The organism is Amycolatopsis sp. N2S4-7 (assembly GCF_058119595.1).
In genome coordinates this window covers 4,815,939-4,870,359 of sequence record NZ_CP172299.1, presented here as the reverse complement: position 1 = coordinate 4,870,359, position 54,421 = coordinate 4,815,939, and the positions used below count along the sequence as shown (strand labels likewise).

General features: G+C 73.6%; 59 protein-coding genes (2 of these 59 only partly in view). 31 read left to right on the top strand and 28 right to left on the bottom strand.

What is annotated here, in order from left to right:
• Together ACH54P_RS22530 and ACH54P_RS22525 are read left to right on the top strand one after the other, a co-directional pair.
• Positions 1–523, top strand: partial view of a TetR/AcrR family transcriptional regulator gene (locus tag ACH54P_RS22530; RefSeq protein WP_489915788.1) — the 3' portion only. 107 nt of this gene lie to the left of the window's left edge; only the last 523 of its 630 coding nucleotides appear in the window; its start codon lies beyond the left edge, outside the window; the stop codon is at positions 521–523.
• A 175-nt stretch (positions 524–698) separates the two neighbouring features.
• Positions 699–1,526 (top strand): hypothetical protein, encoded by an 828-nt coding sequence (locus ACH54P_RS22525; protein WP_489915786.1) that lies wholly within the window; start codon positions 699–701, stop codon positions 1,524–1,526.
• A gap of 62 nt (positions 1,527–1,588) precedes the next feature.
• Here the strand turns inward: ACH54P_RS22525 and ACH54P_RS22520 are convergent, their stop codons facing one another.
• Positions 1,589–2,290: a trypsin-like serine peptidase gene (locus tag ACH54P_RS22520; RefSeq protein ID WP_489916576.1), complete on the bottom strand. Its 702-nt coding sequence runs from the start codon at positions 2,288–2,290 to the stop codon at positions 1,589–1,591.
• Positions 2,291–2,480: 190 nt separating this feature from the next.
• Between ACH54P_RS22520 and ACH54P_RS22515 the strand changes: the two genes are divergently transcribed.
• The gene (locus ACH54P_RS22515) at positions 2,481–3,269 is read left to right on the top strand and encodes an alpha/beta fold hydrolase (RefSeq protein WP_489915784.1); all 789 of its coding nucleotides are present in this window, start codon (positions 2,481–2,483) and stop codon (positions 3,267–3,269) included.
• On the opposite strand, the gene ACH54P_RS22510 is transcribed toward ACH54P_RS22515, so the two are convergent.
• A complete protein-coding gene (locus ACH54P_RS22510) occupies positions 3,256–6,003 on the bottom strand; it encodes an ATP-binding protein (protein WP_489915782.1) in 2,748 nt (915 codons plus the stop codon). The two genes, ACH54P_RS22515 and ACH54P_RS22510, sit on opposite strands and share 14 nt — an antisense overlap.
• Positions 6,004–6,123: 120 nt before the next feature.
• On the opposite strand from ACH54P_RS22510, the gene ACH54P_RS22505 reads away from it, so the two are divergent.
• Both ACH54P_RS22505 and ACH54P_RS22500 read left to right on the top strand, forming a co-directional pair.
• Entirely contained in the window at positions 6,124–6,690 is a 567-nt protein-coding gene (locus tag ACH54P_RS22505; RefSeq protein ID WP_489915780.1) for a hypothetical protein, read from the top strand.
• A complete protein-coding gene (locus ACH54P_RS22500; protein WP_489915778.1) occupies positions 6,687–7,181 on the top strand; it encodes a YceI family protein in 495 nt (164 codons plus the stop codon). Before ACH54P_RS22505 ends, ACH54P_RS22500 begins: the two co-directional genes overlap by 4 nt.
• Here ACH54P_RS22500 and ACH54P_RS22495 read toward each other — a convergent pair.
• The gene (locus ACH54P_RS22495) at positions 7,174–7,785 is read right to left on the bottom strand and encodes a rhomboid family intramembrane serine protease (RefSeq protein WP_489916574.1); all 612 of its coding nucleotides are present in this window, start codon (positions 7,783–7,785) and stop codon (positions 7,174–7,176) included. The genes ACH54P_RS22500 and ACH54P_RS22495 overlap by 8 nt on opposite strands.
• Positions 7,786–7,922: 137 nt before the next feature.
• Between ACH54P_RS22495 and folP the strand changes: the two genes are divergently transcribed.
• The gene (folP, locus tag ACH54P_RS22490; RefSeq protein ID WP_489915776.1) at positions 7,923–8,801 is read left to right on the top strand and encodes a dihydropteroate synthase; all 879 of its coding nucleotides are present in this window, start codon (positions 7,923–7,925) and stop codon (positions 8,799–8,801) included.
• On the opposite strand, the gene ACH54P_RS22485 is transcribed toward folP, so the two are convergent.
• Entirely contained in the window at positions 8,788–9,858 is a 1,071-nt protein-coding gene (locus ACH54P_RS22485; protein WP_489915774.1) for a methyltransferase, read from the bottom strand. The genes folP and ACH54P_RS22485 overlap by 14 nt on opposite strands.
• A gap of 213 nt (positions 9,859–10,071) precedes the next feature.
• On the opposite strand from ACH54P_RS22485, the gene ACH54P_RS22480 reads away from it, so the two are divergent.
• From ACH54P_RS22480 to ACH54P_RS22470, 3 genes are read left to right on the top strand one after another with little or no spacing between them, the layout of a single operon-like run.
• Positions 10,072–11,199, top strand: a complete 1,128-nt coding sequence (locus ACH54P_RS22480; RefSeq protein ID WP_489915772.1) for a hypothetical protein — start codon at positions 10,072–10,074, stop codon at positions 11,197–11,199.
• A complete protein-coding gene (locus ACH54P_RS22475; RefSeq protein WP_489915770.1) occupies positions 11,196–12,107 on the top strand; it encodes an ABC transporter ATP-binding protein in 912 nt (303 codons plus the stop codon). The genes ACH54P_RS22480 and ACH54P_RS22475 overlap by 4 nt, the downstream gene beginning before the upstream one ends.
• Positions 12,104–12,946, top strand: a complete 843-nt coding sequence (locus ACH54P_RS22470) for an ABC transporter permease (RefSeq protein ID WP_489915768.1) — start codon at positions 12,104–12,106, stop codon at positions 12,944–12,946. The genes ACH54P_RS22475 and ACH54P_RS22470 overlap by 4 nt, the downstream gene beginning before the upstream one ends.
• Here ACH54P_RS22470 and ACH54P_RS22465 read toward each other — a convergent pair.
• From ACH54P_RS22465 to ACH54P_RS22445, 5 genes are all read right to left on the bottom strand, one after another.
• Positions 12,936–13,742 (bottom strand): lipase family alpha/beta hydrolase, encoded by an 807-nt coding sequence (locus ACH54P_RS22465; protein WP_489915766.1) that lies wholly within the window; start codon positions 13,740–13,742, stop codon positions 12,936–12,938. The two genes, ACH54P_RS22470 and ACH54P_RS22465, sit on opposite strands and share 11 nt — an antisense overlap.
• 40 nt (positions 13,743–13,782) lie before the next feature.
• The gene (locus ACH54P_RS22460; protein WP_489915764.1) at positions 13,783–14,229 is read right to left on the bottom strand and encodes a hypothetical protein; all 447 of its coding nucleotides are present in this window, start codon (positions 14,227–14,229) and stop codon (positions 13,783–13,785) included.
• Positions 14,226–14,786, bottom strand: a complete 561-nt coding sequence (locus ACH54P_RS22455) for an RNA polymerase sigma factor (RefSeq protein WP_489915762.1) — start codon at positions 14,784–14,786, stop codon at positions 14,226–14,228. Before ACH54P_RS22455 ends, ACH54P_RS22460 begins: the two co-directional genes overlap by 4 nt.
• 90 nt (positions 14,787–14,876) lie before the next feature.
• A complete protein-coding gene (locus tag ACH54P_RS22450; protein WP_489915760.1) occupies positions 14,877–15,311 on the bottom strand; it encodes a hypothetical protein in 435 nt (144 codons plus the stop codon).
• Between the two features lie 275 nt (positions 15,312–15,586).
• On the bottom strand, positions 15,587–16,522 hold the full coding sequence (locus ACH54P_RS22445) for an EamA family transporter (protein ID WP_489915758.1): 936 nt from the start codon (positions 16,520–16,522) through the stop codon (positions 15,587–15,589).
• Between the two features lie 284 nt (positions 16,523–16,806).
• On the opposite strand from ACH54P_RS22445, the gene ACH54P_RS22440 reads away from it, so the two are divergent.
• Entirely contained in the window at positions 16,807–17,304 is a 498-nt protein-coding gene (locus ACH54P_RS22440) for a MarR family winged helix-turn-helix transcriptional regulator (protein WP_489915756.1), read from the top strand.
• On the opposite strand, the gene ACH54P_RS22435 is transcribed toward ACH54P_RS22440, so the two are convergent.
• Both ACH54P_RS22435 and ACH54P_RS22430 read right to left on the bottom strand, forming a co-directional pair.
• The gene (locus ACH54P_RS22435; RefSeq protein ID WP_489915754.1) at positions 17,301–18,245 is read right to left on the bottom strand and encodes an MBL fold metallo-hydrolase; all 945 of its coding nucleotides are present in this window, start codon (positions 18,243–18,245) and stop codon (positions 17,301–17,303) included. The genes ACH54P_RS22440 and ACH54P_RS22435 overlap by 4 nt on opposite strands.
• Positions 18,246–18,320: 75 nt before the next feature.
• Positions 18,321–19,583, bottom strand: coding sequence for a ricin-type beta-trefoil lectin domain protein (locus ACH54P_RS22430; protein WP_489915752.1), 1,263 nt, complete (start codon positions 19,581–19,583; stop codon positions 18,321–18,323).
• Positions 19,584–19,986: 403 nt separating this feature from the next.
• Here ACH54P_RS22430 and ACH54P_RS22425 point away from each other — a divergent pair, with 403 nt between their 5' ends.
• The 4 genes from ACH54P_RS22425 to ACH54P_RS22410 are packed head-to-tail and all read left to right on the top strand — an operon-like array spanning position 19,987 to position 23,795.
• Positions 19,987–20,463 (top strand): PTS sugar transporter subunit IIB, encoded by a 477-nt coding sequence (locus ACH54P_RS22425; protein WP_489915750.1) that lies wholly within the window; start codon positions 19,987–19,989, stop codon positions 20,461–20,463.
• A gap of 6 nt (positions 20,464–20,469) precedes the next feature.
• The gene (locus ACH54P_RS22420; protein WP_489915748.1) at positions 20,470–22,089 is read left to right on the top strand and encodes a PTS system mannose/fructose/sorbose family transporter subunit IID; all 1,620 of its coding nucleotides are present in this window, start codon (positions 20,470–20,472) and stop codon (positions 22,087–22,089) included.
• A gap of 9 nt (positions 22,090–22,098) precedes the next feature.
• On the top strand, positions 22,099–22,491 hold the full coding sequence (locus ACH54P_RS22415) for a PTS sugar transporter subunit IIA (RefSeq protein WP_489915746.1): 393 nt from the start codon (positions 22,099–22,101) through the stop codon (positions 22,489–22,491).
• Positions 22,488–23,795 (top strand): hypothetical protein, encoded by a 1,308-nt coding sequence (locus ACH54P_RS22410; protein WP_489915744.1) that lies wholly within the window; start codon positions 22,488–22,490, stop codon positions 23,793–23,795. The genes ACH54P_RS22415 and ACH54P_RS22410 overlap by 4 nt, the downstream gene beginning before the upstream one ends.
• Before the next feature lie 133 nt (positions 23,796–23,928).
• Here the strand turns inward: ACH54P_RS22410 and ACH54P_RS22405 are convergent, their stop codons facing one another.
• Positions 23,929–24,696 carry a GntR family transcriptional regulator gene (locus ACH54P_RS22405; RefSeq protein WP_489915742.1) on the bottom strand — a complete coding sequence of 256 codons (768 nt, stop codon included), beginning with the start codon at positions 24,694–24,696 and terminating at the stop codon, positions 23,929–23,931.
• A 48-nt stretch (positions 24,697–24,744) separates the two neighbouring features.
• On the bottom strand, positions 24,745–27,834 hold the full coding sequence (locus tag ACH54P_RS22400) for an AfsR/SARP family transcriptional regulator (protein WP_489915740.1): 3,090 nt from the start codon (positions 27,832–27,834) through the stop codon (positions 24,745–24,747).
• 85 nt (positions 27,835–27,919) lie between these two features.
• Here ACH54P_RS22400 and ACH54P_RS22395 point away from each other — a divergent pair, with 85 nt between their 5' ends.
• A complete protein-coding gene (locus ACH54P_RS22395; protein ID WP_489915738.1) occupies positions 27,920–28,546 on the top strand; it encodes a thioesterase II family protein in 627 nt (208 codons plus the stop codon).
• Here ACH54P_RS22395 and ACH54P_RS22390 read toward each other — a convergent pair.
• Positions 28,483–28,911 (bottom strand): hypothetical protein, encoded by a 429-nt coding sequence (locus tag ACH54P_RS22390; RefSeq protein ID WP_489915736.1) that lies wholly within the window; start codon positions 28,909–28,911, stop codon positions 28,483–28,485. The genes ACH54P_RS22395 and ACH54P_RS22390 overlap by 64 nt on opposite strands.
• Before the next feature lie 211 nt (positions 28,912–29,122).
• Here ACH54P_RS22390 and ACH54P_RS22385 point away from each other — a divergent pair, with 211 nt between their 5' ends.
• The gene (locus tag ACH54P_RS22385) at positions 29,123–29,536 is read left to right on the top strand and encodes a hypothetical protein (RefSeq protein WP_489915734.1); all 414 of its coding nucleotides are present in this window, start codon (positions 29,123–29,125) and stop codon (positions 29,534–29,536) included.
• 65 nt (positions 29,537–29,601) lie between these two features.
• On the opposite strand, the gene ACH54P_RS22380 is transcribed toward ACH54P_RS22385, so the two are convergent.
• From ACH54P_RS22380 to ACH54P_RS22365, 4 genes are all read right to left on the bottom strand, one after another.
• Entirely contained in the window at positions 29,602–30,837 is a 1,236-nt protein-coding gene (locus tag ACH54P_RS22380; RefSeq protein ID WP_489915732.1) for an RNA polymerase sigma factor, read from the bottom strand.
• Complete coding sequence (locus ACH54P_RS22375) at positions 30,834–31,148, bottom strand: YciI family protein (RefSeq protein WP_489915730.1); 315 nt, start codon at positions 31,146–31,148, stop codon at positions 30,834–30,836. The genes ACH54P_RS22380 and ACH54P_RS22375 overlap by 4 nt, the downstream gene beginning before the upstream one ends.
• Positions 31,149–31,151: 3 nt before the next feature.
• Positions 31,152–31,484, bottom strand: coding sequence for a YciI family protein (locus ACH54P_RS22370; protein ID WP_489916572.1), 333 nt, complete (start codon positions 31,482–31,484; stop codon positions 31,152–31,154).
• A gap of 91 nt (positions 31,485–31,575) precedes the next feature.
• Complete coding sequence (locus ACH54P_RS22365) at positions 31,576–32,628, bottom strand: Shedu anti-phage system protein SduA domain-containing protein (RefSeq protein WP_489915728.1); 1,053 nt, start codon at positions 32,626–32,628, stop codon at positions 31,576–31,578.
• Between the two features lie 320 nt (positions 32,629–32,948).
• On the opposite strand from ACH54P_RS22365, the gene ACH54P_RS22360 reads away from it, so the two are divergent.
• The 9 genes from ACH54P_RS22360 (at position 32,949) to ACH54P_RS22320 (ending at position 41,770) form a co-directional block, all read left to right on the top strand.
• Positions 32,949–33,926, top strand: a complete 978-nt coding sequence (locus ACH54P_RS22360) for an ABC transporter substrate-binding protein (protein WP_489915726.1) — start codon at positions 32,949–32,951, stop codon at positions 33,924–33,926.
• A gap of 219 nt (positions 33,927–34,145) precedes the next feature.
• The gene (locus ACH54P_RS22355; protein WP_489915724.1) at positions 34,146–34,937 is read left to right on the top strand and encodes an ABC transporter ATP-binding protein; all 792 of its coding nucleotides are present in this window, start codon (positions 34,146–34,148) and stop codon (positions 34,935–34,937) included.
• Entirely contained in the window at positions 34,930–35,637 is a 708-nt protein-coding gene (locus ACH54P_RS22350) for an ABC transporter ATP-binding protein (RefSeq protein ID WP_489915722.1), read from the top strand. Before ACH54P_RS22355 ends, ACH54P_RS22350 begins: the two co-directional genes overlap by 8 nt.
• Positions 35,638–35,675: 38 nt before the next feature.
• Positions 35,676–36,527, top strand: a complete 852-nt coding sequence (locus ACH54P_RS22345) for a branched-chain amino acid ABC transporter permease (protein ID WP_489915720.1) — start codon at positions 35,676–35,678, stop codon at positions 36,525–36,527.
• Positions 36,524–37,600 carry a branched-chain amino acid ABC transporter permease gene (locus ACH54P_RS22340; protein WP_489915718.1) on the top strand — a complete coding sequence of 359 codons (1,077 nt, stop codon included), beginning with the start codon at positions 36,524–36,526 and terminating at the stop codon, positions 37,598–37,600. The genes ACH54P_RS22345 and ACH54P_RS22340 overlap by 4 nt, the downstream gene beginning before the upstream one ends.
• Positions 37,587–38,900 carry an ABC transporter substrate-binding protein gene (locus tag ACH54P_RS22335; RefSeq protein ID WP_489915716.1) on the top strand — a complete coding sequence of 438 codons (1,314 nt, stop codon included), beginning with the start codon at positions 37,587–37,589 and terminating at the stop codon, positions 38,898–38,900. The genes ACH54P_RS22340 and ACH54P_RS22335 overlap by 14 nt, the downstream gene beginning before the upstream one ends.
• Before the next feature lie 61 nt (positions 38,901–38,961).
• On the top strand, positions 38,962–39,528 hold the full coding sequence (locus ACH54P_RS22330; RefSeq protein ID WP_489915714.1) for a TetR/AcrR family transcriptional regulator: 567 nt from the start codon (positions 38,962–38,964) through the stop codon (positions 39,526–39,528).
• Between the two features lie 21 nt (positions 39,529–39,549).
• Positions 39,550–40,500: a GlxA family transcriptional regulator gene (locus ACH54P_RS22325; protein ID WP_489915712.1), complete on the top strand. Its 951-nt coding sequence runs from the start codon at positions 39,550–39,552 to the stop codon at positions 40,498–40,500.
• A gap of 133 nt (positions 40,501–40,633) precedes the next feature.
• Positions 40,634–41,770 carry a Cmx/CmrA family chloramphenicol efflux MFS transporter gene (locus ACH54P_RS22320; RefSeq protein ID WP_489916570.1) on the top strand — a complete coding sequence of 379 codons (1,137 nt, stop codon included), beginning with the start codon at positions 40,634–40,636 and terminating at the stop codon, positions 41,768–41,770.
• Here the strand turns inward: ACH54P_RS22320 and ACH54P_RS22315 are convergent.
• From ACH54P_RS22315 to ACH54P_RS22305, 3 genes are all read right to left on the bottom strand, one after another.
• On the bottom strand, positions 41,700–41,891 hold the full coding sequence (locus ACH54P_RS22315) for a hypothetical protein (RefSeq protein WP_489915710.1): 192 nt from the start codon (positions 41,889–41,891) through the stop codon (positions 41,700–41,702). The two genes, ACH54P_RS22320 and ACH54P_RS22315, sit on opposite strands and share 71 nt — an antisense overlap.
• A gap of 71 nt (positions 41,892–41,962) precedes the next feature.
• Positions 41,963–42,616, bottom strand: coding sequence for a response regulator (locus ACH54P_RS22310; RefSeq protein ID WP_489915708.1), 654 nt, complete (start codon positions 42,614–42,616; stop codon positions 41,963–41,965).
• Positions 42,604–43,803, bottom strand: coding sequence for a sensor histidine kinase (locus ACH54P_RS22305; protein WP_489915706.1), 1,200 nt, complete (start codon positions 43,801–43,803; stop codon positions 42,604–42,606). The genes ACH54P_RS22310 and ACH54P_RS22305 overlap by 13 nt, the downstream gene beginning before the upstream one ends.
• A 134-nt stretch (positions 43,804–43,937) precedes the next feature.
• On the opposite strand from ACH54P_RS22305, the gene ACH54P_RS22300 reads away from it, so the two are divergent.
• Positions 43,938–44,672, top strand: coding sequence for an ABC transporter ATP-binding protein (locus tag ACH54P_RS22300; RefSeq protein WP_489915704.1), 735 nt, complete (start codon positions 43,938–43,940; stop codon positions 44,670–44,672).
• Positions 44,666–47,206 carry an ABC transporter permease gene (locus ACH54P_RS22295; protein WP_489915702.1) on the top strand — a complete coding sequence of 847 codons (2,541 nt, stop codon included), beginning with the start codon at positions 44,666–44,668 and terminating at the stop codon, positions 47,204–47,206. Before ACH54P_RS22300 ends, ACH54P_RS22295 begins: the two co-directional genes overlap by 7 nt.
• Positions 47,207–47,249: 43 nt before the next feature.
• On the opposite strand, the gene ACH54P_RS22290 is transcribed toward ACH54P_RS22295, so the two are convergent.
• Together ACH54P_RS22290 and ACH54P_RS22285 are read right to left on the bottom strand one after the other, a co-directional pair.
• A complete protein-coding gene (locus ACH54P_RS22290) occupies positions 47,250–47,711 on the bottom strand; it encodes a tetratricopeptide repeat protein (protein ID WP_489915700.1) in 462 nt (153 codons plus the stop codon).
• A 43-nt stretch (positions 47,712–47,754) separates the two neighbouring features.
• Positions 47,755–47,919: a hypothetical protein gene (locus tag ACH54P_RS22285; RefSeq protein ID WP_489915698.1), complete on the bottom strand. Its 165-nt coding sequence runs from the start codon at positions 47,917–47,919 to the stop codon at positions 47,755–47,757.
• Positions 47,920–48,149: 230 nt separating this feature from the next.
• Here ACH54P_RS22285 and ACH54P_RS22280 point away from each other — a divergent pair, with 230 nt between their 5' ends.
• Together ACH54P_RS22280 and ACH54P_RS22275 are read left to right on the top strand one after the other, a co-directional pair.
• On the top strand, positions 48,150–48,809 hold the full coding sequence (locus ACH54P_RS22280; protein ID WP_489915696.1) for a glycoside hydrolase family 11 protein: 660 nt from the start codon (positions 48,150–48,152) through the stop codon (positions 48,807–48,809).
• A 2-nt stretch (positions 48,810–48,811) separates the two neighbouring features.
• Positions 48,812–49,465, top strand: coding sequence for a polysaccharide deacetylase family protein (locus ACH54P_RS22275; RefSeq protein ID WP_489915694.1), 654 nt, complete (start codon positions 48,812–48,814; stop codon positions 49,463–49,465).
• Between the two features lie 46 nt (positions 49,466–49,511).
• Here the strand turns inward: ACH54P_RS22275 and ACH54P_RS22270 are convergent, their stop codons facing one another.
• From ACH54P_RS22270 to ACH54P_RS22255, 4 genes are all read right to left on the bottom strand, one after another.
• The gene (locus ACH54P_RS22270) at positions 49,512–50,198 is read right to left on the bottom strand and encodes a hypothetical protein (protein WP_489915692.1); all 687 of its coding nucleotides are present in this window, start codon (positions 50,196–50,198) and stop codon (positions 49,512–49,514) included.
• A 13-nt stretch (positions 50,199–50,211) separates the two neighbouring features.
• Entirely contained in the window at positions 50,212–50,349 is a 138-nt protein-coding gene (locus ACH54P_RS22265; protein ID WP_489915690.1) for a hypothetical protein, read from the bottom strand.
• Between the two features lie 184 nt (positions 50,350–50,533).
• Positions 50,534–51,478 carry an LLM class flavin-dependent oxidoreductase gene (locus tag ACH54P_RS22260; RefSeq protein WP_489915689.1) on the bottom strand — a complete coding sequence of 315 codons (945 nt, stop codon included), beginning with the start codon at positions 51,476–51,478 and terminating at the stop codon, positions 50,534–50,536.
• Between the two features lie 10 nt (positions 51,479–51,488).
• Positions 51,489–52,238: a carbon-nitrogen hydrolase family protein gene (locus tag ACH54P_RS22255; RefSeq protein WP_489915688.1), complete on the bottom strand. Its 750-nt coding sequence runs from the start codon at positions 52,236–52,238 to the stop codon at positions 51,489–51,491.
• A gap of 95 nt (positions 52,239–52,333) precedes the next feature.
• Here ACH54P_RS22255 and ACH54P_RS22250 point away from each other — a divergent pair, with 95 nt between their 5' ends.
• The gene (locus ACH54P_RS22250) at positions 52,334–53,518 is read left to right on the top strand and encodes a sensor histidine kinase (RefSeq protein WP_489915687.1); all 1,185 of its coding nucleotides are present in this window, start codon (positions 52,334–52,336) and stop codon (positions 53,516–53,518) included.
• Positions 53,511–54,206 carry a response regulator gene (locus ACH54P_RS22245; protein WP_489915686.1) on the top strand — a complete coding sequence of 232 codons (696 nt, stop codon included), beginning with the start codon at positions 53,511–53,513 and terminating at the stop codon, positions 54,204–54,206. The genes ACH54P_RS22250 and ACH54P_RS22245 overlap by 8 nt, the downstream gene beginning before the upstream one ends.
• On the opposite strand, the gene ACH54P_RS22240 is transcribed toward ACH54P_RS22245, so the two are convergent.
• Positions 54,203–54,421: the end of an ACP S-malonyltransferase gene (locus tag ACH54P_RS22240; protein ID WP_489915685.1), read on the bottom strand. 681 nt of this gene lie beyond the right edge of the window; 219 of the gene's 900 nt are visible here — the last part of the coding sequence; its start codon lies off the right edge, out of view — the gene reads right to left on this strand; the stop codon is at positions 54,203–54,205. The two genes, ACH54P_RS22245 and ACH54P_RS22240, sit on opposite strands and share 4 nt — an antisense overlap.

Sequence of the window (54,421 nt, the reverse complement as noted above, 5' to 3'; positions counted from 1 at the left end):
CTCGCACGTCGCCGAGCGCGCGGGTGTCGGGATCAGCGCGCTCTACCGCCGGTACCCGAGCAAGGAGACGCTGCTCTGCCGGCTCTGCCACGACGGGCTCCGCACCTACATCGCCGAAGCCGAGGCCGCCGCGGAGGAGCCGGACGGCTGGGCGGCGCTGACCGGGTTCCTCAACCGGGTCGTGGACGCCGACGTGCACTCGCTGACCGTCCACCTCGCGGGCACCTTCACCCCGACGCCCGACATGGGCGAGGACGCGCGCCGGGCGAACGAGCTGACGAAGGACCTGGTCGAGCGGGCGCGCGAAACCGGGCGCCTCCGCCGCGACGCCGTCACCGAAGACCTCGGCATGATCCTCGAGTGCTGCGCGGCGATCCGCGTCGACGACCCGGAGCGCACCGCCCAGCTGCGGCGCCGCTACCTCGCGCTGCTCGTCGAGGGACTGGCGGCCGACGGCGCCCCGGACCTGCCCGGCCCGCCCCCGCGTCCCGGTGAGATGAACGGCCGCTGGCGTCCGTCCTGACGGCGGTGCGCGGCGCGTCCGGATGGCGGTAACGAATTCCGGGAGTGCGACGACTGAACAGCGTCGGTGTCCGCAAAAGACCACGCAACATCTGTCAGAGCGCCATTCCTCGGACTGAAACAGCGAGATCACGACTATGCAACGAAGCTGGCGAAGGACCACGATTCTGTCCTCGGTGGCCGCACTGGCCACGGCGTTCATCGCGATGGCGCCCGTGGCGCAGGCGGCGCCGCCCACCAGTTCTGTCGAAGTCAGTCCCACTACCGTGCTCCCGGGACAGACATTCACCGTCACCCAAACCATTTACAACGACCGCGATTTCACGGTGACGTTCGCGAAGGGCGCCATTTACGGCACGCCGACCGCGATCGTCGACGTCGTCGACGTCGTGTCCTGCACCAACACGACGGCGGTCGGCTGTTTCCAGGCCGGGAGCAGTTACCGCGCCGCGTTCGGCGACCTCGAGGCGGGCGGCACGAGGACCACGGTGTGGACCCTGCGCGTCAAGGACACCGCGGCACCGGGGCAGTTCACGCTGCAGCACCAGTTCGTCGGCGACAACTACGCCTTCGAAACCTTCGACGGGCCGGTCATCACGATCGGCAACCCGGCGACGAACGCCGACGTCAAGGTCGCGCTCGCCGCGTCCGGGCACGGCGGGCTGAACGCGCGCATCGACTACACGCTGACCATGACGAACAACGGCCCGTCGGCCGCGTCCGGGATCCGGGTCGTGGCCACGTATCCGGCGGCCCTGTCCTTCGCCGGCGGGACCGGGTGCGCCCGGGTCGGCACCACCCGCTCGGTGAACTGTGACGTCGCTTCGCTGGCTTCAGGTGCTTCGGCGACGGCGAAGTTCTCGGTGAACGGCGGCCTGCTCGCGCTCGGTTCGTACACCACGACCGCCGTGCGGACGGCCAGTTCGCCGGCGGATCCCAACACCGCCAACGACAGCGCGTCGAAAACGTGCTCGGCGCTGACCGGGCTCATCGTGACCTGCTGAAGGTTCGCGAGAGGTGAACCGGGCTCGTGTCCTCCGCCAGGGACGCGGGCCCGGTTTCGCGTTCACCCGGTGACCGAGGCGTACAGCTTCGCGATGTCGTCGTCGAAGTAGGCGCTGTAGGAGACGTCCGGGGTGTCGCCGCCGAGCTGGTAGCCGCCGATCACCCCGATGACGGCGCCGTCGGTGACCCACGGGCCGCCGCTGGTGCCATCCGGGAAACCGGGACACGCCACCCGCAGTTGATAGGTGTCGGACCGCGTCGTGGTCCCGGCGCAGACCACCGCAGAATCGCTCGTATCGGGGTAACCCGTGAGGGTGATCCGGTGCTCGAATCCGCGATCCGTGCCGAGCACGTTCGCGCCGGTGAGGCTTTCCAGCGACGCCGGGTTTCCGGTCTGCCGGACGGTGAGGAACGCGAAATCCAGATCCGGGTCGGCCGACGAAGTCCAGCCGTCGGCGACGGCGACCGAGGTCACCGTCCACATTCCCAGCGGCGCGACGCCGTCGCGATAACCCGGCGCGAAAGCCATCCCGTCCTTGACGCAGTGGGCGGCGGTCAGCACGAGGTCGCCGGTGGTGGAGTGGACGACGCTCGCCGTGCAGAAATGGCTCCCGTCCGCGAACAAAGCGCCGACCGGCCCGGCCGGGGCAGCCGGCGCAGGAGCAGCCGGCGCGGTCGGGGCGGTGACCGGGGTGCCCGCGGCGTAGGCGTCGTCGGTGGTCGTGCCCGCGCCGACAGCGAGGCCGGTGCCCAGCACCAGCATCGCCGTCGCGGCCACGAGCACGGGCCGGAGGAACTTGATCGCCACGACTCCAGATCACCACACCGGCGGCGGATCGGCAGCGCGCGGAGCCGGATGCACAGTGACTTCACAGCCCGGCTTCACAGCCCGAAAGCGCGGACTTCGGCGCAGGACGTCCGCGGGACCGGCGGGCGTCATTAGCCTCGGAACCGTGTCGACATCGGTCAGGTCGCCCGACGGGACGGTCGTCGGGTTCGAGACGCTCGGCGACGGCCCGCCGATGGTCCTCGTCCACGGCACCGGCGCGGACCACACCCGCTGGACGGCGGTGCGCGAGCAGCTCGCCCGCCGGTACCGGCTCCACCTCGTCGACCGGCGCGGCCGCGGCCTCAGCCGGGCCGAGGCCGCCGCGTACGACCTCCGGCGCGAGGGCGAGGACATCGCCGCCGTCGCGGAAGCCGCCGGGGGAGACGTCTACCTCGTCGCGCACTCCTACGGTGCCCTGTGCGCCCTCGAAGCCGCCCAGGTCACCGACGCGATCGGACGGCTCGTGGCCTACGAGCCGCCGCGGCCGGAGCCCGGCGGGTCCGTCGTCGGACCGGACGCGCGCAAGCGCATGCGCGCCGCCACCGATCCCGAGGAGGTGCTGGAGATCTTCCTGCGGGAGGCGCTCCGGCTCGCCCCGGCGGACGTCGAGGCGATGCGGGGCACGCCGGTCTGGCGGGCCCGGGTGGCCGCGGCGCCCACGATCCCGCGTGAGCTGGACACCGTCGAGAGGGTCGTGTTCGACGAGCGGCTGGGCCGGATCCGGGTGCCCGTCCGGCTGTTCGCCGGCACGGAGAGCCCGGCCTACCTCCGGCTCGCCGCGGACGCGGTGGCGGCGCGGATCCCGGGCGCCGAGGTCGTGCCCCTGCACGGCCAGGCGCACCAGGCGATGGACTTCGACCCCGGCCAGTTCGTCGAGGCCGTGTTCGCCTTCGGGAGCCTCAACCCGGCGTGAGGCCGCGGCGGTGCGCCCAGGCCGCGACTTCGGTCCGGTTGGCCAGGCCCAGCTTGGCCAGCACGTTGCGGACGTGGCTTTCCACCGTCCGCTCCGACAGCACCAGCCGGTGGGCGATCTGCCGGTTGCTCAGCGCGCCGGCCACCAGCGCCGCGATCTCGCGCTCGCGGCCGGTCAGCGGGTCGGCCGCGAGCCGGACGCGGTCGAGCAACGCCGTGGCCTCCCGCAGCCAGCCCGGCATGCCGAGCCGCCGGGCCTCGTCGGCGGCCTGCCGGGCCAGGGTTTCCGCGCGCGGCAGCTCGCCGAGGGCCACCAGTTCGGCCGCCAGGCGGACGCGGTTGTGCACGACGTACGGCCGGGCGCCGAGCCGCGCGTCCCAGGTGATCGCCTCCTCGAAGAGCGGCACGGCCTCGGCGTGCCGGCCCAGGAGCGCGGCGAGGCGGGCGGCCCAGCTGCTGGAGCAGTCGCTGCAGAAGGTGCCCGCGCCGCCCGAGCCGAACGGCGGCGCGCCGGCCGTCCGCTCCGCGAGCCATGCCGCGGTTTCGCGGTCCTCGAACGCCTCCAGCAGCGGCAGGAGGCTCGGCCCGATTCCTGGTGACTGCCCGATGAAGTCGGGGTCGCGCAGGCGCGGGCGCAGGGCGTCGTACCCGGCTCGGGCCTCGTCCCGGCGGCCGCCGACCAGGGCGCAGAGCGGCCGGGAAACGATCGTGATCGGCAACGGCGGCGCGATCGCCAGCAGCTCGTCGTACCCCTCCGGCAGCTCGGCCGGGTCGCCGACGACGTCGGCCAGCTGCTGCGCGAACGCGAACGACATCCCGGCCGTGGAGCGGTCTTCGGCCAGTTCCGCCGCCGCGAGCTCGCTCGCCAGCCGGTTCTGCTCGCGGGCCTCGGCGAACGCGCCGCGGTAGGCCGAGACCGACGCCCGCAGCCGCAGCTCGTGCCAGCGGACGAGCGGCAGCCGGGTCGTCGTGGCCAGCGCGGAGATCGCGTTCAGCTCGGTGTCGACGACGGCGATCGTGCCGACCTCGAACGCCGCGTCGATCCGCCACTTGTGCCCCCACAGGGCCACGAGCGGCCGTCCCGTGCCGCCGAGGGACACGGCGAGCGCACCGAGCCGGAGCCGTTCGGCCAGGGGCAGGTCCATCGGGCGGATCTTCAGCCGCGCGCGGACCGCGTCGATCCGCGCTTCCGGGTCACCGGAGAGCTCGGCGAGGGCGAGGGCTTCGTCGGCGGTCTTGACTGCTGCACCCGCCTTCCCGAAGTCGGCCGCGACCGCCGCCGCCTGCGCGAGCAGCTTCGCCCGGACCCCCGGGTCGGCGTCGGAGCCGATCGCGGAAAGCGCCGACGCGGTGAGCTCGGCCATCCCGGGCAGCAGGTCGGGCGCCGAGGTGTCGCGGACGACGAGGGCCGCGGCGACGACGAGCGCCGGGTCGGTCGTCAGGCCGGCGGCCTCGCGCGCGTGGTCGAAGCTCCGCCCGAACCGGCCCGCGCGGTACTCCGCGGTGGCGAGTTCGACGAGCAGCGCGGCGAGCCCGTCGCGCTCGCCGGTGCGGCGGCGGCAGTCGAGCGCGAGGCCCAGGAACCGGGCGGCTTCGGCGAAGGCGAGCGAGCGGGTGGCGTCCCGGGCCGCCGTCTCGGCCCAGCCGGCGGCCCGGGCGAGGGCGTCCGGGGTCGCCGCGGAGCGCAGCCAGTGCCCGGCCACCACCCCCGGCTCGGCCCGGTGCTCCAGCGCGGCCGCCGCCCGGGCGTGCAGTTCTTCGCGGACGCCCTGGTCGAGGTCGGCGTAGATCCCGTCGCGCACGACCGCGTGGGCGAACCGCCGGGACCCGGCGACGGCGGGCCCCAGCACCCCGGCGCGCACCGCGCGGTCGAGCGCCGCGACGACGTCCGCCACCGGCTGCCCGGCCACTTCGGCGACGACGTGCGCGTCGACCTCCTCGCCGAGCACCGACGCGATCGCCAGCAGCTCGCGGGTGCCGGCGTCGAGCTCGGAGACGGTGGTGCGGACGAGGTGGCGCAGCTCCGCCTCGCCGCCGCCGGTCGCCGACGAACGGGCGACCGCCTTGAGGTAGAGCGGGTTCCCGCCCGAGCGCCGCAGCGCGTCCCGGGCGTCGACGGCGGTCCGGCCGACCTCGGCGAGGTAGGCGCGGACGTCGGCTTCGGTGAGCGGGTCCAGGCGCAGGCTCTCCGTCCCCGGCCGGCCCAGCAGGTCGGGCAGCGCTTCGAAGAGCGCGCCGGCCGAGCCGTTGTCCCGGTAGGTCGCGACGACGGCGAGCCGGGACCGCCGGATCTCCCCGGCGAGGTGGCGCAGCAGCCGCAGCGAGGCTTCGTCGGCCCAGTGGACGTCTTCGAGGACCACGACGAGACCGGCGGGCTCGGCCGCCGCGACCAGGGCGTCGGCGGCCACCGCGAAGAACCGGAACCGGGCCGCGACCAGGTCGGCGCCGTCGTGGCCGTCCAGGTCGGCGAGCGCGCGGGAGACCTCGGCGCCGGCCTCCGGCAGGGCCTGGAGGACCCGGCGCCACGGCCACAGCGGCGGCGCGCCCGGGTCGTCGACGCACCGGCCCCAGACGGCCGCGCGGCCGGTGACCGCCTCGACCAGGCGGGTCTTGCCGATCCCCGCCGGGCCGCCGACGAGCACCAGCGCGCCCGTGCCGCCGGCCGCCGCCGCGAGCCACGCGCGCAGGTCGGCCGCGGCACCGGACCGCCCGACGAACGGTTCGCTGCGCGTCACCCGAGCAGTATCCCCTCCGCGTCCGGTTTCAGTGCCGTTCTCCGTACTGGCACTGATGCCCCGGACGCCGATCCGGCCGAAGGTCGTCCCCAACGCGATGACCAGCGGAAGGAGCACGTCATGCACGCCACCATCCACCAGTTCCGAGGTCCGCTCGGGAGCGGCGACCCCAGCCCCGGGGCCCTCGGCACCTGCACGCTCACCCAGGTCGGCGGCATGGCCGGCGCCGTCGTGGCCTTCTGGCCGGACGCCGCCACCGCGGGCGAAGCCGCGGCCCGGCGACCGGCCGGGACCACCTGGCTCGACACCGGCGTCTACCGGGTCGCCGAGGTCCAGTCCGCGTCCCCCGCGGCCGCCTACGCCCAGATCACCTGGTTCGACGGCCCGCGCGGCGCGGACCAGTCGGCCGCCGAGCTCCGGGCCGGCCGGGAGCGGATCTGGCCCGCCGTCCGCGACCTCGACGGCATCGGGACGACCTACGTCTTGGTGGCCGAAGACCGGGCGCTGGTCATCGTCGCCTTCGCCGCGTCGATCGAGGCGATCGAGGCCACGCAGCGGGCGATCATGGACACGGACCTGCTGCCCGGCGAAGACCCGGCGCTGCTGCCGGGCCCGGACCGCGTCGACCTGCACCGCGTGCGGCACGCGGCCCTGCCGGCGCCGGCCGCGGCCGGGGGTGCGCGATGAGCACCGCCGCCGCGCTCCGCACCGGGACCTGGACCGTCCTGAATGGACGGACGACGGCGGGTTTCGAGGTCCGCAACTTCGGCGTCAACCGCGTGCGCGGGACCATCCCGGTCCGCTCGGGCACGGTCGAGGTGACCGGCGGCGAGGTGACCGCCGTGCGCGCGGACCTCGACCTCGGCGCGCTCGGCACGGGGAACCCGCGCCGGGACGCCGACCTGCGCAAGCCGCACCTGCTGGACAGCGGCGCCCGGCCGGGGATGACGTTCGAGGCCACCGGGGTCCGGCGGCACGACGACGGCTGGGAAGTGACCGGCGAGCTGCGGCTGCGCGGCACGTCCTGCCCGCTGACGCTCACCGTGACGCCGGACGGCGAAGGCGTCCGCGCGACCGGGACGCTGGACCGGGCCCCGCTCGGCCTGCGGGCGCCGCGGCCGCTGATCGGGCGGTACGTCCGGATCGTCGTCGAGGCGGAGCTCGAGCCGCCTACGTGAGGTCCTTGGGCAGCAGGGCGGTCGCCGGGTCGGGGGCGGCGACCGCCCTGGGACGGCGGTCGCGGAACAGCCAGCCGCCGATGATGCCGCCGGCGAACCCGAAGAGGTGGCCCTGCCAGCTGACGCCCTCTTCGGTCGGCAGCAGGGACGCGAACTGGTAGGCGAAGCACAACGCCATCACCAGCCCGAGCACGATGTCGATCAGGTGCCGGTCGAAGAGCCCGCGCACGATGATGTAGCCGAAGTACCCGAAGACCAGGCCGCTGGCGCCGACCGTGACCGAGTTCGACGGCGAGATGAACCAGACGCCGAGACCGCTGGCGACGATGATCAGCACGCTCACGCCGAGCCACTTCTTCACCCCGCGGTAGGCGGCGAGGAAGCCGAACACGAACAGCGGCCCCGAGTTGCCTTCGATGTGGCCCCAGCTGGAGTGCATGAACGGCGCGCTGAAGATCTCCGGCAGCGACGCCGGGTCGCGCGCCTCGATGCCGAACTCCCGGCTCAGGTCGTAGCCGGTCGGGGCGTTGACGAGCTGGACCACCCACAGCACGGCCAGCAGGCCGACCATCACCCAGAGGGCCTTCTTGGCCTCGGCGATCATCGCCTCGGCGTCGCTGCGGGGCACACCTTCCGTCGTGCTCACTGCGTCCTCCCCTTGCCGGCTGCGGCGAGGATAACCGGCGCCCGGCCCCGGACGCGGCGTTTCGGACCCAGCCGTGACCTGGCAGGGTTGGGCGCATGACGTCACACCGGCCGGGGATGGTCTTCCGGGGCCGCCGCATGCCCGGCGACCGCGCACTGGTCATGGCCATCGTCAACCGCACCCCCGACTCCTTCTACGACAAGGGCGCGACCTTCGACGAGGACGCGGCGATGAACGCGGTCGACCGCGCGGTCGCGGCGGGCGCCGACATCGTCGACATCGGCGGGGTGAAGGCGGGCGAGGGCCCCGAGGTCGACGTCGACGAGGAGAGCAGGCGGGTGGTGCCGTTCGTCGCCGAGGTGCGGGAGCGCCACCCCGGGCTGGTCATCAGCGTCGACACCTGGCGGCACGAAGTCGGCCGCCGGGTCTGCGAGGCGGGCGCCGACCTGCTCAACGACACCTGGGCCGGTGCCGACCCGAAGCTGGTCGAGATCGCCGCGGAGTTCGGCGCGGGCTACGTCTGCTCCCACGTCGGGGGCATGCCGGTGCGGACCGACCCGTACCCCGCGCCGACCGAGGAGCGGCCGTTCTGGCCGCGCTACGACGACGTCGTCGCGGACGTGGTCGCCGAGCTGACGGCGGCGGCCGAGCGGACGGTCGCCGCCGGGGTGCCGCGCCGCGGCGTGCTCGTCGACCCGACGTTCGACTTCGGCAAGAGCACCCGCCACGGCCTTGAGCTGCTCCGGCACTTCGACCGGCTGGTGGCGACCGGCTGGCCGGTGCTGGTCGCCCTGTCGAACAAGGACCTCATCGGCGAGACCCTGGACGTCGAAGCCCACGACCGCCTGGCGGGCACCATCGCGGCCACGGCGATCGCCGCGCACGCGGGCGCCGCCGTCTTCCGCGCCCACAACGTCCGGGAGACGCGGGAAGCCGTGGAGGCGGTCGCGGGCCTCGCGTCTACTGTGGACTGAGCCGCCAGAGCGACGTCACTTCGGCGGATCGCGCCCGGTGCAGCGGATCGGCGGGATCGAGCGCACGGGGATGCTTCGGCACCGCCTCGATCCGGTCGCCGACCCGCAAGCCCGCCGCCGCGATCCAGCCGAGCAGCTCACCTCGCGTGCGCAGCCCGAGGTGCTCGGCCAGGTCCGACAGCACGAGCCACGCCTCGCCGTCCGGCGTGAGGTGCCGGCGCGCGCGGTCGAGGAAGCCGCGCAGCATCCGGCTGCCGGGGTCGAAAACGGCGTGGTCGAGCGGGGTGCGCGGGCGCCCCGGCAGCCACGGCGGGTTGGCCACCACCAGCGGGGCCCGGCCGGGCGGGAACAGGTCCGTCTGCACGGTTTCGGTGCGCGCGCCGAACCCGAGCCGCGCCAGGTTTTCGGTCGCGCACGCGACGGCGCGGGGGTCGGTGTCCGTCGCCACCACCCGCTCGACGCCGCGGTGGGCGAGGACCGCGGTGAGCACGCCGGTCCCGGTGCCGATGTCGAACGCCGCCGCCGAAGCGGGTAACGGTGCCTCCGCGACCAGGTCGACGTACTCCTGCCGCACCGGCGCGAAAACGCCGTAGTGCGGGTGGATCCGCGCGCCGAGCGCGGCGACGAAGACGCCCCGGCGACGCCACTGCGCGGCACCCAGGACCCCGAGCAACTCCCGCAGCGGTACCGCCGCGGGGACGTCCAGGGGACCGTAGACCGCGGTGCACGCGGCGCGGACGTCCGGCGCCCGGCGCAGCGGGACGACGTGACCCGGGTCCAGCGGCACGTACAGCAGCGAGAGGAGCCGCGCCCGCGTCGCGCGGTCGGCGCGGTACCGGGGGTAGTCGTCCGGCGGGGGCGGCGGGATCCGCCGGTTCACGGCGTCGAGCAGGCGCCGCGCGGCCGGGTAGTCGCCGCGCCAGAGCAGCGCGGTCCCGGAGGAGACCGTGCGGAGGGCGGCGTCGGCGGACAGCCGGTCGTCGGCGGCGACGGCGTCGCGCGAAGGCGGTGAGAAGAGCCGGCGATCGGGTTCGCCGGGCAGGACGAGGAGAGCCACGAGAAAGGGGTTTCCGTTCTTGCTGCGGGCACGGGGAAGAAACCCGCGAGGAGACGCGGGCGTGCGGGATTGCCGGAGCCGGCAGCGGGAACTAGCTCAGGACAGCAGCATGAACGGGCGTCGTCACGCCTCGACTGTAGCGCCCGGTTCGCCGGGTTCGTCAGAACTCGGCCCCGGTTCCATGGCGTACAAAGGACGAAGAGGTGATGCCGGATGACGCCCTCGGTGGTGCGGCACGCGAAGCGGCGCCGGTGGGCGGTCGTCGCCGGCGTGGCCGCGGTGCTGGTTTCCGTGCCGTCGGTCGTCGCCGCGGTGGCCCCGGCGGGGGAGTCCATCGACCCGGCCCGGTTGCGCGCCCTCGTGCTGGCGTCCACCGGGCGGCCGTACCAGGGGTACGCCGAAAGCGCCGGTTCGCTCGCCCTGCCCGAGCTGCCGAACCTCGCCCCGGTCACCGCGCTCTTCTCCATGCGGACGCCGATGCGCGCGTGGTACGCCGGGCCGGACCGCTACCGCGTCGACATCCTCGGCACGGCCGGCGAGCACGACGTCTACCGGCTGCCCGACGGCGAATACACCTGGGACTACGGCGACAACACCCTGACCGAGCTGGTCGGCGAGCCGACCGTCCGGCTGCCCCGCGCGGGGGACCTGCTGCCGCCCGAGCTCGCGCGGCGGATCCTCCGGGCGGCGAAGGACGACCCGGTGAGCGCGTTGCCGGCGCGGAACGTCGCCGGCGTCGCCGCGTCCGGTCTCCGGCTCGTCCCCGCCGACCCGGACACGACGATCGGGCGGGTGGACGTCTGGGCCGATCCGGGGACCGGCCTGCCGGTCCGCGTCGAGGTGACGGCCCGCGGGCACGACGCGCCGATCCTGGTCACCGAGTTCCAGGAGCTGGCGCAGACGACGCCGGTCGTCGAGGCGCCGCGGCCCGTGCTCGGCTCCGGGTTCACGGTCGCGAGCGCGCCCGACGTCACGAACGCCCTGGGCGCGCTGGGCGAGGTCCCGTTGCCGGCGACCCTGGCCGGGCGCCCGGTCGCGTCGTCGAACTTCGGCGGTGTCGAGGGCGCCGCGCTCTACGGCTCCGGGCTGGCGGCCTTCGCGGTGATCGCCGTGCCGCGCGCGGTGGCCAACGCGGCGGGCGACGCGGCCGGGAAGGCCGGCGCGGTGCAGGTCAAGCTGGCCGCCGGGACCGTGGTGCAGCTGTCGATCACCCCGTTGTCCCTGGCGATCGTCCGCTCGGCCGTCTCCCGCCGCTCGTACCTGCTGGCCGGGACGGTGACGCCCCAGGTGCTGCGGGCGGTCGCGGACGAGCTGTCGCGGCTGCGCCGGAGCGGCCGATGATCGTCACGCGCGCGCTGACCAAGCGGTACGGCCGCACCCTCGCCGTCGACGCCGTCGACCTCGAGGTCCGCGAAGGCGACCGCTACGGCTTCCTCGGCCCCAACGGCTCGGGCAAGACCACCCTCGTCCGGATGCTGCTCGGCCTGGTCTACGCCACCAGCGGCGAGATCGAGGTGCTCGGGAAGCCGGTCCCGAAGCGGGTCGCCGAAGTGCTGCCGGACGTCGGCGCGCTCGTCGAAGGCCCGGCCGCGTACCCGCACCTGTCCGGGCGGCGGAACCTCGCCCTGCTCGACGCGGCCGGACGCGGCGGCGGCCGGCCCACGCGGCGCCGTCGCATCGACGAGGCCCTCGACCAGGTCGGGCTGGGCGGGGTCGACCAGCGGCCGGTGAAGGCGTACTCGCTCGGCATGCGGCAACGGCTGGGGCTCGCCGGCGCGCTGCTGCGCCGGCCGCGGCTGCTGGTCCTGGACGAGCCGACGAACGGGCTCGACCCCCAGGGCATCAAGGAGATCCGGGAGCTGCTCGTCGAGCTGAACTCCGGGGGCACGACGGTGTTCCTGTCCAGCCACCTGCTGGCCGAGGTGGAGCAGCTCTGCACGCGCGTCGGCGTCGTCGACCGCGGCCGGCTCGTGCTGGCGGAAGATCTGTCGACGCTGCGGGCGGCGACCGGCCGGGTGCTGGTCGGCACGCCGGACGCCGCGGCGGCGGCCGCCGTCCTCGACGGGCAGCTCGAGGCCCGCGACGGCGACCGCCTGGTCATCCGGCACGGCGACCCGGCGGCGTTGAACGCGCTGCTCGTCGAGGCGGGGGTGCGCGTGACGTCCATCCACGCCGAGCAGCGGACGCTCGAGCAGATCGTCCTCGACGTGACGGGTCCGGGCTCGGACCGGTTCGGGGTGACCGGGTGATCGGCGTCGAACTGCGGAAACTCGCGCTGCGGCCGCGGGTGTGGGTCAGCGTGCTGCTGCTCTGCCTGCTGCCGGCCATCGTCGGCGTCTTCCTGGCGACGGCCGACTTCGCGCCGCCGCCCGGCCAGGGCGGGGCGTTCCTGTCCGCGGTGGTGAACGACGGCGCGCTGTTCCCGGCCGCCGCGCTCGCCCTGGTGCTGCCGCTGTTCCTGCCGATCGCGGTCGCGGTCACCGCGGGCGACTCGATCGCCGGTGAGGCGTCCACCGGGACGCTGCGCTACCTGCTGGTGCGCCCGGTCGGCCGGACGCGGCTGCTCGGCGCCAAGATGGTCGCCCTCGCCGTCTACGTCACCGCCGCGATCGTCATCGTGGTGCTGACGTCGCTGGTGCTCGGCGTGATCCTCTTCGGCACCGGCGGCAATCCGGGCGTCGCCGGCCCGGGCGGGCAGCCGACCGGGGTGACGTCGTTGTCGGGGCAGTCGCTCAGCTCGTCCGGGCTGGGCCTGCGGCTGCTGGGCGCGGTGACCTACATCGTGGTGTCGATGCTCGGCTTCGCGGCGATCACGGTGTTCCTCTCGACGGTGACCGACTCCGCGCTCGGCGCCGCGCTGGGCGGGCTGGCCGCGCTGATCACGAGCTCGGTGCTGGAGACCCTGGACGCGGCGGCGTCGGTCAAGCCCTACCTGCCGACGCACTACTGGCTGTCGTGGATCGACTTCTTCCGCGATCCGGTGCTGTGGCGCAACATCGACCACGGGCTGCTGCTGCAGGCGGGTTACATCGTCGTGTTCTTCGGGGCGGCGTGGGCGAACTTCGCGACGAAGGACGTCACGAGCTGACGCACTCGGCCGGGGCTTCGAGCGGGCTCGTCCCCAAGGCCTGCAGCACGAGTTCGGTGACGGCGGGATCGGTCGGCAGGTCGCCGTGCGCGGCCTGGTTGCCGGGGCACACCTGCTGCAGGGCGACGTTGACGGCGCCGTCGAGCCGCGCCGAGTCCGGCGGGGTGACCGTCTCGTCCCGTTCGGTCCAGATCGACAGCCACGGCAGGGTCGGCGGGAGCGGTTCCTTCGCGAGCTCCTGCAGGAGGGTGCTGCCCGGCGCCAGCTGGACGCACGCCGTGGGACACGCGCCCGGGACCAGCGCGCCGCCCGCCGTCGCGAGGCCCGTGCCGTGCATCGGCGCGCCGAGCGTCACGACCCGGCGGGCCTGGTGTTCGCCACCCTCGCGGCTGACCCAGAGCCGCGCCACGACGCCGCCCGCGGAGTACCCGACGACGTCGACCGAAGGCGCTCCCTGCTCGTACGCCCGTTCCACGGCTTCGGCGAGGACGGCGGCCTGTTCGACCAGGTCACCGGTGCCGTCGCCGGCCAAGGTGAGCACCTCGGTGGTGCGGCCGGTGGCCTGCCGGATCCGCGCGGCGAGGGCGTTGAGCCCGCCCTGGCCGCCGCCGTAGCCGGGCACGAGCAGCACCGGGCCCGGCCGGTTCTGGTCGGGGGTCCCGGCCCGCGGCGCCGCGCTGGAGCCCGAGGTCGCGACGACGGCCGCGACGAGCACGGCCACCACGACGACGGCCACGCCCCCCATCAGCAGGCGCCGCCGGGGACTGATGCCGCGCCACCAGGCCGTGATCCGCACTCGTCCATGATGACCGCGCCGGCGCGTGGACGGCGTGTGCTCAGAGGCCGGCCCAGCCGGTGGTGACCGTCGTGCCGTCCGTCGCCGTCAGCCGGACCCGCGTCGCGCCGCGGGGCAGCCCGGCCGCCGTGAACCAGCCGTCGGCGTCGACCGGCCGGACGTGCCGTTCGCCCGCCACCTCGATCACCGCGTCGCCCGTCGTGCCGGTGACCAGGCCGCGCAGGACGACCCGGCCGTCCGCGTACTCCACCTGCAGCTCCACCGACACCCGCGGCGACTCGAAGGACAGCAGGCGGACGTCGTCGCCGTCGGCGCGGACCGAGCCGGCCGCGGCCAGGTCGGAGTCGAAGGCGAGGCCGGCCAGTTCGGCGTCGAGGTCGCGGGTGGCCAGCGCGGCGCGGGCCTGGCGCAGGACGAGGTCCGGCACCGGGTCCGCCTGTGCCGCGGCCGACCGCAGGTCGGCGAGCAGTTCGTCGTCGTCGGTCACGTCCGGTCCTCCCTGCCGAGCCCGGTCCGGTCCGCCCGCTCGCGCAGGTGGGCCAGGCAGCGCTGCCGGGTCGGGCCGATGCTGCCGACCCGCATGTCGAGGGCGGCCGCCACCTCCGCGTACGACGGCGGCGGGCTGGCCATGAGCACCCGCAGCAGGCGCTGGCACTGCTCGGACAGCAGGGCCAGCGCGCGCCACAGGGCCGCGTTGCGTTCGTCGAGCAGCAGGGCCGCGTCGACGGCCGGGCCGGGCGTGGGCTCGGACTGCCAGACCTCGTCGTCGACCGGGCGTTCGCGGCCCGCGCGGCGGATCTGGCGGAGGCACTCGTGCCGGGCGGTGGTCGCCAGCCACCCGGGCAGCCGGTCCGGGTCCTTGATCCGGCCGAGGTTTTCGACCAGCTTCAGCCACGTCGTCTGGACGACGTCGGCCGCGTCGGCGTCGGAAAGCCGGTGGGCACGGGCGATCGACCAGAGCAGGCTCGCGTACCGCTCGACCAGCGCGTCCCAAGCCGCCTGGTCGCCGCGCGCGGCGGTTTCGAGCAGGGTCGTGGTGTCCACATCACCTCCGCTTGACCCACTCAGCCTAGCCAACAGCGGCCCTTCGGACCTGTACGCCATCGGGGGACTCCTTCGCGGTCATCCCTCCCGTCAACCCGATCCGGCGGGCGGCCGGGAAATACACCCGTTCGCGCTGAACCGGCGCGCGGGAGCCGTCGTGTGCCCCGTGGGAGTGGTGGAGACAAAACGGGGTGAGCCGATCATGCGGATGCGGACCACTGTGCTCGTCGTACCGGTGCTCGTGCTGGAGCTGGCCGCCTGCGGGCAGCCGGTGGTGGTGGAGGAGAAAGTCGGCAGAGCGCTGCCGGTTCCGGCGAGCACCGGCGTACCCGGGTGCACGTGGCTCGGGGACACGCCGGTGGCGCCGGACCGGGTCGTCGTGAAGCTTTGGTTGAACGGGTCGAGCGTCAGGTAGGCCGTCGCCGGATTTCCGTCGTCGACCAGGGATTCGTGGTGGCCGACGTCGTCGAAGGCGAACGCGTCGGCCATCTGCGCGTGGATCTTGCGCGCGTAGTCCTGCAGCACGTTCGCGGGCAGGGCGCCGGTTTCGATGCGGTGGCCCGGGGCGAGCGCGCGCAGGACCGTGCCGTCGGCGCGGGTGCGGATGAGGTTGGCCCAGCCGCCCGGCCGGCCGCGCAGCGCCGTGTAGAACCGTTGTAGCCGCCCGGTTTCAGGGGCCCGGTGTTCTTGGTGGTGCCGCCGACGGGCTGCACGCCGACCGCGTACGGCGCCGAGGACATGTCCACCTGGGTGCTGTTGATCCAGAGGCCCCCGTCGTCGAGCCGGTGATCGCAAGTTGTTCAGACCATTTCAGAGCCGGCGTCCTGGCGAGGGGTTGTCGAAGGCCGATATTCAGCCCCCGTCCGGACCAGCGGACGGCGCCGGGTTCGACGCTGGGCTCGGTGCTGGGCGAGCACGACGGCGGCGAGCACGATCGCGGCGCCGAGGAGCTGCCACGCCGTCAGCCGCTGGCCGAGCGCGAGCCAGCCGAGCAGGGTCGCGACGACCGGGCTCAGCAGGCCGAGGAACGTCACCTGCGTGGGGGACAGCGCGCGGATCCCGCGGAACCACAGGCTGTAGGAGAGCGCGGCGCCGATCAGCGCGAGGTAGCCGTAGCCCGCCAGGTTCGCGCCGGTGAGCGCGGCCGGCGGCGGCCCTTCGACGGCCAGCGCGACCGGCACGAGCACCAGTCCGCCGGCGACGAGCTGCCAGCCGGTCGTCGCCAGCAGCGGCGCGGGGGACGTCCAACGCTTGCTCAGCACGACACCGGTGGCCATCACGACGGCACCCCCCGCGGCGGCGGCGACGCCGAGCGCGTCGAGGCGTGCGTCGGACTGCAGGACCAGCAGGCTGACGCCGACGACCCCGGCGATGCCGGCCAGGACGGTCCGGCGGGTCAGCCGCTCGCCGAGCAGACCGGTGGACAGACCCGCGACGATCAGCGGCTGCAGCGCCCCGAGCGTGGCGGCGACCCCGCCCGGCAGCCGGTAGGCGGCGATGAACAGCAGGGCCAGGAAGGCGCCGATGTTCAGCGTGCCGAGCACGAGCGAGCGCCACCACCAGTCGCCCTTCGGCAGGCGCCGGGTGAGGGCGACCAGGAGGAGCCCGGCGGGCAGGGCCCGCACGACCGCGGCGAGCAGCGGGCGGTCCGGCGGCAGGAATTCGGTGGTGACGAGGTAGGTGGAGCCCCAGATGGCCGGGGCGAGGGCGGTGAGGACGAGCGTTTTGTTTAGCACTAAGGCAGATTACCTCAGCGCTAAGGTAAATGGCCAGTCCGGTCGACACGGACGGCTTCGAGCCCCGCGACGGCTTCGCCGCTTGGGCTACCGCGTTGACCGGCAGCCGGGTGCGTGGACCGACCGGGCGCCGGCGTGTCCTCGGCGGAGGACGCGGCGCCTCGTGGGGGCGTCCGTCGCGACGGCACGCGTCCGCAGTCCTGCCCCAGCCGTGCCGGGCGACGCGAGTGTCCGAAGAGGCGCTACTGCTCACTTACCGCTAAGCAATCGGTTACGCTGGGCCGATGGCCGACCACGTGGACCGCGTCCTCGAGCAGTGGCACGCCGAGCGTCCCGACCTCGACGTTTCCCCCATGGCGGTGATCGGCCGGCTGTCGCGCCTGGCCGCGCTGGTCGACACGGAGCTGCGCCGCACCTTCGCCCGCCACGGCCTGGACCGGCCGACCTTCGACGTCCTGGCGACCCTGCGCCGCAGCGGGCCGCCCTACCGGCTGACGCCGACCGAGCTGATGCGCTCGGCGATGGTGACGTCGGGGGCGATCACGCAGCGGCTGGACAAGATGGAGGCCCGCGGGCTGGTCGAGCGGACGCCGAACGAGGCCGACGGGCGGGGTGTGCGGGTCGCGCTGACCGACGCCGGGGGCGAGGTGATCGACCGGGCCCTGCCTGACCACGTGGAGACCGAGCACCGGATTCTGGGCGCGTTGAGCCGGGCCGAGCGCGACGAACTGGCCGCGACGCTGCGGACGTTGCTCGAGAGCCTCGGTGGCGCGGGCTCCTAGGAGATCTGCCGGACCGGTTCCTCGCCGAGCAGGTAGTCGAGGTCGATGCGGCCGCCCGCGGCCGCGAGGACCGCGTCCACCGCCAGGTCCACGTCCAGCTTGCGGCCGTGCTGGTCCGCGTACGCCCGCATCAGGTTGCCGATGTGCCGTTCCGGGTTGCGCCACGTCGGCCACCGCAGGGACGCCTGCTTCGCCAGCCTCGTGAAGTCGGACTGGCGCTCCGTCGCCTCCAGGAGCCACTCCAGGTAGACGCGCATCGCGTGGAAGGCCGTGTGGCCCGGGTTCGCCACCGGGCCGTGGCCCGGCACGAGCGTCCGCGGGCGGAACGTGTCCTGGAGCCAGTCGAGCGCGTCGAGCCAGCCGGGGATCGAGCCGTGCAGGGCCACCGGGGTGTCGCCGATGACCACCAGGTCGCCGGTGAACAGCGTGCCCGAGCGCGGCTCGTGCACGACCAGGTCGCCGGCCGTGTGGGCGACGCCCGGCACCGCCACGACGTCGGCGACCGCGTCGCCGAGGTCGAGCCGCCGCCAGCCGGGGACCGGGCGGACCGCGTCCGGCTCCGGCGGCTCCAGCACGCCCCACCGGGTGCAGGTGAAGACGTTGCCGTACGTCTGCGGCCCGGCCTTGACCAGCTCGACGCTCCCGGGCGCGGCGAGTGCGGTCCCGCCTTCGCGCAGCGCGACGCCGAGGCCGTTGTGGTGCTCGCCGTGCGCGTGCGTGATGACGACGGTCAGCTCCTGGTCGCCCGCGTACTTGCGGACGTCGCGCAGGAGCTCCAGCGTCGCCTGCTCGGTCCCGCAGGTGTCGATCAGCACGACGCCCGCGCTGCCCTGGATCCAGCCGCTGTTCGCGACGAACCACTCCGCCGGGCTCTTCACGTACGCCACCACACCCGGGCGTGCGTGCCGGAGCGGGACGATGTTCGATCTGACGGCCGGCATTGCTTTCCTCCCCTGAACGGACGAAGCGGTTAACGACGGTGACCGGAGCAGGTTGCGCGCTTTCTTCCGGAATGTTCAGGCCGGTACCTGCCAGCGCTGGTTCGCGGTCGCCGCGCACGTCCGGATCTGCAGGCGGGTGCCGTCGGCCGACGAGCCGCCGGCCGCGTCGAGGCACTTGCCCGACTGCGGGTTCAGCAGGGTGCCGTCGGCCCGCGCCTGCCACGTCTGCGCGCCGGTCGCGTTGCAGTCCCACAGCTGGACGAGGGTGCCGTCCGCCGTCCCGCTCGACGCGACGTCGAGGCACTTGCCCAGCGCGCGCAGCGTCCCGTTCTGCTTCGTCCAGCGCTGCGCCGCGGTGGTGTTGCAGGTCCACAGCTGCACCGCGGTGCCGTTCGCCGTGTTCGACGCGCTGACGTCGACGCACTTGCCGCCGAGCCCGGTGATCGTCCCGGCGGGGTAGGGGGTGCCGCTCGCGATGAGGTACGCGCTCGTCGCGACGTTCCAGTGCGTCGCCAGGTAGCTGCCCGGCGCCGGGTTGGTGTTGAAGTAGTCGTCACCGAGGCAGTCGAGCTGGTTCTCGGGCGCGCCGGGGCAGACCTTGACCAGGCCGCCCGGCGGGTTCGGCAGGCCGCCGTCGTCGTAGCACATGATGTCTTCGTCGTCCCAGCAGTGGCCGAAGGCGCTGGAGTGCGGAGCGCTGCGCTGGACGGCGCCGAGGGTGTGCAGGAGCTCGTGCCCGGTCGCCTGCCACGACCAGCAGCCGGTGCCGACCGTCGCGTAGTGCGGGCCGGCGTTGTACGGGTTGCCCGCGCCGGGGCTGTCGTCGCCGCCGTTGCCGAACGCGAGGCCGCAGCCGTCCTTGTCGTACCAGACGATGTACTTGCGGTCGGCGCGGTTGTAGCCCTGCGCCTTGACGGCGTTGGTGATCGTGTCGACGGTCGCCATGTCGGCCTGCGCGATCGTCACGTTCGCGACGGTCGCCCGGCAGCCGGCGTCGGTGACGTACCGGACGTGGCGCACGCCGCCGCCGAGCCGGCTCGCGGCTTCGACGAAGGCGTCGTCGATCTGGTTCGCGAATGCCTGGAACCGGTCGAGGAATTGGGAATACCGGTCGGTTTGCCCGTTTCCCCGGACGTAGAGTGCCTGCACGCGTTTCCCGCTGGTTCCGTCGCCGTCGCAGACGGCCGAAAGCGGGGCCGCGGCGACGGCCGAAGGCGTGCGGAGCGGTTCGGGCAGCTGCTCGGTGCCGTCGGTTCCGGCGGCGGCCGAGGGGAGGAGCGCGGTGGCGAACACGGCGGCGGTGCACAGCGCGGCGAGGCGCCAGATCCTTGTGGTCACGGAAAATCCCGCCTTTCCCGGTGCGGCAGTTGACGAGAAGTGCGGTCTAGACCAATGGGAATGATAGGAGGGCCATGAACGGCTGTCACTGACAAGAACGGACAGCGCTGGGTGAACTCCCCGCCGGGTGCGGCAATTTCTGTCGGTCGACCGGTCGGGAATCGTTGCGGACCGCTGATCGGCAAAGGGTCTTGACAGTCGATCACGACCGTCCATACTGGTATATACCTTTATGGGAGGGTCCGGGCGAAACAAATAGGGGCTTCGCGCTCGTGGGCCGACGGAAGGTCTGAGGGGTCCTTCCGTCGGCCGCGCGGAGTCGCCGTTCATCGCCGGTCACGGGCAGTGTTGACACAGATACTGGTACGAACCAGTATGTCTCCTGCCGTCCGGGAGGAGAAACATGGCGGGGGCACACGTCCGGATCGACAACCGGCTGATCCACGGGCAGGTCACCGTCGCCTGGACCCGTCGCCTCGGCGTCCGGCGGCTGTTCGTCTGCAACGACGACGTCGCCGCCGACGACCTGCAACGGGTGTTGCTCCCGCAGGCCGCCCGCGGGCTGCCGACCGACGTGCTGTCGGTCGCCGACACGCTCACCGCACCCGCCGGCGAGGATGTCATGATCGTCGTCAAGCACCCGGAAGACGTCTTCCGCCTGGTCGAGGGCGGGCTGCGGCCGGAGGTCGTCAACGTCGGCAACGTCGCGCCCCGGCCGGGCACGGAGTACACCATGATCACCCGCTCGATCGCGGTCACCGCGGACGAGGCCGACGCCTACCGGAAGCTCGCGGCGGCGGGCATCCCGCTGGTCACCCAGCTGATGCCGCAGGACAAGCCCGCCGAATTCGTCCCGTTGCTCGACCGGAAAGGGCTCTAGCCCCGCATGCTCGTCGCGCTGGCCCTGACCATCTGGGCGATCTACTGCACCTACGACGGCCTCGGCCCGTTCCTGATCTACGCGCAACGGCCGCTCATCGCCGGCTCGGTGGCCGGGCTGATCACCGGGCACCCGCTGCTCGGCCTGCTGATCGGCGCGACGCTGGAGCTGGCGGCGCTCGGCGTCTACACCTACGGCGGCGCGACGATCCCGGACTACCAGACCGGCGCGATCGTCGGCACCGCGCTGGCCGCGGGCGCCGCCGGCGACGTGGCCGCGCAGGCGGCGATCGGCATCGGCGTCGGGCTGCCGGCGGCGATCCTGCTGTCGGCGCTGGACCCGGTCGGCAAGATGGTCACCACCGCGCTGGTGCACCGCGCCGACGGCTACGCGGCCGACGGCAACGCGCGCGGCCTGGCGATGATCCACTGGCTGAGCCTGGTGCCGTGGGCCGCCGTGCGCGCGATCCCGACGTTCCTCGCCGCGCTGGCCGCGTCCGGCGGTCTGGTGAAGGACATCACCGCGAGCATCCCCGCCGGGTTCGTGCAGGGCATGACGCTGGCCGGCTCGCTGCTGCCGGCCGTCGGCTTCGCGCTGCTGCTCGGCATGATGGAACTGCCGAAGTACTGGTACCTGCTGCTGATCGGGTTCGTCGGGTTCGCCTACCTGCACCTGCCGGTGCTGGGGATCGCGCTGGTCGGCATCGCCGTCGCCATGCTGTTCGTGACGCTCAAGCGCGACGAACCCGTGCTCGCGGTCCCCGAGGCCGCCGCCGACGAACCCGCCGCGGACCCGCGGCTGACCAAACAGGACCTGCGCCGCGTGTTCCGCCGGTACTTCTGGTCGAGCCAGATCTCCTGGAACTACGAGCGGATGCAGGCCCTGGGCTTCGCGTACTCGATGGAACCGGTGCTGCGCCGGCTCTACCCGGAGAAGGCCGACTACGTCGCCGGCCTGCAGCGGCACCTGCAGTTCTTCAACACCTCGGTGCTCATCGGCGGCCCGCTGATCCTCGGCTCCTCCGTCGCGCTGGAGGAGGCGGGCACGCCCAAGTCGGCCGCGAGCACCAAGGTCGCGCTGATGGGGCCGCTGGCCGGCATCGGTGACACCCTCGTCTTCGCGCTGTACAACAGCATCGTCTTCACCATGGGCGCGTCGTGGGCGTTGCAGGGCAACTGGCTCGGCCCCGTCTTCGCCGCGGTGATGGTGCTCGTGCCGTACGCGCTGGTGCGGCGCTGGCAGTTCGGGTTCGCCTACCGTGAAGGGAAGCGGCTGGCCGGGCACCTCGCCGCCGGCGCGCTCGCGCGCGTCGCGCAGGGGGCGACCGTGCTCGGGTTCGTCGTGCTCGGCGGGTTCATCCCGTCGATAGTCAAGGTCGTCACCACGCTGACCTACCGGCAGACCACCACGGTCCAGGGGCAGCCGGTGACGCAGGCCGTGGCGATCCAGGACCGGCTCGACGAGCTCGTGCCGTTCCTGCTGCCCGTGCTGGTCACCGCCGGGGTGTACCTGCTGACGGCCAAGGCCCGGCTGCGGCCGGTCTGGGTCATCGCCATCGTCGTCGTCGCCGGGGTGGTCCTGGGGTGGCTCGGCTGGTTCGCGCCGTCGGCCCCGGCGAAGAGTTAGGAGTCCGCCATGAGCGTCCCGATCATCCTCGCCGGGCACGGCCGCCTGCCCTCCGGCGTCGGGGAAGCCGCCGAGATGATCCTCGGCCCGCAGTCGCGGCTGAAGGTCTGCGAGCTGAGCCCGCGCGACAGCCCCGCGGAGTTCGGCGCCCGGCTGCTCGCGCTGGCCGGCGACGCCACCGAGGTGCTCGTGCTCGCCGACCTGCACGGCGGCTCGCCGTTCAACGCCGTCCGCGCGCTCGCCGCCACGCCCGGCATGCGCTTCGAGCTGGTCTCCGGGCTCAACCTGCCGATGCTGCTGGAGGTCCTGCTGCACACGACCGGCGACGTCGCCGAGCTCGCCGGGGTGGCCCGCGCCGCCGGCCGCGACGGCGTCGTCGACGTCCTGGAATCCACCTGGTGACCGCCGCGCTCCTGCTCGCGGCGCAGGACGTCCGGATCACCCCGGGCCCGGGCCACCCGCTCGGCGGCTACCTGGCCCGGCACGGCGTCGCGACCGGCACGCACGACGACCTCGAGGCGTCGCTGATCTGGCTGTCCACAGAGGACGACCCCGGGGTGCTGTGGGTGGCGCTGGACGCGCTCGCGGTCGACGCCGGGCTCACCCGGACCCTGGCGGACGCCGTCGCGGCGGCGGTGGGCATCGACCCGGACCGGGTGCTCGTGTGCGCGTCGCACACGCATTCGGGACCGGAGGGCTGGACCGGCCCGCTGCACCCCGGGCTGCCGGGGCGGCGCGACGCCGGGCTGGTCGGGCGGATGGCGGAGAAGGTCACCGGTGCCGCGCTGCGGCTGCGCCCCGGCCGCGGGCGGGTGCGGGCGCGCTGGCACGCGGGCGAGACGGAGGCCGTCGGCGGCAACCGCTACCGGCCGGACGGGCCGCACGACACGTCGTTCGGCGTGCTCGAGCTGCGCCGCGACGACGGCACCCCGGCCGCGCTGCTGTTCGACTACGCCAGCCACCCGACGGTGCTCGGCCCGGAGAACCTCGACTGGTCGGCCGACTGGCCGGGCGCGGCCCGCCGCGAGCTGGCCGCGTTGGTCGGGCAGCCGGTCTCGGCGTTCCTCCAGGGCGCGGCGGGCGACGCCAGCTCGCGTTTCGTGCGCCGCGGCCGCGGCCACGACGAGGTCCGCACGCTCGGCGGCCACCTGGCGACGTCGATCGCGGGCACGCTCGCGGCGGCCGCGGTGTCGTCGGCGGTCACCGGCCCGGTGCGGTTGTCGCGGTCCACGCTGCACCTGCCCTACCGCGACGTGCCGTCCCTGGAAGACAGTCTGGAGCTGCGGCAGTCGGCCGAAGCGGCGTGGCAGCGCGAGCTGTCCCGCCACGGCGACGACCACCCGGCCGTCCGGATCGCGCGGACCCGGTACGAGGGCTGCGCGATGCTGGCCGCGATGGCCGCCACCGACCGGCCCACCGGGTGCGCCGAGGTCCCGGTCACCGTGGTGTCGCTGGGCGAGATCGCCTGGCTGCACACGCCGTTCGAGCTGTTCGCCTCGCTCGGCCTGCGCATCCGGCGGGGCAGCCCGTTCCGGCACACGAGGGTGATCGGCTACACCGACGGCTACCTGGGCTACCTGCCGGACGCCGACGGCCACCGTGACGGGATCTACGAGTCGTACGTGACGCTGTTCGGCCCGGACGCCGCGGACGTGCTGGTGGAGCACGGCCTGAAGCTGCTGCGGGCCCACCACGTCAGCTGCTAGGGCCGCCGAGGGGGAACCCGAAGCGGAACACGGCGACGGCCAGGATGGGCTCGGACGAACCGGCCGCGTCCGGGGCGCGGCTTCGACCCGTGCGGCGGAGGCCAACCAACGCCGACGAGCGCGGGTGCCCGGCTCAAGCAGGGCTGCGGCGGGCCTGGGTGAAGACCGTGTAGCGGTCCGCCCGGTACAGCGACCGGCCCGCCTCGATGACGCCGCCGCTTTGGTCGTGCAGGGTTCCCTCGATGATCAGGCAGGGCTGGGTGGCTTCGATGCCGAGCAGGGCCGCGTCGTGGCTGTTCGGGAGGACCGCCGAGATCGCCGTGTCGTTCCACTCCGGGCGGACGCCCCAGCGTTCCTCGATCGTGCGGTGCAGGGACTGCGTTTCCCAGTCGAACAGCTCGATGTCCGGGAACCGGTCGACGGACAGGTTCGTGCGCTCGACCGCGAACGGCTCGTCCTCGACGTACCGCAGCCGCTCCAGCCGGAACACCCGGGCGCCCGGGGGCACGTTCAGCCGCCCGGCGATGCGCGGGCCCGCGCACTCCACCTCCGCGTGCAGCACCTTCGTCTTCGGCACCACCCCGCGGGCCTTCATGTCCTCGGTGAACGACGTCAGCATGTCGATGTGCGCCGCCTGCCGTTCCGCCGTGAACGTCGCCGTGCCGTGCTGGCGGTACAGGACGCCGTCCGCGACGAGGCGGTTGATCTCCTGCCGCACGGTGCCGCGGGCGACCTGGAAGTGCTCGGCGAGGAAGCGTTCCGACGGCATCAGCCGGCCGGGGCCCGCCTCCGTCGCGACGCTTTCGAGGATTTCGCGGAGCTGGTCGCCTTTCGGCCGCCCCGGCTGCAGTGCGTCCGGGAGCCGGAGATCGCTCGCGGGCACGTGTTTCGGACGGGGCATGGCTTCAGTATGTCGCGCCGCACGGGCGGAGGTAACTCCCGGCGCGGCTCATCCGGTGGCCTGACCGGCCAGTCCGGCCAGGAAATCCCTGGCGAGAGCCTCGCCTGTGACGTGCCCGACGGCGCGGTAGAGAGCGCGGGATTCGCGGGCCGTCCCGTCGGCGAGCGTCGACCGGCCCGCCGCGGCTTCCACCGCCGCCAGCCCGAGCAGGGCTTCCGCCTCCACCACGCGGAACCCGCCCGCCCGCGCCGCGTCGAGCGCCGTCCGGGCGTGCTCGCCCGCCTCGCCCGGGCGGCCGCCGGCGGCCAGGACGCGCGCCAGCGTCGCGGCCGCCTCGGCGAGCTGGCCCCGCAACCCGGACTCCGCGGTCAGCTCCCGGGCCTCACGCAGGACGCGCTCGGCGGCACCGAGGTCACCACGGCCCTCTTCCGCCCGGCCGAGCGCGATCAACGCGGCGGCCTCGACCTGCCGGTCGCCGTCGCGGCGGACGCACTCGAGCGCCGCTTCCGCCGTCCGCGCGGCTTCGTCGTGGTCCCCGCGGGCGATCTGCAGCGCGCTCACGGCGTTGAGCGCGGTCGCCTCACCGAAGCTGGACCCGACGTCCCGGAAGGCCAGCAGCGCCTGGTCGAGGACGTCCCCGGCCTCCGCCAGCCGTCCCGTCGCGAGCAGCACCCAGCCGAGGTCGGCGAGGTTCGCGGCCTCCCAGAACGCGAGGTCCTCCTTGCGGGCCAGCGCGATCGCCTCGACCAGGCAGTCCTCGGCCTGCTCCAGCCGGCCCAGCTGCCGGTAGTGGCAGCTCAGCGAGTTCAGCGCCAGCGCCTCGCCCGACCGGTTGCCCAGCTCGCGGAACAGCTGGATCGCGCGGCGGCTGTGTTCGACGGCCTCCGACAGCCGGCCGGTCCACTCCAGCATCGCCCCGAGGTTCGCGACGGCCGTCGCCTCGCACTCGCGCCAGCCGCACGCCCGGCTGGCCAGCACCGCCTTCTCCGAGTGCCGGATCCCCGCCTCGTGCTGGCCCTCGCGGAAGTACGCACCGCCGATGGACAGGTGCACCAGCGCCTCGGCCGGCTGGGCGCCGTGCTCCTGCGCCGCGCGGAGCACGATCGGGGCGAGCTCCAGCCATTCGGCGCGGCGTCCGTGGTCGTGGAAGAACCGGCGCAACGCGTCCGCGAGGTACCAGGCCCCGGGGTACGGCCCGCGCGTCGCGGCCTGCCGCAGCGCGGCCGACAGGTTCGGCACCTCGACGTCCAGCCAGGCCACGGCCTCGGTGGCGCCGGCGAAGGCGACCGGGCTCGGCGCCGACGGCGCGTCTTCGCGGGGGAGCGTCACGATCCGCGCGCCGAGCAGGGCGACCGCGGCGTCCGCGGCCGCGCAGTAGCCGGTGAACAGCCGCTCCCACGCCCGGTTCCGCGCGGTTTCGTCTTCGTCGGCGCGGACGCACTGCTCGGCGTAGCGCCGGGCGAGGTCGTGGAACCGGTAGCGGCGGGGAGCGTGCGCTTCGAGGAGGTTCGCCGCGGTCAGCCCGCGCAACCGCCGGGTCGCCTCCTCGGCCGGCACCTCCAACAGGGCCGCCGCGGCGACCGCCGTGAAGTCGGCGCCCGGCACCAGCGCGAGCAGGCGGAACGCCTGGCGCAGCCCGGGCGCCAGGGCTTGGTAGGACACCGAAAACGCCTTCGCGACGGCGCTTTCCTCCGCGCCGTCGAAGCCGAGCTGGGCCAGCGGGTCGCCGCGCAGCTCGTCGACCAGCTCGCCGATGCTGGCGACGCCGGTGTTCGCCGCGGCGATCCGCAGGGCGAGGGGGTGGTGACCGCAGAGCCGGGCGAGCTCGGCGGCCGCCTCGGGTTCGGCGGCGGTCCGGTCGCCGAGCAACGCGGTGAGCAGCGCCTGCGAGTCGTCCTCCCGCAGCTGCGCCAGGCCGAGCGACCGCGCGCCGGTGCGCGCGACGAGCTCGTCGAGCCGGTGGCGGCTGGTCACCAGCACCCGCCCCGACGACGGCAGCAGCGGCAGCACCTGGGCGGCGTCGCGGGCGTTGTCCAGCACCACCAGGGCCTGCCGGTCGGCCAGCAGCGACCGGTAGAGCTTGCTCTGGTCGTCGACGCCCGGCGGCACGTCCCGCAGGTCGACGCCGAGGGTGCGCAGCAGCTGGGCGAGGGCGGCGGCGGGGGTGAGCGGCTCGTCGTCGGCGTCGAAGCCGCGCAGGTTCACGTACAGCTGGCCGTCGGGGTAGCGCGCCCGCGCGGTGTGGGCCCAGTGCACGGCCAGCGCGGTCTTGCCGACGCCGGCGGTGCCGGTGATCACCCAGACGTCGCCGGGTTCGTCGAGCGTGGCCAGCTCGGGTGCCCGGCCGGCGAACCCGCGGACGTCGAGCGGCAGTTCGGCGGGCTTCAGCGTGACCGGGGCCGCGACCGGCGCCGGGGCCGGCTCGCCCTCGTTGCGCAGGATCCGCATCCGCAGGTCCTGCAGGGCCTGGCCGGGTTCGATGCCCAGCTCGTCGACCAGCAGGTCGTGCGCCTGGGTGTAGGTCTCGAGGGCTTCCGGGGTGCGGCCGCAGCGGTGCAGCGAGAGCATCAGCGCGGCCCGCAGCCGTTCGCGGAACGGGTGTTCGTCGACGAGCTGCCGCAGCTCCCCGACCACTTCGCCGTGGCGCCCGGACGCCAGTTCCTGCTCGTACAGCTCCTCCAGCACGACGAGCCGGCGTTCGGCCAGCGCCGGGCCTTCGTGCTCGGCCAGCGCCTCGCTGACCCCGCCGAGCGGGGTGCCGTCCCACAGCGCCAGCGCGGCCCGCAGGTGCGTGACGGCCTCCGCCCCGGACGTGGCCCTGGCCTGCGCGACCTCGTCGTCGAACACGTCGAGGTCCCGGTCACCGGGAGCGACCTCGATCACGTAGCCGGGCGCGCGCCGCACGATGACGTCGCGGCCGAGGAGCTTCCGCAGTTCCGAGATGTGCACCTGGAGGCGCCCGCGGACGCTCGGCGGCGCGTTCTCGCCCCAGGTCAGGTCGATGAGGCGGTCTTCGGTGACCACGCGGTTGGGGTTGAGCAGGAGCGCGGCCAGCACGGACGTCTGTTTCTGGCCACCGGGCCGGAACGCCCCCGTGTCGCCGAGGACCGTCACCGGCCCGAGCAGGCGGTAGCGCACGTGTTGCCCCCCGAAGGCGGACCGAAGCGGAACGGAAGTGCCGTGGTCGACCCTAACCCCGGTCGAGAAGGAAGGGGGGCCACGGGTGGACACCGACGATCCGGAGCGCCTGTTGTTCGTTTGTTTCCCGGACGCCGGCGAAGCCGCCGGCCGCTACCGGGCCTGGCGCGATCCGCGGATCGCCGTCCACGTCGTCGAGCTGCCCGGCCGGGGCGAACGCCGGGACGAACACCCGTACCGGGACATGTGGCTGCTCGTGGAGTCGCTGGCCGCGGAGCTGGCCGGCGTGCTCGCCGGCCCGCACGTGCTGTTCGGCGCCGGGCTCGGCGCGCTGGTCGCGTACCGGCTGGCGCAGCGGCGGGTGGCCGCGGGACTGGGGGTCCCGCGGGCACTCGTCGTCGCCCACCAGGCCCCGCCGGACCGGGCCGCGCGGGCCGTGCCGGAGCAGGCGGAGCGCGCGGACGTGAGCCTGCTGGTCAGCGACGCGCACGTGCCGGCGGCGCCACCGTTGCCGTGTCCGATCCGGGGGTTCGGCGAGCCGCACGTGATGGCCGGCTGGGGTGAGCACACGGGAGCCGGGTTCGTGCTCACCCCGGCGCGGGCGCGGGACAGCGCCGCCCTGCTGCGCGACGCGGTCCTGCGCTCGGCCTACCTGATCTCGGCCTTGGCGGTGCAGGGGCCGGCGCCGCCGTCGAAGCTGACCGAGGCGTAGCTCGGGAGGTCCTGGGGGACCGTGACGTCCTCGGGGAGGTGGACGCTGAGCTTCGTGCCCGCGGTGCCGGTGAACGTTCCGGTGTAGACGGACGTGGTGACCCCCGCGTCGACGTAGGAGACGTCCAGCGCGAACGTCCCCGAGTCGCCGATGTAGGGGCCGCCGCCGATCGTCGCGACGGACGGGTGGTACTCCGTCTCGCCCGACGGCTGGTAGGTGACCGAGAGGGTGCCGCGGAACGGGCCCGCGGTGCAGCTCGACGACACCGTCTGCGCGCCGGTCGCGGACGCGTGCGCGGCGGGGGCGAGGACGACGGCCCCGAGGACGGCCGTGCCGATGACGGCTGGGATTGCGCCGGCTCTCATGTTGCGACTCCTCCTGATCGGGTGTGCGGCCGATGCTGCCGGACGCGACTTCCAAATTGCTTCCGTCCACTCGCGCCGCGCTCTTGGTGACCGGCCGGTCACGCGCCGCTCAATGTCCTTCGTGGACCGTGATTCCCCGTGGGGAATTGGCGGGCGGCGGGCGGTCGCGGAGGATCGCGGGGTGCAGACCGCCGCGATGAGGAGGAACCCCGTGCCCGACCTGGACCCGCAGACCCTGGCGAACCGGTACACGGCGCTCTGGATCGAGCCCGCCGTGGAGGCCCGGCGCGCGGAGATCCGCGCCCTGTGGGCCCCGGACGGCGCGCACGTCCTCCTGCCGCCGGAGGAAATGGTGCGGGTGGCGGCCGAACTCGGCTTCGGCTCGCCGACGCTGGAGGCCCACGGCCACGCGGCCATCGAGGCGCGGGTGACGCGCAGCTACGACCGGTTCGTCGCCTCGGGCGAGTACACGTTCCGCACCCGGCCGGGCGCGGTCCGGATGGGCAACGTGGTCAAGTTCGAGTGGGAGTCCGTCGCGGGCGATGTCGTGGCGGGCGGCGGGCTGGAGGTCCTGCTGCTCGACGCCGACGGCTTCATCAAGCGGGACAACATGTTCCCCCTCTGAGGCCCGGCGACGGCCGGGTGCGGGCACCGGGCCGCGAACCGGCGCAACCGGGCAGCGGACCACCCTCACTCCAGTTCGGCGATCCGCCGGGCCAGGTACCGGCGCTCGGCGTCGGTCGGAGCCAGTGCCAGCGCCGCCCGGTAGGCCTCGACGGCCTCGCCGTCCCGGCCGAGGCGGCGCAGGAAGTCCGCGCGGGTCGCGGGCAACAGGTGGTACCCCGCCAGCTCCCCTCCGTCGGCGAGGGCGTCGGCCAACGCCAGCCCGGCGGCCGGGCCGTCCGCCATCGCCACCGCGACCGCCCGGTTCAGCTCCACCACCGGGGACGGGTTCCGCCGCCCGACCAGCTCGTACAGCCGGGCGATGCGGGCCCAGTCCGTCTCCTCCGCCCGGACCGCCGTCGCGTGGCAGGCGGCGATCGCCGCTTGGAGCTGGTACGGGCCGGGGCGTCCGCGGCCCAGTGCGGCGTCCAGCACCTCGACGCCTTCGGCGATCAGCTCGCGGTCCCAGCGGGTGCGGTCCTGGTCGGCGAGGGTGACCACGTCGCCGCCCGCGTCCGTGCGGGTCGCGCGGCGGGCGTCGTGGAACAGCATCAGCGCCAGCAACCCGCCGGCTTCCGGCTCCTCCGGCATCAGCCCGGCGACGACGCGGGCGAGCCGGATCGCCTCCGCCGTCAGCGCCTGCCGCGTCAGGTCCGCGCCCGCGCTCGCCGCGTACCCCTCGTTGAACAGCAGGTACAGCACACCGAGGACACCCGCCGTCCGCTCGGGCAGCAGCTCGGCGGGCGGGACGCGGTACGGGATGCGCGCGTTGCGGATCTTCCGCTTGGCCCGCACGAGCCGCTGCGCCATCGTCGGCTCCGGCACGAGGAACGCGCGGGCGATCTCCGGCGTCGTCAGCCCGGCGAGCGTCCGCAGCGTCAGCGCCACCTGCGCGTCCAGCGGCAGGGCCGGGTGGCAGCAGGTGAACATCAGCCGCAGCCGGTCGTCCGGCACGGGGTCGGCGGCGGGAGCGCACCGGGCCTCGGGCGGGGTCGTGACGGCCAGGTCCCGCAGCCGGTTCGCCTCGGTGGCGCCGCGCCGCAGCCGGTCGAGCGCCCGGTTGCGGGCCGTGGTCGTCAGCCACGCCCCGGGACGGCGTGGCACGCCGTCCCGGGGCCAGGTGGCCAGTGCCTTGGTGAACGCCTCCTGGGCGCACTCCTCGGCCACGTCCCAGTCGCCGGTCACCCGGATCAGGGTGGCGACGACGCTGCCCCACTCGGTGCGGAAGGCCTCGTCGACCGCCGCGCGGACGGCGTCCGTCACTCCCACACCGGGCGCAGCTCGATCGCGCCGAACTTCGCGACCGGGTGCGCGGCGGCGACGTCGATCGCCTCGGCCAGGTCGGCGCAGTCGAGGATGTCGTAGCCGGCGATCTGCTCCTTCGTCTCGGCGAACGGGCCGTCCGAGACGAACGTGCCGCCCTCGCGCGGCCACAGCGTCGTCGCGTCGGCGACCGGCCGCAGCTGGTGGCCTTCGAGCCGGCGGCTCCCGGCCTCGGCGACCCAGTCGTGCGGGTGGTCCTCCGCGGTGCCGGCGAGCTCGGGGTCGACGCACACCCACATCAGGAACTTCATCGCTCAGTCCTCCCGGAACGGCCGGATCTCGATGGGGAACCGCCCCGCCGCGGGGTGGGCGGACGCGATCGCGATGGCGGCGTCGAGGTCTTCGCACTCGACGATCTCGACCCCGGCGATCCACTCCTTGGTCTCGGCGAACGGACCGTCCGTCCGCAGCCGCTTGCCGTCGCGCACCCGCACGGTGACGGCCTCGGCGGGTGGCCGCAGCAGCGTCCCCGCCCGGCTCGCCCCGCGTTTTTCGACGTCACGCAGCCAGGCGGCGAACTCCGGCTGGGCGTCGATCTCGCGGGGGCTCGGCACCTCCGTCCCCTCGTCGTTGCCGATCATCAGCATGTACCGCAAGGCTCCTCCTGGTGGTCCGGTGCAGCTTCTCACCGACCCGACGCGGCCGGTGCCCGGAATCGACAGGGGCCGGGGAAGATTTTCAGCCGGCTTCGGACGGCGCCAGCTCGAGGGCGTTCTCGGCGCCGCGGAGGAGGTCGGCGTAGGTGATCACCTCGACGCGGGAGAGGTGCGCGTTGTAGGTCCTGAGCGTCTCCGCGACCTGCTCGCGGGCCGCGGGGTCCGGGACGTGGTCGGGATGGCCGATGACGACCGTCGCGAACGCGCGCCGGCATTCGATGCCCAGCCGGTTCCGGATGACGTCGCGCTGCTCGTCGAATTCCCGCAGGTAGTTGAGGGTCTGGCCGACCGCTTTGTTCACCTCCGGGCCGACGACGAAGAACTCGCGGTGCTTCACGACGAGATCCGGGACGCACGCGCGTTTCAGCTCGACGACGTGGAGTGCGCCGTCGGCCCGGATGAGCGGGACGTCGAGCTGGGTCATCACCGTCAGGGACCGGCGTTTCGCCTTCTCGATGAACCGGCCGCCGAACATCCACCAGCTTTCGTCGAGAATCCGCTGGAATTCGTTCTCCTTGGCCGCCGGATCCCGGACGACCTCGGACAGCGCGGCGATGACGTCCCGTTGTTTCGCGGTCTGGATGCCGTCGAGCAGCACCTGGCCGGCCCCGTGCGCGGCGAGGACCGCGGCCGCGTTCGGCGCGTCCGCCAAGGCTTCCGCCAGCTGGGCCAGTTGGCCCGCATCGGCTTCCCCCGATCGGACCTTCCGGACGACTTCCGCGAGCGGCGCGCTCTGTTCGCCTTCCGGCTCGGGTGCCGGCTCCGGTGTTCCGAACCGCGCCGACAGGAACCGGTGCAGTGCGCCGATTGCGGCGTTCTCGCACGCCCATTGGCTGGCGCCGGGGCGCAGGTCGAAACCGGAACCGTCCGGCCGCGGTGTCCAGGAATTGACCATAAGAATCAGTTTTTCGCGCTCGTCCGGTTCGCGCGCGAACCAGATCGTCGCGGTTTTGTGGATCTCCGGGCTTTGGTGGATGACGGCCGTCTCGACGTGCCGGTAGCCATTCGGCGCTGAGCGTTCGATCCGTTTCCGGAGTTCTTCGGCGGAATCCGGTTGTTCGGCGGATGCGGTCACGCCGGGCGAGTCGGGCCGGGGACCGGCGGTGTTACGGCGGAGGGTCCCGGAGGCGCCCACAGGTAACGGCCAGGTATCGCCGACCTGCGATGTTGCGGTTACGTCACGCACGCGCTCTTCGTGGGTTTCTTTCCGCCGGGTTCCGACGCCCTGTGGGTGGATTACCCGTTCGGGCTGCTCGTCACTCTTTCGCGTGAACCTGGTGTGACATCTTTCTTGGCAACGTATTTGCGGACCCGGAAATCGTCATCTACAGTCCGGCGAATCACGGCTGGACAAGCCGGATTCCGTGATCGAAAGATTCTTTTCCGAGGAGTGGTATGCCCCAACGCGCCTCGACCCGCCGGCTTGCGCTGCTCGCCATGGTCGTTTCCCTGCTCGGTGCGTGCAGCCAGCCGGGCGGTTCCTCGTCCGCCGGTGCCGTCGAAAAGCCGTCGATCCGGGTCGCGATCCTCACCACCGTCGACCTCGCCACGCTGTGGCTGGCTCAGGAAGGTGGCTACTTCAAGGCCGAAGGGCTCGAGGTGCAGACCGACGTCGGCGCCAGCGGGCAGGAGACGCTGACCCGGATGGTGGGCGGCCAGGACGACCTCGCGCTGTCCACCTACACGCTGTTCTTCCTGGCGAAGAGCAGCGGCTCCGCGGATGTGAAGCTGGTTTCCGACGCCACTTCGGCCAGCCCGCGCAGCAACGTGGTCGTCACCGTGCCGAACTCGCCGGTGAAGACCGTGAACGACCTGGGCGGCAAGCGGATCGCGATCAGCTCGAAGAACGCCGCTTCGGACGTGCTGACCCAGTCGGTGATGCGCGACCACGGCATCGACACCGCCAAGGTGCAGTGGGTCCCGATGCCGCTGCCGGAGATGGGGGCCGCACTGGCGCAGGGCCGGGTCGACGCGGCCTACCAGCCGGAGCCGTTCCTCACCCAGGCCGCCAAGACGGCCGGCGCGTACCCGGTGGTCGACGCCGCCAGCGGCAGCACGCAGGCCTTCCCCCTCACCGGCTACGGCGCCACGGCCAAGTGGGCCCAGGACCACCCGAAGACCCTGGCCGCGTTCCAGCGCGCCATGCTCAAGGCGACGCGCGCCGCGGTGGACCGCGCCCGCGTCGAGCCGCTGGTGGTCCGCAACGCGCGGGTGGACCAGGACATCGCGAGCCTGATGGTGATGCCCGCCTTCGGGTCCACCCTGGACGCCCGCCGCATCCAGCGGGTACCGGACCTGCTGCAGCAGCTCGGCGTCATCCAGACGAAGCTCGACGCCTCTTCGATGATCGCTCCGCAGGCCAGCATCGGCTGAGCCGGGCCGGCACGGGAAGGGCGGGTGCGCACCGGCGCACCCGCCCTTCTCGCGTGGTGAGCACTTCCCCCGAGTACCGGTCTTGCCGAAATTTTCGGACCGGCCGGGAAGATCCGGTTTTCGGTGGTTCGCACCTTGACACGACCGGCGCCGCACCCCACCCTCTTCATACCGACCGCGCGGTACGGCCTGGTCCACATGGTGAGACGGGAGTCATCGATGACCCTTCCCGGCGAGGAACTGCTCGTCGTCGACGGCCTCACCGTGCGCTTCGGCGGCCTCACCGCGCTGCACGACGTCCGGCTGAGCGTCGACGCGGGCACCGTGGTCGGGGTGATCGGGCCCAACGGCGCGGGCAAGACGACGCTGTTCAACGTCGTCTGCGGCTTCGTCCGGCCCCAGGCGGGCCGCGTGCTGTGGCGGGGGAAGCCGCTCGGCCGGCACCGCCCCGAGCACCTCGCCGGGCTCGGGATCGTCCGGACCCTGCAGGGCCTCGGCCTGTTCGCCGGGCTGACCGTGCTGGAGAACGTGATGGCCGGCGCGGGCCGCCACGCCCGGACCGGCCTGCTCCCGGCCCTCGCCGGCGCCGGCCGCTCGGCGCGCGACGAGGCCGCGCTGGCCGACCGCGCCCGCGCGACGCTCGGCGAACTCGGGATCGCCGACCTCGCCGACCGGTTGCCCGGCGTGCTGCCTTACGGCGTCCGGAAACGCGTCGCGCTGGCCAGGGCGCTGGTGGCGGAACCGGACCTGCTGCTGCTCGACGAACCCGCGAGCGGGCTGTCGGCCGCCGAGCTCGTCGAGCTGTCGACGCTGATCCTCTCGCTGCGGCGCCACATGGCGGTCGTGCTCGTCGAACACCACATGGACCTGGTGATGCAGGTCTGCGACCGCGTGGTGGTGCTGAACTTCGGCGAGGTGATCGCGGCGGGCACCCCGGCCGAGATCCAGGCCGACCCCCGCGTGGCCGAGGCCTACCTCGGCGACCCCGCCGAGGAGGCGCCCGGTGCTTGAGATCGAAGAGCTTTCCGTGGCCTACGGCGCGGTCCGCGCGCTGGACGGCGTCGGCATCGAAGTCGAGCGGGGCGGGATCACGGCCGTGCTCGGGGCGAACGGGGCCGGGAAGACCACGCTGCTGCGCACCATCAGCGGGCTGGAACCCGCCCGGGGCGGCCGGATCGCCTGGGACGGCAAGGAACTCACCGGGCTGGCGCCGGACCGGATCGCGCGGGGCGGGGTGGCGCACGTTCCCGAAGGCGGTGGGGTCATCACCGAACTGACCGTCGACGAGAACCTGCGGCTGGGCGCCCTGTGGCGGCGGGACCGCGCCGACCGCGCGGCCGCGCGCCGGGAGATGTACGAGCTCTTCCCGCCGCTGGAAGAACGTTCGGCGAAACCCGCCTCGACGCTCTCCGGCGGGGAGCGGCAGATGCTGGCCATCGGCCGGGCGCTGATGAGCCGGCCCGAGCTGCTGCTGCTGGACGAGCCGTCGCTGGGGCTCGCGCCGCTGATCACCGCGCGGATCATGGCCATCCTCCGGGACCTGCGGACCGCCACCGGGCTCACCGTGGTGCTCGTCGAGCAGAACGCCCACAGCGCGCTGTCCATCGCCGACCGCGGGTACGTCCTCGCGCTCGGCCGGGTGGTGGCGGTCGACACCGCGGCGGAACTCCTGGCCGACGACGGCCTCCGCCACGCCTACCTCGGTTTCTGAGACTTCCGAACCACCCAGCAGGAGGTGAACGGTCCGGTATGCAGGACTTCTTCGACCTGACCCTCGGCGGGATCTCCAGCGGCGCGGTGTACGCGGCGCTCGGGCTCGCCCTGGTCATCATCTACCGGGCCACCCGGGTGGTGAACTTCGCACAACCCGCCCTCGCGCTGATTTCGACGTACCTCGCGTACTCGGTGACGAAGGCGACGGGCAGCTACTGGCTCGGCTTCGCCGTCGCGATCGGTGCCGGGACCGTGCTGGGCGTCGCCACCGAACGGCTGCTGATCCGGCCGCTGCGGCACCGCTCCGAGCTGAGCTCGATCATCGTCACCCTCGGCCTGCTCCTGGTGCTGCAGGCGGTCGCGGGCATGATCTGGTCCAACGAGCCGCTGGCGTTCCCGTACGCCTTCGACTTCCGCGGCCGGTTCTCCGCCAACGACCTGTTCGTGGTGCTCATCGTCCTCGCCATCGCCGCGCTCGTGCTGGTGGTGTTCAAGTACACACCGCTGGGCCTGCGGATGCGGGCGGCCGCGTTCGCCCCGGAGGTGGCGCGCACGCTCGGCGTGCGCGTCGGGCTGATGCTCACCGTCGGCTGGGGACTGGCCGCGGCCGTCGGCTCGCTGGCCGGGCTGCTCGCCACACCACCGTTCCTCTTCCCGAACGTGCTGGACGGCGTCTTCGTCTACGCCCTCACCGCGGCGGTCCTCGGCGGCCTCGACAACCCGCTGGGCACCATCGCGGGCGGGTTCGTCCTCGGCATCGGACTCTCCTACGTGTCCGGCTACCTCGGACCGGAGATGGTGACGATCGCCGCGCTGGCCATCCTCGTCGTCGTGCTGACCGTGCGCCCCGCCGGGTTGTTCGGCCGCGCGAAGGTGAGGCGGGTATGACCGTGCGCACGAGTCTTCCGGAAACCCCGGTGAAGGCACCGGAAAAGATCCGGAAGCTGCCGCCCCTGCTCGTCCACGCGCTGGCCGCGCTGGGGGCGCTGGCCGTCGTCGTCGCGCTGACCCTGGTCACCGACGAGTTCACCAACCTCCGGATCGCGACGATCGGCTACTACCTGATCGCGGTGGCCGGGCTGACCCTGCTGACCGGCCTCACCGGCCAGGTTTCCCTGGGCCACGGCGCGTTCATGTTCATCGGCGCCTACACGGTGGCGTTGCTGGTGCGGCGCGTCCCGTCGTTCCCGCTGTGGGCCGACCTGCTGCTGGCCTCGGCCGCCGGCGGGCTCGCCGGGCTGCTGGCCGGGGCCGCCGCGGCCCGGCTGCGCGGCCCGTACCTCGCCGGGGCGACCCTGGCCCTGGCCGTCGGCCTGCCCGCGCTCACCCGCCGGTTCCCGGACTTCCTGGGCGGGAGCAACGGACTCAGCTTCACCGTCCACAGCAGACCGTCCGGAGTGGTCGGCCTGGTTCCGGAGCTGCGCTGGCAGACCTGGATCGTCTGGCTCAGCGTGCTCCTCGCGCTCGTGCTGGTGGTGAACATCGTCCGCGGGCGGCTCGGCCGGGACTTCCGCGCGGTCCGCGACGACGAGGTCGCCGCGTCGCTGAGCGGGATCGCCGTCGGCCGCACGAAGATCCTGGCGTTCCTCGTGAGCGCCGTGTGCGGCGGCCTCGCCGGTGGCCTGCAGGCGTTCCTGCTCGGCACCGCCGCACCCGGCTCGTTCACGCCCGCGTTGTCGCTGAGCCTGCTGGCGGCGGTGGTGCTGGGCGGGCTCGGGTCCCTGTGGGGCGCGCTGTGGGGCGCGGTCGCGCTCGTCTACTTCCAGGCGTGGTCGGAGGACCTCGCCGACGTCCTGCACCTGAACACCGACGTGGCCAACAACCTCCCGCTCGCGGTGTACGGCGTGATCCTCATCGTCGTCGTGCTCGCCTTCCCGCGTGGCATCCAGGGCGGTTTCCAACGACTGCGCGGGCTTCTCCGCCGATCCGCCGAGCAGAAGGAGAACCATGAGAACCACTAGGACCGTCGCGGGATTCGCGGCCTTGGCGCTCGCGCTCAGCGCGTGCGGCGGCGCGGGGGAGAGCGACGGCGGTGGGCAGCAGGCCGCCGACTCGGCCGTCGGCGTCACGAAGGACGCCGTCGTCATCGGCACCCACCAGCCGCTCACCGGCCCGGCCGCGCCCGGGTACAGCAAGATCTCCGTCGGCGCCCGCGCGGTGTACCAGTCGATCAACGACGGCGGCGGGATCAACGGCCGCAAGGTCGACTACCGCGTCGAGGACGACGGCTACAACCCGACGAAGACCGTCGAGGTCGTGAAGAAGCTCGTCCTGCAGGACAAGGTGTTCGCGATCGTCGGCGGGCTGGGCACGCCGACGCACTCGAAGGTGATCGACTACCTGAACACCGAAGGCGTGCCGGACCTGCTGGTGTCGTCGGGCGCGCTCGCCTGGGACAACCCGCAGAAGGCGCCGATGACCTTCGGGTACCAGGTGGACTACACCCGCGAGGGCAAGGTCCAGGGCAAGTACATCAAGGACAACTTCGCCGGCAAGAAGATCGGCTACTTCACGCAGAACGACGACGTCGGCCGCGACACCCAGGCCGGGCTCGACCAGTTCGTCAAGGACCAGACCGTCGTCCGGCAGGGCTACGACAGCGCCAACACCGACGTCACGCCGCAGCTGTCCGCGCTCAAGGGCGCCGGCGCCGAAATCGTCGTCTGCGAGTGCATCCCGGCGTTCACCGCGCTCGCCATCCTGGCCGCGGCGAAGATCGGCTACCACCCGCAGTTCGTGGTCAGCAGCATCGGCGCGGACCCGGCGACGCTGTCCGGGCTGCTGCAGGACTTCGCCAAGCGCGGCGGCGCCAGCGTCTCCAGCGGCCAGCTGCTGGCCGGCCTGATCGGCACCGGCTACCTGCCCGACGTCGCGCAGACGTCGGACCCGTGGGTCGCCTACTTCAAGGGCATCCACGACAAGTACATCCCGAAGGAGCCGTTCACCAACACCGTGCTGTTCGGGATGGTGCAGGCCTACACGTTCGCGCAGGCGCTGAAGGCCGCCGGGCCGGACCCGACGCGGCAGAAGGTCGTCGACGCGATGAGCTCCGGCGCGCTCAAGGGCCCCGGGCTGACGCCGTTCGGGTTCTCGAAGGACTCGCACTCCGGGTACACCGGCGCGTACGTCTTCAAGATCAACCCGGACACCACCACGACCGTGATCCAGCCACCGTCGGTCACCGACCGGGGCACCGGGGCGATCACGCCGTACACCGGGGAACGCGCCACTCCGGAGCAGGTCAACCTGCTGGGCAAGTGAGGACCGGGCCGGTTCGCGGCAGCGTCGCGGACCGGCCCGCCCGCTCACATAGGGTGGCGACATGACGGTGCGGGAGAAGGTCGTGCGGGCGGCGGTGCGCCTGTTCGCCGAGAAGGGCTTCGAGGCCACGACGGTCCGGGAGATCGTCGAAGAGGCCGGCGTCACCAAGGGCGGGCTGTACCACTACTTCGAGTCCAAGGACGACCTGCTCTTCGAGATCTACACCGCGATGCTGCGGATGCAGACGCGGCGGATGGTGACGATCGCCGAGTCGGACCTCCCGCTGCCGGAACGGCTGCACGCGATCGTCGCCGACGTCGTGGTCACCAGCATCGCCGACCTCGACGCGGCCACCGTGTTCTTCCAGTCGTTCCCGCTGCTGGAGAAGTCCAAGCAGGTCCAGGTGCGGGCCGAGCGGCGCACCTACCACGAGCGGGTGCGCGACCTGGTGGCCGAAGGCCAGCGCGCGGGCGTCTTCCGCGGCGACGTGCCCGCCGACCTGGTCATCAACTACCACTTCGGCGCGATCCACCGGCTCGGCATGTGGTACCACGCCGACGGCGAGCTGTCGGGGGAGCAGGTGGGGGAGCACTTCGCGAACCTGATGCTGCGCAGTCTCCGTCCTTAGTGGACGATCTATCGTGGTGACATGCACATCGTGGCGGTCCTCGCGCTGGACCAGGTCGTCCCGTTCGACCTGGCGACCCCCATCGAGGTCTTCTCGCGGACGCGGCTGCCGGACGGCCGTCCCGCCTACGACGTCCGGATCTGCGGCCCGGAACCCGAGGTGGACGCGGGGATGTTCACGCTGCGGCCGCCGTGGGGCCTGAGCGGGCTCGCGGACGCGGACACGGTCATCGTGCCGGGCCGGGCGTCGAACCCGCCGGTGCCCGCGGACGTCGTCACGGCGCTGCGTTCGGCCGCGGCGCGGGGTGCGCGGATCGCGTCGATCTGCTCGGGCGCGTTCGTCGTCGCCGAGACCGGCCTGCTGGACGGTCTCCGCGCGACAACCCACTGGGCGGCGGCCGCGGAGCTGGCGCGGCAGTACCCGTCGGTGGCCGTGGACCCCGACGTGCTCTACGTCGACAACGGGCAGCTCCTGAGCTCGGCGGGCGCGGCGGCGGGCCTGGACCTGTGCCTGCACCTGATCCGTCGCGACCACGGCTCGGCGGTGGCGGCCGACGCCGCCCGGCTGTCGGTGATGCCGCTGGAGCGCGAGGGCGGCCAGGCGCAGTTCATCGTGCACGACCAGCCGCCGACCCCTCGCGGGTCGGAGCTGGAGCCGGTGCTGGCGTGGATCGACGAGAACTGCGCCGCCGAGCTGACGCTGGCGGAGATCGCGGCGCGGGTGGGGATGAGCACGCGGACGTTGAACCGGCGGTTCCGCGAGCAGACGGGCACGACGCCGTTGCAGTGGCTGCTGCGGGCCCGCGTCCGGCGGGCGCAGCACCTGCTGGAGTCGACGGGTGACCCGGTGGACCGCATCGCGGGTGACGTCGGGTTCGGGTCGCCGGGGGCGTTCCGGGAGCGGTTCAAGCGCGTGGTGGGCACGAGCCCGCAGGCCTACCGGGCGAGCTTCCGCGCGCTCGGGGTGCGTTAGGGTCGGGGACATGTCGAGCCCCGAAGCGTCCAGGGCGGGGCTGCCGGTCATCCCGGCGGCCCGGTAACTCCCGCTCTCCCGCGTTTCCGGGCTTCCCGGGTGACCACGAAATCGTCCTTCGATTCCGTGTCCCCTGGAGTTTCGCGTGCCCCTGTACTTCCTCGCCCTGGCGGTCTTCGCCATGGGCACGTCCGAATTCATGCTGGCCGGGCTGGTGCCCGGCATCGCCGCCGCGCTGGACGTCTCCCTCGCGCAGGCGGGCTACCTGACCTCCGCCTTCGCGGCCGGCATGGTCGCCGGCGCGCCGCTGATGGCGGCGCTCACGCGGTCGTGGCGGCGCCGCACCGCGTTGCTCGGCTTCCTGGCCGTCTTCGTCGCGACGCACGTCGCCGGCGGGCTGACGACGTCGTTCGCCGTCCTGCTCGGGACGCGGCTGGTGGCCGCCGTCGCCAACGCCGGGTTCCTCGCGGTGGCGCTGACCGCGGCCACCGCACTCGTACCGCCGGACCGGACGGGCCGCGCGCTCGCCGTCCTCCTCGGCGGGACGACCGTGGCGTGCGTGGCGGGCATCCCCGGCGGGGCGCTGCTCGACGCGGCCTTCGGCTGGCGCTCGGCGTTCTGGGTCGTCGCCGTGCTGTGCGTGCCCGCGTTCGCCGGGGTGTGGCGGATCCCCGACACCCCGGCCGGCGGCGGCCCCGACCTGCGGGCCGAGCTCGCCGAGCTGCGGCCGGTTGCCGAGATGCTCCTGGTCGGCGCCCTGGTCAACGCGGCCACCTTCGGCGTCTTCACCTACCTGGCGCCGTTGGCCGACGGCGTCGCCCCGGTGCCGGTGGTCCTCGCCGAGTTCGGCGTGGGCTGCTTCGCCGGGGTGGTGGCGGCGGGCCGGCTCGCGGACCGGTGGCCCGGCCGGGTCATCGCGATCGGCGGCTCGCTGCTGCTCGCGGGCTGGCTCGTGCCGGCGCTGGCGCCCGCGGCGCTCGCCGTCCTCGCGTTCCCCCAGGGCGCGCTGTCGTTCGCGGTCGGCGGCACGGTGGTCACCCGGATCCTGCACCGGGCCACCGGCGCACCGACAATGGCGGGCTCCTACACAACGGCGGCCCTGAATCTGGGTGCGACGGCGGGCCCGCTGCTCGTCGGCGCGTTCCTCGGCGCCGTGAACCCGTTCGTGATTGCCGCGGTGTTGGTTGCGGTGGCCTTGCTCAGCGCCGTCGCCGGACGTGGTGGACGACCAGCAGCACCAGGGCCACGGTCGCGATCGCGCCGGCGGTGATGCGGATCGGGTCGGGCAGGCCGGTGAAGGAGCCGACCGCGTTGACCGCGGCGCTGACGAGCAGGACCGGCCAGAGGATGGCGGGGGCGGCGGTGCGGGTGGTGGCGATGTCGTTGTCCATGCCGGAAACGTTAGGGATTTCCGCGGCCGCGGACGATCCCGCCGGCACCCGGAAGCGGGGTAGCGCCAGCGCTACCCCGCGTCCCGGCCGAGGTAGGCCAGCACCGCCAGCACCCGGCGGTGCCCGCCTTCGTCCGACGGCAGCCCGAGCTTCGCGAAGATGTTGCGGATGTGCTTGAGCACCGCGCCGTCGCTGACGACCAGGAGCTCGGCGATCGTGCTGTTGTTGTAGCCCTCCGCCATCAGGGCCAGCACCTCCCGCTCCCGCGCGGTCAACGCGGCCAGCGGATCCGCGGCGCGGCGCCGGGACATCAGCTGCCCGATCACCTCGGGATCCATCGCCGTGCCGCCCTTCGCGACGCGCTGCAGGGCGTCGAGGAACCGCTCGACCTTGCCGACCCGCTCCTTGAGGAGGTAACCGACGCCGCCGACGCCGTCGGCGAGCAGCTCCACCGCGTAGCTCGTCTCCACGTGGGCGGACAGCACCAGCACCGGCAGGGCCGGGTGGATCTCGCGGGCGCGCACGGCCGCGCGCAGGCCTTCGTCGCGGTGCGTCGGGGGCATCCGCACGTCCATCACGACCGCGTCCGGGCGGTCGGCGGCGATGAAGGCGAGGAAGTCCTCGGCGTTGTCGACCGCGGCGGCCACCTCGATGCCCGCGGTCTTCAACAGCAGCGACAGGCCTTCGCGCAGCAGCGCGTCGTCCTCGGCGATCACGACCCGCATGGCAGCTCCACTCGCAGCACGGTCGGCCCACCGGGTGGGCTGGTCAGGGACAGGGTTCCGTCGAAGGCTTCGGCGCGGCGCCGGATCCCGGCGAGCCCGCTGCCGCGGGACTCGTCGGCGCCGCCGCGGCCGTCGTCGCGGATTTCGAGGCGCAGCAGGCCCGCCGTGCCGCCGAGCGTGATGTCCACTTGGGACGCGTCGGCGTGCTTGGTGACGTTGGCCAGCACCTCGGCCACGACGAAGTACGCGGCGGCCTCGACCGCGGCCGGGCGGCCGGTCTCGTACTCGACGGTGACCGCGACCGGCACCGGGCTGCGCTCGCCGAGCGCGCGCACCGCCCCGGCCAGGCCGCGCTCGCTCAGCAGCGGCGGGTAGATGCTCCGGACGACCGTGCGCAGCTCGGCCAGCGCGTCGGTGGCGGTGTCCTGCGCCTTCACCAGCAGGTCACGCGCCGCGGCCGGGTCGCGCTCGTAGAGCTGGCCCGCGACGCCGAGCTGCAGCACGACCGCCGCGATCCGCGCCTGGGTGCCGTCGTGCAGGTCACGCTCGATGCGGCGCAGCTCGGCCCCGTGCGCCTCCAGCGCCGCCGCCCGCGTCGCGGTCAGTTCGGCGACCCGGTCGGCCAGCACGACGCCCGGGGCCGGTCGCAGCAGCTTCCGCGCGGTCGTGGCCTGCCAGCGCGCGGCCCGCGGCAGCAGGAACGTGGCCCCGGCCATCGCGGCGGCGACCAGGAGGTCGAGCCCGGCCCGCGGCCACGAGTCGACCATGATGCCGAGGGAGCCTGCGATGCCGCCCGGCACCACCGGCCAGACGAACGACGTGACGACCTGCTGGACCGCGCCGACCGGCAGGCCGACCGCCAGGCTGCCGAGGAGCAGCCCGGTCGCGGCGTGGATCGCGAGCCACGCGACGTCCCGGCGGGTCGCCGGGTCCTTCAGCGGGGAGCCGTCCCGGTAGGGCTCGGGGATCGCCTCGCCGAGCTTGCGCGCGGCCCGGCGGCGGTCGACCCCCACCGGCCACCGCGACAGCCGGATCGCCGGGGCCAGCGACGGGATCCCGATCCCGAACGGGCACAGCAGGAGCACGGCGAACAGCCCGACGAGGGCGAAGATCGACAACAGCGAGGTGCCGGCGCCGACCACGAGGTAGCGAACCGCCGACCAGCACTCGCGCAGGCGGGTCGTCACGCCGACAGTGTTCCACCTGTCCCACCCCACCCGCCGTGGTGGTGCTGGCGCTACCCCGGATCCACCTCTCCACGGGATCGAACTCCCGGCCCCGCCGCCCTAGTTTTCCTTGCGAGACAACGAAGGGGAACAGGATGACTACAGCGTATGCGCTGGAACTGGCCGGGGTGCGGAAGGTGTACGGCACCGGTGACGGCGCGGTCACCGCGCTGGACGGCGTGTCGACGGGGGTGGCGCGGGGGACGTTCACCGCGGTGATGGGGCCGTCCGGCTCCGGCAAGAGCACCTTCCTGCACTGCGCGGCCGGCCTGGACCGGCCGACCTCGGGACAGGTGCTGCTGGGCGGCACCGAGATCGGCAAGCTGAAGGAGGGCGAGCTGACGCGGCTGCGGCGCACCCGCGTCGGGTTCGTCTTCCAGGCCTACAACCTGCTGCCGTCGCTGAACGTGCTGCAGAACATCACGCTGCCGCTGCGGCTCGCCGGGCGGAAGCCCGACCCGCAGTGGCTGCGGGAGGTCGTCGACGGCGTCGGGATCGCGAACCGGCTGGAGCACCGCCCGGCGGAGCTCTCCGGCGGGCAGCAGCAGCGCGTCGCGATCGCACGGGCGCTCGTCACCCGGCCCGAGGTGGTGCTGGCCGACGAGCCGACCGGCGCCCTCGACACCCGCACCGGGCGGCAGGTGCTGGACCTGCTCCGCGCGGTCGTCGAGCAGATGGGCCAGACCGTCCTGATGGTCACCCACGACCCGGTCGCCGCCTCCGCCGCGCACGGCGTGCTCTTCCTGGCCGACGGCAAGCTGGCCGGCCACCTCCCGCACCCCACCCCCGAGCGGGTGGCGGAGCGGATGACGCACCTCGGGGAGTGGTGACCGTGCTGGACCTGGCCTGGCAGACGATCCGCAGCCGGCTCGGCGGGTTCGCCGGCGCGTTCGTCGCGATCCTGTGCGGCACCGCCCTGGTGGCGGCCTGCGGCGTCCTCATGGAGTCCGGCCTGCGCGCCGGCGTCCCCACCCAGCGCTACGCCGCCGCGGCCGTCGTCGTCGGCGGCCCGCAGACCGTGCGGCCCCCGGGCGCCGACGCGCTGTCGGCGGTGCAGGTGGGCGAGCAGCCCACGGTCCCGGCGGCCCTCCAAGGGCGGATCGCGTCCGTTCCCGGGGTGCGTGCGGCGGTGGCCGAGCAGAGCTTCCCGGCCCAGGTCGTGACCGGCGACGGGCAGGTGCTCGGCGGTCCGCAGTCCCTGGGCCACAACTGGGACGCCGCCGTGCTGGCGCCGTTCACCCTGCGCGGCGGGGACGCGCCCGCGGCCGCCGACGAGGTGGTGCTGGACGCCGACCTCGCGCGTCGAGCCGACGTCGGCATCGGCGGGCAGGTGCGGATCGTGACGCGGTCGACGCCGGAGACGTTCCGGGTGAGCGGGGTCGTCGGCGGCCTGTCGCGCCAGTCGGCGCTGTTCTTCACCCCGGCGCGGGCCGCCGAGCTGGCCGGACGGCCCGGGCAGGTGCACGCGATCGGCGTCCTGGCCGAGCCCGGGGTGTCGCCGGAGGCACTGGCCGACCGGGTGCGCGCGGCCGTTCCCGGCGTCGACGTGACCAGCGGCGTCGAGCGCAGCAGCATCGAATTCCTCGACGTCAGCCAGACGCGGACGCTGCTGCTGGCGATCGCCGGCTCGTTCGGCGGCTTCGCGCTGCTCGTCGCGGTGTTCGTGGTCGCGAGCACCCTGGCGTTGACGATCAACCAGCGGCGGCGCGAATTCGCGCTGCTGCGGGCGGTCGCGGCGACCCCGCGGCAGATCCGCAAGCTCATCGGCACCGAGACGACGCTGATCGCCCTGGTCGCCGGCGTGCTCGGGAGCGTGCTGGGGCTGGCCGTCGCGTCCGGGCTGCGGGACGCGTTCGCCGCGATCGGCGTGGTCCCGGCGGACTTCGGGCTGGCGTTCAGCCCGCTGCCGCTGGCCGCCGCGGTGCTGCTCGGCCTGGGCGCGGCCCGGCTGGCCGCGTGGGCGGCGTCGCGGCGGCCGTCGTCGATCCGGCCGGTCGAGGCGCTGGGCGAGGCGGTGGTGGAACGGCGTGAGCTCGGCCGCGGCCGCCTGCTCACCGGCTGGGGCCTGGTGCTGGCCGGGGTCGGCGGCGCGCTGGTCCCGCTGTTCCTGCGCGGCGAGGTGGTGACCGCGATGTCGTCGATGGCCACGCTGGTGATCGTCGTCGGCCTGGCCGTGGTCGGCCCGCAGGTGACCGGGCTGGTCGTGCGGTTCCTGGTCCCGGTGCTCGCGCGGGTCTGGCGGATCAGCGGCTACCTGGCCGGCGCGAACGCCCAGGCCAACACCCGGCGCGTCGCGGCGGCGGCGACCCCGCTGATGCTGGCGGTCGCGTTCGCCCTCGCCATGTTCTACGGCCCGACGTCCGCCACGGCGGCCGCGTCGGAGGAGACCGCGCGTTCGACAACCGCGGACTACGTGCTTTCCGGCCCGGGCGGCGTCTCGCCGGAAGTCGCCTCGGCCGTCGGCCGGGTGCCGGGGGTGGCCGCGGCGACGCCGGTGGTGCGCACGTCGGTGATCACGGCGTCCTCGGTCGGCGACAGCGTGGAAGTCCTGCGGACGCCCGCGCAGGGCGTGGCGGGTGACCAGCTCCGCGGCGTCCTCGAACCGGGCGTCGACGCCGGGCGGCTCACCGACCTGACCGGCGACGCGGTGGCGCTGAGCCGGTCGGAGGCGGACTGGCTGGACAAGAAGATCGGCGACGAGGTGTCGTTCTACTTCGGCGACGGCGCGCCGGCGAAGCTGCGGCTGGTGGCCACGTACACGCGTGACCTGGCGTTCGGCGACTTCCTGCTGCCGGTGGCGCTGGCACGGGAGCACACCGGGGGCCGGCTGGACGACTCGGTCCTGGTGCGGCGCGCCCCGGAGGCGGACCCGGCGGCGGTGTCGGCGGCGTTGCGCGCGCTGCCGTACGCGGGCCTGGTGGTGGCCCCGGCGGCGTCGGTGGCCGCGCCGGAGGGCGGCGACCGGCAGGCGCAGTTCTACCTGAACCTCGTCGCGGTCGGCGTCATCGTCGGGTACCTGGCGATTTCGGTGGCGAACACGCTGGTCCTGACGACCGCGCAGCGGAGCCGGGAGTTCGCGCTGCTGCGGCTGGTCGGCACGACCCGCCGCCAGGTGACCCGCATGATGCGGCTCGAGGCGCTGGCCACGGTGGGGATCGCGGTGGTGCTGGGGACGCTGGTGGCGTTGGTGCCGCTGGGGTTGCTCAACGTGGGGCTGCGGGGGAACCCGCTGCCGTCGGGGCCGCTGTCCGTCTACTTCGGAATCAGCGGCGGCGCGATCCTGCTGGGGATGGTGGCGATGGGACTGGCGACGTCGGTGGCGCTGCGGGCCCGGCCGGTGGAGGCGATCGGGCTGCGGGAGTGAGGGAGTCCGGGCGCCGTCCCCCTCGGCCGGCGCCCGGACGGCTTCAGGCGAGCTTCGCCACCAGCACGACGAGCAGGATCGCCAGCACCGCACACCCGCCCTTCACCGTCCGGCTTCTGGGCCGGCGCCCGTAGGGACCTTCGGCCAGCCGCTTGCGCGCCTCGCCGTGCCCACCGTGGGCGGCCTGGCGGTACCAGGGCTCGGCCGCCGCCCAGTCGCCGAGCTTCTCGGCGTAGAGCCGGCCCAGGAAGAACGCCGCCTTGGCGTCCCCGTGGTAGGCACCCCGCCGGTACCACTCGGCGGCTTCGGCGAGATCGCCGTCCCCGGGCCGTTTCTCGAACCTGGCGCGCGTCCGCCCCTCGACGAGCAGGCCCACCCGAGCCATCGCCTCAACCGACCCAGCCGCGGCGGCGCGCCGGTAGAGCCGTTCGATCTCGGGCAGATCGCGGGCGGAACCGGAGAACTCGAGCCGGTACCCGGCCAGGTACAACTCGTCCGGACTCATGCCGGCGACGGTAGGGGAAGGGAATGAAATCCCGATGAAACGGCTAGGGCGTGCGGTCCCGGTCGCGGTTGAGAACGAGGGTGTCGTCGTCGAGGTACATCTGCGCCGGCGCCGCGTGCTCGGCCAGCACCCGAGCGGACTTGCGCCGGAGCGACAGCTCTTGCGCGGCGCCACCGGCGACGATCACAGCCGAGGTCGCGACGGCCATGGTGGCACTGCCCGGCGCTGCCGACCCTGGACGAGGTGGCGGCCCCGGACCACATCACCTGCGGCAGCGACTTCCCGTACGCCCCGGCCCCAGCGGTGAGGTTCATGGACAAGTAGCGGGGAATCTGTTCCGTACACCCGAAACTTTCCGAAAGTTATTGCCCCACCACCGCCGCCGAACGCATGCTTTCGCCATCCTGGCTCGCCTGCCAGCCTCGACGAGGAGGAAGCATGCTTACCAAGAAACGCTTCAGGGTTTTCGCCGGTGGGGCCGTTCTCGCGCTCATCGCCACCTTCCTGCCCGGCGTCGCCCGGGCCGACACCGTCATCACCACCAGCCAGACCGGGAACAACGGCGGCTACTACTACTCGTTCTGGACCGACGGCGGTGGCTCGGTCCAGATGACGCTCGGCTCCGGCGGCAACTACCGGATGAACTGGAGCAACGTCGGGAACTTCGTCGGCGGCAAGGGCTGGAGCAACGGCAGCCGGCGGACCGTGAACTACTCCGGCAGCTTCAACCCCTCCGGCAACGGTTACCTGGCGCTCTACGGCTGGACGTCGAACCCGCTCGTCGAGTACTACATCGTCGACAACTGGGGCACCTACCGGCCGACCGGCACGTACAAGGGCACGGTGACCAGCGACGGCGGCACCTACGACATCTACCAGACGACCCGGTACAACGCGCCGTCCGTCGAGGGGACCAAGACCTTCAACCAGTACTGGAGCGTCCGGCAGTCGAAGAAGACCGGCGGCACCATCACCACCGGCAACCACTTCGACGCGTGGGCGCGGTACGGCATGCGGCTCGGCAGCTTCAACTACTACATGATCCTCGCGACCGAGGGCTACCAGAGCAGCGGCAACTCCAACCTGACGGTGGGCTGATCATGCGTCCCTGGATCCTGGCCGCCATGATGGCCGTGGCGGGCACCGTCGCCGTCGGGCCGGCGCAGGCCGCGGCCTGCAACGGGTACGTCGGCCTCACCTTCGACGACGGGCCGTCCTCCGGGAACACCCCGGCGCTGCTCACCGCGCTGCGGCAGAACGGGTTGCGGGCCACGATGTTCAACGAGGGCCAGTACGCCGCGGCGTACCCGGCCCAGGTCCAGGCCGAGGTGAGCGCCGGCATGTGGGTCGGCAACCACAGCTACACGCACCCGCACCTGACGCAGCAGAGCCAGTCCCAAGTGGACTCCGAGATCTCCCGCACCCAGCAGGCGATCGCGGCGGCGGGCGGCGGCACGCCCCGGCTGTTCCGGCCGCCGTACGGGGAAACCAACGCGACGGTCCAGGCGGTCGAGGCGAAGTACGGCCTCCGGCAGATCATCTGGGACGTCGATTCGGGGGACTGGAACGGCGCGAGCGTGGACGCGATCGTCCAGGCCAACGCCCGCCTCACGAACGGTCAGATCATCCTGATGCACGAATGGCCGGCGAACACGAGGGCGGCGATCCCGCGGATCGCGCAGACCCTGGCGAGCCGCGGGCTGTGCGCGGGGATGATCTCGCCGCAGACGGGCCGGGCGGTGGCGCCGGGCTGAGCGGTCCGGGTGGCGCGGCGGCTTCGGCCCCGCCGCGCCACCCTCCTCAGTCGACGTACCACTCCACCCGCGCCGCGTCCGGCGCAAGTGGCCGGACTTCCGCGCACACCCGGTGGTCCACCAGAATCCCGGTGCTCCGGCAGAACCGCGGGACCCGCGTGATTTCGCTCTGCGGCGCCGGTGTGAAGTGCCGCTCCGCGAGGTAGTCCCGTACCACTTCGGGAGCCCGGTCGCCGGTGGTTTCCAGGACGCCCCAGCAGGTGTGGGAACCACACCCGAAGTCCTCGGTGACCCGCAGCTGCGCGGGACCCGGCGCGACCCCTTCGGCCCCAGGCGGGGATTCGTACGCGGCGAACGACGCGCCGCCAGCGAAGAGGAAGCCCGCCAGCACGAGCACCAGCAGGCGGACCGGCCCCCGCCGCGCGCCGATCGCGCACACGATCGCCGCGAGTGTGGTGTGGAGCCAGTAGACCTCGATCGCCGCCGGTACCCGGTGGCCGGCCAGGCCCAGCTCGCGCGGCAGCACGAACCACGCCGGCAGCGCGACCAGGACCAGCCCGACGACCACCCCGTTCCACGGCGACCGCGCCAGCGAACACCAGACGAGGATCGGCAGCCCCCCGAACCACCCCGCGAAATTACGCGCGAACGCGGCCACGGCCACGGCGGCGACCACGAGGGCCACGCGCCACCACTGGGTCTTCACGCAGGCCACGGCCCAGTGGGTCTTCACGCGGCCATTGTCCTCACCCGGCGGCGGGCGGGAGACCGGGCCGCCGGGCCCGGAGTCGTCCGAGCGCGCGGACGAGCAGGACCGGCGCGCGGACCGCGAGCATCGGCGCGGCGATCGCGCGGTCGATCCCGAGGCCGGGGCAGATCTCCATCGACCGCACGTCGACCAGGCGGGACCGCGGGAACGGCGACAGCCCCAGCGGTCCAGCGGCGCCCGGGCGGTCAGCCCCACCGGCCCGGCCCCGACGATCAGCACCCCGGCGTCCAGGTGAGCACCGTCGCGGCCCGGCGGCTCAGCGCCCCGGTGGCCAGGTCCGCCGGGGTGGCGGAGCGGGCTCACCCGAAGGGCAGCCGGGCGAGGAGCTCGTAGGACCGGCGCCGGTCGGCGTGGTCGTGCACCGGGGTGGTCACCATCAGCTCGTCGGCGCCGGTGGCGTCCACGAGCGACCCCAGCCGGTCTCGCAGGGTGGCCGGCGAGCCCGCCAGGACCCGGCCGTCGTCGGCGGGGGAGTGCTTGGCGGCCTCCTCCGGCGGTGGCAGCAGGACGCGCTCGCCGCGCAGGCGCAGCCACCGCTTCACCCGGGCCGGACCCGCGAGCCACTCGGCGCGTTCGTCGGTCTCGGCCGCGATCACGGCCACGCTGAGCAGGGTCACCGGCGCCGGACGGAGAGCGGGCCGGAACGACGTGCGGTAGACCCGCAGCGCTTCGGCCGCGTCGTCCGGGTTCAGGTGGTGGGCGAACGCGTAGGCCAGCCCGAGCTCCCCCGCGAGCCGCGCGCCGGCCGGGGACGAGCCGAGCAGCCAGACGTCCGGGGCGTTGCCGACCGCCGGGACTGCGACCGGCCTGCCCTCGGCGGTGAAGTACCCGAGCAGCTCCTCGACCTGCTCGCGGAAACCGCGGGCGGTCCGTTCGCGTTCGCCGCGGACGGCGTCCACGGCGGTGCGGGGCCCGCCGGGCGCCCGGCCGAGGCCGAGGTCGATCCGGCCGGGGTGGAACGCCGTCAGCGTGCCGAACTGCTCGGCTACCACGATCGGGGCGTGGTTCGGCAGCAGGACGCCGCCCGCGCCGACGCGGATGCGGCGCGTCGCGGCCGCGAGCCGGCCCGCCACGACCGCCGGCGCGCAGCTCGCCACCCCGCGCATCCCGTGGTGCTCGGGCACCCAGTACCGCCGGTAGCCCAGCTCGTCGGCCAGCACGGCGAGGTCCACCGTGTTCGCCAGCGCCCGCCGCGCGGTCGAACCGGCCACGACCGGCGAGGTGTCGAGCACGGACAAGTCCATAGTGGACGTCTCAGGCGAACAGTTCGGGACGGCGGTCGGCCAGGTAGGGGCTGAGTTCGCGGGCCTTCGGGATCTCGGCGGGGTCGACGTCGGCGAACCGGAGCTCACCGTCGCCGCTGAGCACCCGCCCGTCCGGGCCGACGACCCGGCTGAGGCCGCAGAAGGCGACGCCCGTCCAGTTGGCGTAGGCGACGAACAGCTGGTTCTCGAAGGCGCGGGCCGGGACGAGGCCGGTGGCGACGAACGCGCACGGCTCCATCAGCGCGGTGGGCACGACGAGCAGCTGCGTCCCGGCCAGGGCGTGGGCGCGCACGGCTTCGGGGAATTCGACGTCGTAGCAGATCAGCACGCCCAGGGTGAGGCCGGCGAACTCGGCCTGCACCACGCCGTCGTGACCCGGCTCGAACGCGGCACGCTCGACCGGCCCGTACAAGTGGCTTTTGCGGTACCGGAGCAGCGTGCGGCCGTCGGGGCCGACCAGCCGGGCCGTGTTGTACACGCGGTCGCCGTCGGCCTCGGGCCAGCCGTGCACCACGGCGATCCCCGTCTCGGCGGCGATCGCGGCGACCTCCGCGCAGTGCGGCCCGTCGGCGGGTTCGGCGAGCGACCGCAGCCGCCGGGCGTCGGCCAGGTAGCCGGTGCCGGACAGCTCGGGCGCGACGAGCAGCACCGCCCCGGCCGCCGCGGCCCGCCGCGCCACGGCGCGCAGCCGGGCGGCCGAAACGTCGTCCGGGGTGGCCTGCCAGCAGGCGATCTTCACCGCCCAAGGGTAAGCGGGACGGCGAAAACCCGACAACCCCTAACCTGCCCCACCACGGGGCGCCGGGCGGCCGGTGATGCGGCAGACTGCTGACCATGGACAAGGTGCTCCGCGGCCTCAGGCTCCCCGAGAACGTGGCGCCGGGCTGGCTGGTGGTGCAGCTGCTGGGGTCCGTGGTGATCCTCGCGACGCTGCTGACCACCGCGGAGACCCAGCCGGTCGTGTGGGCGGCCTACGGCGCGGCGGTCGCGTGCTGGGTGGCCTTCGTGCTCGTCCACGCGCGGCTGCCGCGGACGGCCGCGGTGCTGCTCGCCGCGGGCGCCACCGTCGTGGCGCCGGTCATCAGCCTGGCCTCGGACACCTCCGCGCTGGTCATCGGCGTCGTCATGCTCGGCCGGTTCGCGGCGCTGATCACCCCGCGCGTCCGGGTGATCGTCGCGACCGGGTGCGCCGACATCGCGCTGTGCGTGCTCGGGGGCGTGCTCGCGGACGTTTCGCTCGGCGAGACCCTCGGCAACCCGCTCGGCCTGGTGATCATCCTGCTGTTCGGGCTGAACCGGCGGCAGTACCGGATCCACCTGGCGCAGACGCGGGCGCTGCTGGAGCAGACCAAGCGCGCGCAGGCCGAGCAGGCGCGCGCGGCGGCGCTGGACGAACGCACCCGGATCGCGCGGGAGATCCACGACGTGCTGGCGAATTCCCTTGGCGCGCTTGTCGTGCAGCTCGAACTCGCCGAGGCGCTGATGGAGAAGAACGAGGACGGCCAGGCGCTGGAACGGATCCTGGTGTCGCGGCGGTTGGCCGTGGACGGTCTCGCCGAAGCGCGCAACGCCGTGGCCGCGCTGCGCGCCGACGTCCCGCCGCTCGCCCAGGCGCTCGCGGATCTGGCGCAGCGGCACAGCAAGGTGAACGCGGCCGAAGTGTCCTTTCGCACCGAAGGCGACCTCCGGGCGCCCGCTTTCCCGGTGGTAGCCTGCCTCGTGGCGACCGCGCGGGAGGCGTTGACCAACGCCGCGAAACACGCGCCCGGCCATCCGGTGACCGTGGTGCTGGGGTTCGAACCGGAGTCCGTCCGCCTCGCCGTCCGCAACCCGATGGGCGGCGATCCGCGGACCGGGAAGGGCTTCGGTGTCACGGGGATGCGGGAACGGCTCGCGCAGGTCGGTGGCCGGCTGAGCGTCGGGCCCGACCGGGGGGAGTGGCAGGTGCTCGCGGAAGTGCCGGAACCCGTTGGCACCCGACGCGGGGCCCCGGACGACAACGGAGGGGATCATGGGTGAGCCGCAGACGATCAAGGTGATCGTGGTCGACGACCAGCAGGTCGTGCGCGAAGGCCTGGTCGCGCTGATGAGCCTGCTCGACGACGTCGAGGTGGTCGGCTCGGCGGGCAACGGCGCGGAGGCGCTCGAGCTCGTCGGACGGCTGGATGAGCTCGACGTCGTGCTGATGGACCTCAACATGCCCGTCCTGAGCGGGGTCGAGGCGACCCGGCGGATCACCCAGGACCACCCGGACGTGGCCGTCGTGGTGCTGACGACCTATTCGGACGACGAGTCGATCGCCGGCGCGCTGGCCGCGGGGGCCCGCGGCTACCTGACGAAGGAGGCGGGCCGCGGCGAGATCGGCTCCGCGCTGCGGGCGGTGGTCGCCGGGCAGCTGACGTTCGGCGCGGACGTCTCGCGCCAGGTCGTGAGCGCGCTGTTCGACTCGGGCGGCCAGGGTGCGCCGAAAGCCGTGCCGCACAAGGAAGGCCTGCCGGACGGGCTCACCGCGCGCGAGGCCGAGGTGCTCGGCCTGATCGCCGCCGGGCTGAGCAACGGCAAGATCGCGGCCGAGCTGTTCATCGGCGAAGCCACGGTGAAGACGCACATCAACAACGCGTTCGCGAAGATCGGCGTGCGCAACCGCGTCGAGGCGATGCGCTACGCCGTGCGGCACGGGCTGGAGCGCGAACCGAAGTCACGCTAGACCCCGGCGTGGACCGGGCGCAGCGCGAGCTTCGGGTTGTGCGCGACGACCTTGAACGCCTTCGTCCGCGGCACCCGGCTGAAGAGGTTGTCCGTGCCGCAGAAGTGCAGCTCGGTGACACCGAGCCCGTGCAGCGCGCCGGTGATCGACGGCCAGTCGACGGGCCGGTCGAAGGTGCCGAGCAGCATCGTGCGCACCTGCGCGGCCGTGGTCAC

Coding starts and splice junctions, on each gene's coding strand:
- ACH54P_RS22500 (WP_489915778.1), top strand. CDS start 6,687: ATGAGCACCGCCGCCGCGCTCCGCACCGGGACCTGGACCGTCCTGAAT.
- ACH54P_RS22405 (WP_489915742.1), bottom strand. CDS start 24,696: ATGCCCCGTCCGAAACACGTGCCCGCGAGCGATCTCCGGCTCCCGGAC.
- ACH54P_RS22250 (WP_489915687.1), top strand. CDS start 52,334: ATGGACAAGGTGCTCCGCGGCCTCAGGCTCCCCGAGAACGTGGCGCCG.
- ACH54P_RS22245 (WP_489915686.1), top strand. CDS start 53,511: ATGGGTGAGCCGCAGACGATCAAGGTGATCGTGGTCGACGACCAGCAG.
- ACH54P_RS22475 (WP_489915770.1), top strand. CDS start 11,196: ATGATCGTCACGCGCGCGCTGACCAAGCGGTACGGCCGCACCCTCGCC.
- folP (WP_489915776.1), top strand. CDS start 7,923: ATGACGTCACACCGGCCGGGGATGGTCTTCCGGGGCCGCCGCATGCCC.
- ACH54P_RS22370 (WP_489916572.1), bottom strand. CDS start 31,484: ATGCTGATGATCGGCAACGACGAGGGGACGGAGGTGCCGAGCCCCCGC.
- ACH54P_RS22335 (WP_489915716.1), top strand. CDS start 37,587: ATGAGAACCACTAGGACCGTCGCGGGATTCGCGGCCTTGGCGCTCGCG.
- ACH54P_RS22340 (WP_489915718.1), top strand. CDS start 36,524: ATGACCGTGCGCACGAGTCTTCCGGAAACCCCGGTGAAGGCACCGGAA.
- ACH54P_RS22390 (WP_489915736.1), bottom strand. CDS start 28,911: ATGAGAGCCGGCGCAATCCCAGCCGTCATCGGCACGGCCGTCCTCGGG.
- ACH54P_RS22315 (WP_489915710.1), bottom strand. CDS start 41,891: ATGGACAACGACATCGCCACCACCCGCACCGCCGCCCCCGCCATCCTC.
- ACH54P_RS22505 (WP_489915780.1), top strand. CDS start 6,124: ATGCACGCCACCATCCACCAGTTCCGAGGTCCGCTCGGGAGCGGCGAC.
- ACH54P_RS22280 (WP_489915696.1), top strand. CDS start 48,150: ATGCTTACCAAGAAACGCTTCAGGGTTTTCGCCGGTGGGGCCGTTCTC.
- ACH54P_RS22345 (WP_489915720.1), top strand. CDS start 35,676: ATGCAGGACTTCTTCGACCTGACCCTCGGCGGGATCTCCAGCGGCGCG.
- ACH54P_RS22435 (WP_489915754.1), bottom strand. CDS start 18,245: ATGCCGGCCGTCAGATCGAACATCGTCCCGCTCCGGCACGCACGCCCG.
- ACH54P_RS22360 (WP_489915726.1), top strand. CDS start 32,949: ATGCCCCAACGCGCCTCGACCCGCCGGCTTGCGCTGCTCGCCATGGTC.
- ACH54P_RS22290 (WP_489915700.1), bottom strand. CDS start 47,711: ATGAGTCCGGACGAGTTGTACCTGGCCGGGTACCGGCTCGAGTTCTCC.
- ACH54P_RS22425 (WP_489915750.1), top strand. CDS start 19,987: ATGGCGGGGGCACACGTCCGGATCGACAACCGGCTGATCCACGGGCAG.
- ACH54P_RS22480 (WP_489915772.1), top strand. CDS start 10,072: ATGACGCCCTCGGTGGTGCGGCACGCGAAGCGGCGCCGGTGGGCGGTC.
- ACH54P_RS22440 (WP_489915756.1), top strand. CDS start 16,807: ATGGCCGACCACGTGGACCGCGTCCTCGAGCAGTGGCACGCCGAGCGT.
- ACH54P_RS22495 (WP_489916574.1), bottom strand. CDS start 7,785: ATGATCGCCGAGGCCAAGAAGGCCCTCTGGGTGATGGTCGGCCTGCTG.
- ACH54P_RS22420 (WP_489915748.1), top strand. CDS start 20,470: ATGCTCGTCGCGCTGGCCCTGACCATCTGGGCGATCTACTGCACCTAC.
- ACH54P_RS22275 (WP_489915694.1), top strand. CDS start 48,812: ATGCGTCCCTGGATCCTGGCCGCCATGATGGCCGTGGCGGGCACCGTC.
- ACH54P_RS22355 (WP_489915724.1), top strand. CDS start 34,146: ATGACCCTTCCCGGCGAGGAACTGCTCGTCGTCGACGGCCTCACCGTG.
- ACH54P_RS22285 (WP_489915698.1), bottom strand. CDS start 47,919: ATGGCCGTCGCGACCTCGGCTGTGATCGTCGCCGGTGGCGCCGCGCAA.
- ACH54P_RS22415 (WP_489915746.1), top strand. CDS start 22,099: ATGAGCGTCCCGATCATCCTCGCCGGGCACGGCCGCCTGCCCTCCGGC.
- ACH54P_RS22260 (WP_489915689.1), bottom strand. CDS start 51,478: ATGGACTTGTCCGTGCTCGACACCTCGCCGGTCGTGGCCGGTTCGACC.
- ACH54P_RS22375 (WP_489915730.1), bottom strand. CDS start 31,148: ATGAAGTTCCTGATGTGGGTGTGCGTCGACCCCGAGCTCGCCGGCACC.
- ACH54P_RS22300 (WP_489915704.1), top strand. CDS start 43,938: ATGACTACAGCGTATGCGCTGGAACTGGCCGGGGTGCGGAAGGTGTAC.
- ACH54P_RS22520 (WP_489916576.1), bottom strand. CDS start 2,290: ATGCTGGTGCTGGGCACCGGCCTCGCTGTCGGCGCGGGCACGACCACC.
- ACH54P_RS22330 (WP_489915714.1), top strand. CDS start 38,962: ATGACGGTGCGGGAGAAGGTCGTGCGGGCGGCGGTGCGCCTGTTCGCC.
- ACH54P_RS22325 (WP_489915712.1), top strand. CDS start 39,550: ATGCACATCGTGGCGGTCCTCGCGCTGGACCAGGTCGTCCCGTTCGAC.
- ACH54P_RS22265 (WP_489915690.1), bottom strand. CDS start 50,349: ATGGAGATCTGCCCCGGCCTCGGGATCGACCGCGCGATCGCCGCGCCG.
- ACH54P_RS22310 (WP_489915708.1), bottom strand. CDS start 42,616: ATGCGGGTCGTGATCGCCGAGGACGACGCGCTGCTGCGCGAAGGCCTG.